Below are 56,064 nucleotides of genomic sequence, written 5' to 3'. Positions count from 1 at the left end.
GGTGCCGCCCGCGACGCGTCGGCGGGCTGATTCAGGCGCTCGGCGACGCCGCGTCGGTGGGCTGAACCCGCCGCCGCACGTTCGCCATCGGCACGCTGCGGCGCGCTGTCAGCCTGGTCGGTGCGCGTCGAACGCAGCCGACGAGCGGGCCGCACCGTAGCGCACTGTCGGCGTGCGGGACCCGACCACTGGCGGCCGCCGCCTTCAGCTGGGCTCTAAGGGAATATCGAACTCCGCGACAACCGGCGCATGATCACTGGCGCCCTTGCCTTTTCGCTCCTCACGGTCGACACCCGCGTCCGTCGTCGCGGCGGCGAGCGCAGGCGAAGCGAGGACGAAATCGATGCGCATGCCTTCCTTGCGCGGAAACCGCAGCTGCGTGTAGTCCCAGTAGGTGTACACCCCGGGCCCCGGCGCGAACGGCCGCATCACGTCGGCGAAGCCGGTGTCGACGATGGCGTCGAAGGCGTCGCGTTCGGGCTGGGAGGTGTGCGTCTTGCCTTCGAAGAACGCGGGGGACCACACGTCGTCGTCGGTCGGCGCGATGTTCCAGTCGCCGACCAGCGCGATCTTGGCCTGCGGGTCCTCGGTCAGCCAGTTCGCGGCGTTGGCGCGCAGCGTCTCCAGCCACTCGAGTTTGTAGGCGTAGTGCGGGTCGGCGAGGGCGCGGCCGTTGGGCACGTACAGGCTCCAAACACGCACGCCGCCGCAGGTCGCGCCGAGCGCGCGCGACTCCACGATCGGTGTGCTGATGAGGGATTCGCCCGCGTCCTTGTCGAAACCGGGCTGGTTGGGGAAGCCGAGTTCGACGTCCTCCAGGCCGACCCTGGACGCGATGGCCACGCCGTTCCACTGGTTGATGCCGAGGTGGGCCACCTCGTAGCCGAGCTCCTCGAAGCGCTCGAACGGGAACTGGTCGTCGCGGCACTTGGTTTCCTGCATGGCGAGCACGTCGATGTCCTGGCGGTCGAGCCAGGCAGCAACCCGGTCGAGCCGGGAGCGGATCGAGTTGACGTTCCAAGTCGCCAGACGCACGAAATGCCTTCCTTCTGCGGTCTTCGTCTATTCTCCGCCGTGCGGAGCGGCGTAGCGATAGCCGTGGTGGTCCAGGAAGCCGAGGCCGCGGTAGAGCTCGAGCGCCGCTGTGTTGTCCGCCTCGACCTGGACGTATGCGTGCGTCGCCCCGCGCTCGTGCCCCCAGCGGATCAGCTCGGCGCACACCAGGGTGGCCAGGCCGTGCCTGCGGTGCTCGGCGGCCACCGCGACGCAGGTGAGCCCGATCCAGCGGCGCCCGTCCGGCGCGGTGGTGCACGCGCCGCGTCCGATGGCGATCGGGTCGGGCAGCCCGAGCGAGGCGAAACCCAGCTCGCCATCGCGCACCGCTGTGAGCACCTCGGTCACCGGAACAGGCTGCGCCGCAGGGGCTTCGCCGCGATAGCGGTGCAGCCGCAGCCACGCCTCGTCTGGCCGCTGCGCGATCCGGACCATCGGGGGACCTTGCGGCAGTACGAAATTGGTGATGTCGATGCCTAGCACCAGGGTTTCGTTCCAGGTGCGCCAGCCGGGTGGCGCCGGTGCGAGCCGGTCGGGCAGCAGCAGTTGCAGCGGCAGGCCGTGTGCGGTGTACCACGCGCCGATGCGGTGCAGGGTGTCGGTGGACAGCTCGGCCGGGCGTCCCGGTTCGCCCAGCGGCACAGCGGAATTGGCGCGGTTGGTGTAGCCGTCGCCAGCGCGCAACAGCCAGCCGTCGAGCCATTCGCTCTCGACGCCGGGCCACGCGTCCGCCGCGGCCGCCTCCAGCGCCCTGATCTCCCTGGTGCGAATCGGCCTCGGCCCGATGGCTTTCAGTGCGATCACCCGATCCGGCGTCACCGAGACCATCTGCCCGTCGGCGTCGCGCACCGTCGGCGGGTCGAGCGAAATCAGTTCGCCGATCACGTCGGTCAGCGGCTGCGGATATCCGGGCGGCAGCTGATAACGCATCACCACCCGGCGGCCGAGCGGAATCCCCGCGGGCGCCGGCTCAGTCGTCATGCCCGAAGGGATCGGGAACGGTGCCCGGCACCCAGCTCAAACCCGCTTTGCCCCAACCGTTTCGCTTGATCGCCTTCTTCGCCGCGCGGGCGTTGCGGCCGATCAGTACGTCGACGTAGAGGAATCCGTCGAGGTGGCCGACCTCGTGCTGCAACATGCGGGCGAAGAAGCCGTTGCCCTCGATCGAGACCGGCTCGCCGTGCTCGTCGGTGCCGGTGACCCGCGCCCAGTCGGCCCGGCCGGTGGGGAACTGTTCGCCGGGCACCGAGAGGCAGCCCTCTTCGTCGTCGTCGGGGTCCGGCATGGTCTCCGGTAGCTCGGAGGTCTCCAGCACGGGGTTGATCACCGCGCCGCGACGCCGGACGGCCGTGCCGTCGGGTCCGAAGTCCGGGCAGTCGTAGACGAACAGCCGTAGCGGCACGCCCACCTGGTTGGCGGCCAGCCCGACGCCGTTGGCGGCGTCCAGGGTCTCGTACATGTCCGCGATCAGCGGGGCCAGCTCCTCCGGCGAATCGGTGACCGGCTTGGTCGGGTTGTGCAGCACGGGGTCACCGACGATCACGATGGGGAGGATTGCCATGGAAAGCAAGCCTACCGGCCGCTCAGCGGAGGCGAATGGCCGCCGCCCGGCGCAGGTGGGACGCGCGTACCTGGGCGTAATCAACACGCCGGACCGAAGGCGAATCATCCCCGTTGCCCCGTGGTTGAATGATCCGCGACGTACAAGCACCATTTTTCGTCTGGTGGCAACTCGGCGAGGGAGCGAGATGGACGGCGCAGCGGCACGGAATATTTCCGCGATCCAAGACGACCCTTCCGCGAGCGAAGAGACGACGGCGGGCGCATCGGCCAAGGCCGAGGCGGGCGAAGGCAGTGGCCTCAGCCGCCGCGAACTCGACATTCTGGCCTTCGAACGACAGTGGTGGAAGTACGCGGGCGCCAAGGAAGAGGCCATCCGCGAGCTGTTCGGCATGTCGCCGACCAGGTACTACCAGGTGCTCAACGCCGTGGTGGACCGGCAGGAGGCCCTCGCCGTCGACCCGATGCTGGTGAAGCGGCTGCGCAGGCTCCGCGCGAGCAGGCAGAAGGCCAGAGCCGCACGGCGTCTCGGTTTCCAGGTATGACACGTCTTCGGATCGTGATGCGGGCATCCCGGCCGGATGTGCGACTAGGGTCGACAGCGTGAGTCAAACCAATCCCACCTCCGGCGGGCCGCCGTTGCGCGCGCTGGCGATGGTTTTGATCGCGCTGGCCATCGTGTTCGCGGGTCTCGGTGCGATGTCGTTGTCGAGTTCCGATTCCGACGCCACGAACGCCGAGGAGTCGTCGACCGCGGCCCAGCAGGTCACCTCGGCCGCGCCCGTGACGACGGCCGCGACCACCACGGTGGCGACGACGACAGTGGCGCCGACCACCACCGCCGCGCCGACGACCACCGCTGCTGCGCCCGCGGCGGGCGTGAACCGGGCCGTGCCGGTCCGTGTACTGAACAACAGTCTGGTCGCCGGTCTGGCCGCCCGTACCGCCGAGGAATTGACGGCGAGCGGCTGGACGAACGTCTCGCCGGGCAACTACGCGGGCGGCACCATCGCGAAAACGACTGTGTACTACGGGAATACGGCCGGTGAGCGGGAGGCGGCGGTGGCGATCGCCGCGCAGCTCGGCGCGACCGCCGAACCCAAGTCGGCGGGAATCGGGGACAGCGCTCCGGGTGTGGTCGTCATCTTGACGGGTAACTGAAAACCGAGACCGGCGCGCACGGCCCCTTGGCGGCGCGACACGGCGCTCGTGGCATCATCTTGTCCGGTAACGACAGTGTCCACCCAGCTTTACTCGTAAACTCGGTACTCGTAAAGGAGTTCCCCCGATGGCCCCGTCCACAACTCGTCGCCCGTCCTGGCGGACTGTGACCCCGGTGCTTGCGGTCGCGGTCTTCGGCCTCGCTGCCTGCACGAACAGCCAGGAGTCGAGTGACGTCAAGGGAACGACCCCGCCGGTGTGGACCGGTGCCTCCGCTCCGGCCGAGGGACACGGGACCGGTACCGAGCACGGCAGCCCGGCCGCCGACCCCGGCACCAAGGTCGAGCTGAAGGACGCGTCCGGCAGCTCGGTCGCCACCGCGAACATCGCCAAGGACGGCGATCACCTCGTGATCACCGTCGATGCGCACGGCCTCAAGCCCGGTTTCCACGGTCTGCACTTCCACCAGGTCGGCAAGTGCGAGCCCAACTCCGTGGCGCCCACCGGCGGTGCGGCCGGTGACTTCCTCTCGGCGGGCGGCCACCTCCAGGTTGGCAACGCCAACGCCCACCCGGCCAGCGGCGACCTCACCTCGTTGCAGGTCCGCTCGGACGGCCAGGGCAAGCTGGTCACCACCACCGACACGGTGACCCTCGACGACCTGAAGAATCGCGCGCTGATCATCCACGCCGATGCCGACAACTTCGGCAACATTCCCAACCGTTACGTCCGTGCCGACGGCGTGGCAGGCCCGGACGACAACACACTGGCGACCGGTGACGCGGGCGGCCGCGTCGCCTGCGGTGTAGTCCAGTAGACAAGGTGCCGATATGGGCGGGGCAATCGAGAACGTTCCATTTCCAGGTTCGCCCCGGCCGACCATCGGCATCGAATGGGAGGTCGCGCTCGTCGACAAGGTGACGCGCGATCTCTCCAACACCGCGGCCGCGGTCTTCGATGCCGTCGGTGACCTGCGCGCCTGGGACGGCACTCCGCAGGTCACCAAGGAGCTGCTGCGCAACACCGTCGAGATCGTCACCGGCGTGCACGACACCGTCGGCGCGGCGGTGGACGATCTGAGCGGCACGATGGACACCGTGCGCCGCGCCGCCGACCCGCTCGGCGTCGACCTGTTCTGCGCGGGCACCCACCCCTTCGCCCAGTGGTCGGCCCAGCAGCTGACCCGCTCGCCGCACTACGACGAGTTGATCGAGCGCACCCAGTGGTGGGGCCGCCAGATGATGATCTGGGGCGTGCACGTGCACGTGGGAGTCTCGCACCGGGAGAAGGTCTTTCCGATCCTGAACGCGCTGCTGTTCACCTACCCGCACCTGCTCGCGCTCTCGGCCTCCTCGCCGATGTGGGCCGGTTCCGACACCGGGTACGCGAGCAACCGCACGCTGATGTTCCAGCAGCTGCCCACCGCGGGTCTGCCGTTCCAGTTCGAGAACTGGGGCCAGTTCGAGCGTTTCGTGCACGACCAGATGCAGACCGGCGTCATCGAACAGCTCGGCGGCATGCACTGGGACATCAGGCCCGCGCCCAAGTGGGGCACCATCGAGGTGCGCATCTGCGACGGCATCTCGACCAGGGCCGAATTGGCCGCGCTCGCGGCGTTCATCCACTGCCTGATCGTGGATCTGGACCGTCGCATCGACGAGGGCGAGGATCTCGGGACTTTGCCGCCGTGGCACGTCCAGGAGAACAAGTGGCGGGCCGCACGCTACGGGCTGGATGCGATCGTCATCACAGACTCCGACAACAGCGAGCGGCTGGTCACCGACGACCTGATGGACGTGCTGAACCGGCTCGAGCCGACGGCCAAGCGGCTCGGCTGCTCCGACGAATTGTCCTATGTCGCCGAGATTCCCCAGCGTGGAGCGTCGTATCAGCGCCAGCGCAAGGTGGCCGCTGCGACCCAGGGCGACCTGATCGCGGTGGTGGACGCGCTGGTCCAGGAGCTCTACAAGTAGCGCGAGCGGTCGTCTGCCGTTCAGCTGGCCAGGGGGATGTCGTTCATCCCCCGTTTACTATGGTCGTCGTGCTTGTCGAAGACCCGGGTTCCAGCGTAGGAAGTGCGGTGTGGCGGTTGAAGATACCGCCGTCCCGGGTCTGGGTGACCGCCGCCGTCGCGGCAGTGCCCCTATTGCTGATCGTGCTCCAGATCGTCGCGTTCCAGCAGGATTTCGAAGGTCCGCTGGAAAGCCTGATGCGCGACTACGTCGGTACGCCGAAATCGATGTCGGTGCCGTGGGCCGGGCTGGTCCTCGCGCTGGTCGGTATCCCCATGCGGCGCAGGCTCGTCGCGCTCGGTGCGGCGGTGGCCATCGACCTGGTGTGCGCGGGGGCGCGGCTGCTCGCCGGTGATCCGCCGACGGTCGGCAACGGTCCTGTACTCGTGCTCACCGCGCTCGCCCTGATCGCCTGGCTGCGCTGGAGCGGCGACGAGCGGCGCAACGCGTTGCGTGCCGCCGCGCTCGGCGCACTGCTGATCCTGGCGACCAAGGTGGGCGACGTCTGGTTGCACATCACTGTGCTGAGCAGTCCCGACGTACTCGACGAGTACGTGATGCTCGCCGATCACGCGCTCGGCGACCCGTCGTGGGTGATGGGGCGGGTGATCGACGCGCTCGGACCGGTGGTCTACGCGGTGCTGCACTGGGTCTACATCGAGTTGCCGGTGGCCGCGATCGTCGTCGCGGTGTGGCAGCTGCGCCGGGTGGTCGATTCGGGGCGGTGGCCGAGCCACTACCTGGTGCGGACCTTCCTGGTGCTCGGGCTGGTCGGACCGATCGTCTACGTGTTCTTCCCGGTGGTCGGTCCGATGTTCGCCTTCGGCGCCGACGGCAACGGACTCCAGATCGGCAACTACTGGCCCGGCGTACTCCCGCCGATCGACCGCAGTCCCGAGCCGCTGCCCTTCGACACGGCGACGCCGCGCAACTGCATGCCGTCCATGCACACCGCCTGGGCGCTGTCGGTCTTCCTGCACACCCGCCGCGATATCGACGGGTCGCGGGCGCCGCGCTGGCTGCGCTGGGGCGGCACCTTCTGGCTGCTTGCCACGCTGGCCGCGACGCTCGGGTTCGGCTACCACTACGGCGTCGACCTGGTCGCGGGCGCGGTGCTGTGCCTGACCGTGGAATCCGCGCTGCGTGAGCCGGAACGCGGTTGGGGTTGGTTCCGTATCCGCCTGGTCGCGGGCGGTGCCGCGGTGCTGGTGGTCCTGCTGGTCTCCTACCGCTATCTGGCGGCGCCGATGGCGGAGTACGCCGTCCCTGCCGGGACCATCGTGCTCGCGCTGTTGGCGGGCATGGCGGCCGCGTTCCATGCCACGTGGTTCGCGGGGGAGCGGGAGCCGGTGGTCGAGGTGCGGGAGACCGAGTCGGCCGACCGCTGAGTTCGACGAGTGCCGAGTCGACTGGCCGCTGAGTTCGGCAGGAGAGCCGACTGGCCGCTGAGCCGGGCGACCGGGTAGCCCATCGGCCACCGAGTCCGACGAGTGTCGAGTCGAGTGGTCGCTGAGTCGGGTGAGCGCTGAGCAGACCCGCCCCGAGTCCAGCGCACGCGGCGGTGGGACCGCTCGCGCTCAGTCGATCTCGTCGCCGAGTTCGTTGACGCGCAGCAGTCCGTCGCGGTGCCGCTGTTCGCGGTAGGCGGTGCGGCCGATCAGGTGCGCGATCACCGGCGCGGTGAACAGCGTGAACAGCCCGACCAGCGCGAGCAGCCAGACATTGCCCTGGCCGCGCAGCTCGATCGCCGCGCCCCCGAGCACCAGCAGCAGCCCGACCACTTGCGGCTTGGTGGCGGCGTGCATGCGGGTCAGGGTGTCGGGGAAGCGGACGATGGCGATCGCGGCGGTGCACGCCAGCGCAGCGCCGCTGAGGATCAGCGCGGCCGATGCCCACTGCCAACCCGTCATCGGTCGTCCCTGACGCGGAAGCGGGAGACGGCGGCCGAACCGAGGAACCCGACCAGCGCCAGCGCGACGATGGCGGGTAGCACCGTGGTGTCCCCGCTGTGGGCGGCCCACACGGCGAGCCCCGCCATGGCGATGGCCATCAGCGAATCGATGCCGACCACCCGGTCGAGCGTGTTCGGCCCGGCCAGGATGCGGTAGCTGGTGATGACAGCGGCGGCCGCGAGCAGGCAGCCCGCGAGCACGACGACGACGGTCATGCGTTCACCTCCGAACGGATTTCGGTACGGGCCGCTCGAGGGCGGAGATCAGCAGCCGTTCCAGGCGGCGGGTCTGTTGGTAGAACCGCGCCACCGCGGCCTCGCTGCCGACGTCGAGCACGTGCACGTAGACCAGGCAGCGGTTGCGGTCGATCTCGAGCACCATCGTGCCGGGGATCAGATTCAGCAGGTCGGTGGTCAGCACGAGCACCAGGTCCGACTTGGTGCTGAGGTTGACCCGCAGCACGCCGGAGACCGGCGGCGGCGCGAGCCGAACCGCGAACCACGCGATCTGCAGGCTGGATTGGAGCGCGTAGTAGGAGCTCACCCACATCACCTCGGCGAGCGCGACCAGGTTGAGCCGCCCGCTCACCGGGATCCGTGGCAGCGGCAGCGCCACCATGATCAGCGCGCCGATCACCGATCCGGCCAGCAGGTTGCCGATGCTGAGATCGCCCCACAGCACCATGTAGACGGCGGCCAGCCAGAGCAGCACGCCGAGGCGGACCGCGCTGTCCTTGCCGACACGCCGCGCCTTGGATTCGTCCGACGCGCTCGGGAACTCGTCGTTGACACTCATCGGTACGCCTCCGGTTCGCCGAGCACCGCGCCGACGTACACCGCCGGATCGTGCAGGTCGGCCGCGGCGCGCTCGGCGATGCCGAGGATCGGCCCGGCCAGCACGGTGAGACTTAGGCCGACCGCGGCAAGCGCCGCGGTCGGTAGCAGCATGAGCGGCGGTATGCGGCCCGGGTCGGTGCGTTCGTCGTAGTGCACGACGGTCGAATCCTCGGTCAGGGTCGGTGGTTTCGCGGCGGTCAGGTGCCCCTCCGGTGCGTCCGCTCTCGGCCGCCAGAAAGCCTTGGCCCAGACCCGCGCCACGGCGTACAGCGTGAGCAGACTGGTCACCACCGCGCCGCCGACCAGCACCCAGGCCAGCACGCTGCCGTCGGACGCGCCCGCTTGGAGCAGCGCGACCTTGCCGATGAATCCCGAGAAGGGCGGTATCCCGCCCAGATTCAGCGCGGGCACCAGGAAGAGCAGGCCGAGCACCGGGCTCGCGGTAGCCAGTCCGCCCAGCCTGCGCAGCGAGGTGGATCCCGCCTGGCGCTCGATCAGACCGACCACCAGGAACAGCGTGGTCTGGACCAGAATGTGGTGCGCCACATAGAACACCGCGCCCGCGAGCCCGGCCGCCGTCGCCAGACCCACGCCGAACACCATGTAGCCGATATGGCTGACGAGGGTGAACGAGAGCAGCCGCCGGATATCGTGCTGCGCGATCGCGCCCAGAATGCCGATGACCATGGTGAGCAAGCCGCAGACCAGCAGGATGTTGGTGAAGCCGCCGTCCGGGAACAGCAGCGTCTGCGTCCGGATGATCGCGTACACACCGACTTTCGTCAGCAAGCCGGCGAAGACCGCGGTGACCGGTGCTGGCGCGGTCGGGTAGGAGTCGGGCAGCCAGTTGGACAGCGGGAAGACCGCCGCCTTGATACCGAACGCCACGAGCAGCACCGCGTAGATCGCCGTGCGCACTCCCTCGGGCGCCGCGCCGAGACGGAGCGAGATCTGGGCGAGGTTCAGCGTCCCGGTGGTCGCGTAGACCAGCCCGATGCCGGTAAGGAAGATCAGCGACGCGAGCATCGACACCATCACGTACGCCACGCCCGCCCGGATGCGTTCGGCCGTCGCTCCGACGGTGAGCAGCACGAACGACGCGGCGAGCAAGATCTCGAAGCCGACGAACAGGTTGAACAGGTCACCGGCGAGGAACGCGGCCGAAACACCCGCCGTGAGAACGAGATAGGTGGGGCGGTAGATGGAGGTCGGCTGACGTTCGTCGCCGTCGCGAATGTTCTGGCCCGCACCGTAGACCGACACGGCGAGCAGCACGATGGCCGAGACGAGCAGCATCGCGGCGGAGAGCCGGTCCACGACGAGGGTGATGCCGATCGGGGTCTCCCATCCGCCGACCTGGATCGCGGTGGTGCCGTCCCGGTCGACGAGGTACAGCAGCAGACCTGTGATGGCGACGACCGCGGAGAGCACGACGAGGGCGACCGTGCGCTGGATGCGCGGCCGACGGCCGAACACCAGCGTCGCGGCGGCGCCGAGCAGCGGGACGAGCACGGGCAGCGGAGCCAGCGCGGGCAGCAGGCCGGGCGAGAGGTTCAATCTTCCAGGTCCTCTCGGTCGCGCCTGGCGGCCACCTCTGCGTCGCTCGGTTCGTTCTGCACGTCGTCGGTGGTGGTGAGTATGTACGACCGATAGGCGAGTGCCAGCACGAAGGCCGCGAAGCCCATGGTGATGACGATCGCGGTCAGCACCATGGCCTGGGCGAGGGGGTCTGCCATGCCCTCGTGCGCGCGGTCGTCCGTGGCGCCGATGGGCGGGTCGCCGTCCGGCCCGCCAACGGTGAGGATCAGCAGGTTCACCGCGTTGCCGAACAGGATCATGCCCAGCATCATCTTGGAGACGGCGCGCTCCAGGATCAGGTACACCCCGCACGCGGTGAGAACTCCGATGAGGACGAGCAGGGTCAGATTCGAGGTCATGTCTCCACCTCGCCTGCGCACGGCTTCGGCATGCCCGCAGCGGGCCTGCGCATGTTTCGCTCACCGCGTTCCCTCATGGGCGACCACCTCGTGGGGCGGGGGAGGTCTCGTCGCTCGGGGCGTCGCCGAGTTCGCTGTCCAGACGGGCGCCGAGGCTGCGCAGCACATCGAGGACCAGGCCGACCACGATCAGGTAGACACCGAGGTCGAAGAACAGCGACGTGACCAGCTTGACGTGCCCGAACAACGGTAGCGTCACCTCGATGATCGCCGAGGACAGCGGCGGCGCGCCGAGCAGCAGCGAGGTGGCCGCGGTGCCCGCCGCCAGCGTGAGCCCGGCGCCGAGCACGTGGCCCGCTTCCACCGGCAGCGCCTCGCCGAGTTCGTAGCGGCCGCCGGCGAGATAGCGCAGGGTCAGCGCCAGACCCGCCGTGAGACCGCCCGCGAAGCCCCCGCCGGGTGCGTTGTGGCCGGCGAAGAAGAAGTAGATCGAGAGCACCATGATCGTCGGGAAGAGCAGGCGCGTGGTGATTTGCAGGACCATCGAGCGTTCCCGGCGACCCACCAGCCGCCCGGCGGGCAGCCAGCTGATCAGGTCCGGGTTGTAGTCGGGAGAGTCGGCGGCGCGCGGTGCGGCGCCGAAACGCCTGGTGCGGAACACCATCGAGGCGACGCCGGTGGCGGCGACGATGAGCACCGAGATCTCGCCGAGGGTGTCCCAGGCCCTGATGTCGACCAGCAATACGTTGACCGCGTTCTTGCCCCCGCCGAATCGATAGGCGGCCTCCGGAATTCGGCGCCAGATGGGTTCGGTGCCGCGGGCCGCCGTCGCGAAGGCGGCCAGTACCGCGACCGTCGCTCCGACAGCCGTGGCCAGCATGGCGCGCCGGACTTTGAACGCGGCGGTGCGGCTCGCCTCGATCTCCGCGGGGAAGGCCCGCAGCACCAGCACGAAGACCACCAGTGTCAGCGTCTCGACGAGGAACTGGGTCAGCGCCAGGTCCGGCGCGCCGTGCAGCGCGAAGATCACACCGCAGCCGTAGCCGGTGACGCCGACGACCAGCACGCTGGCGAGCCGGTTGCGCAGCACGGTGGCCGCGAACGCCATGGCTGCCATGATCCCGGCGATCGCCAGCTGCAACGGCGAATCCCACAGGCGCAGTTCGACTCCCGTCCTGGTGCCCACGGCGAGCAGGACCGAGGGCAGCACGATCAGGGTGGCGAGGATGGTGGCCTGGCTCAGTGGCAGCGAACCGCGCTGCACCGATCCCGTCATCCGCAGCGAGAGCCGATCCATCGCGTGCAGGGTGGCGTCGTAGGCGCGGTCGGCGTTGCCGAGGCGCGGATGCGCGGTTTCGCCGAATCGGTTGCGCACCAGGAAAAGCGCCGATCCCGCAGCGATGATCGAGACCGACAGCACGAGCGGCAGGGTGAATCCGTGCCACAGCGCCAGATGCGAAACCAGCTCTCCCGGAACCGTTTCCGGGTAGCCGCGGAGCAACTCGTCCAGCCACTGCGCGCCGACGCCCGCGGCAAGGCCGGCGACGGCGAGCGTGGCGGGTGGCCCGAGGAACAGCGGCCCCGGCGGATGCCACGACGGTTCCTCGTCGAGTTTCCTGTCCCCGAACGCGCCCCAGACGAAACGGGCGCTGTACCCGACGGTCAGCATGGAGCCGAGCACGATCGCCGCGCACAACGCGATGCGCACCGGAACCGTCAACGTGCCCGCGTCCAGGATCGCGCCGAGCGCGCTCTCCTTGCCGACGAACCCGAGCAGCACCGGAATGCCCGCCATGCTCAGCGCCCCGAGCACCGCGACCCCGCACAGCACCGGAGCCCGCCGGCCGAGCCCGGACAACTCGCGCAGATCGCGGGTGCCCGCCCCGTGGTCCACGATCCCGACCACCATGAACAGGCACGCCTTGAACAGCGCGTGCGCCACGATCAGCGTCGTCCCGGCCAGCGCCGCGTCCGGTGTGCCGATGCCGAGCAGCACGATCAGGAAACCCAGCTGGCTCACCGTGCCGAAGGCGAGCAGCAGCTTCAGATCGGTCACCCGCAGCGCGCGAAGGCCCGCGAGCAGCATGGTCACCGAGCCGAGGACGAGCACCATCGGATGCCACGGCGGACTGCTCGCGAAGACCGGCGCGAGCCGCGCCACCAGATACACGCCCGCCTTCACCATGGCCGCGGCGTGCAGGTACGCGCTCACCGGGGTGGGCGCGGCCATCGCGCCGGGGAGCCAGAAGTGCACTGGAACGATCGCGGACTTGCTCAGCGCGCCGACGAGCACGAGCGCCACCGCCACCGATACCGCGATCCCGCCCGGCAGGCGATCCATGGCCAGCAGTTCCGACAGCAGGTAGGTGTCGCAGGTTTGTCCGAGGATTACGATGCCTGCCAGCATGGCCAGTCCGCCCGCGCCGGTGACCAACAGCGCTTGCAGTGCCGCGCGCCTGCTGATCGCCCGCTCGGCGTAATGGCCGACGAGCAGGAACGACAGCACCGTCGTCGTCTCCCAGAAGACGTAGAGCAGCAGCATGTTGTCGCTGATGACCAGCCCGAACATGGCGCCGGCGAAGCCGACGAACTGGGCGGCGAAGACGCCGAGCCGCGGTTCGTCGTCGGTGAAATAGCGGGTGCAGTAGAGCAGGATCAGCGTGCCGATGCCGAGCACCAGCGCGGCCATGACGGCCGCCAGCGAATCGAAGCGCAGCTCGATGTTCATCGCGATCGCGGGCGCCCAGGTCACTCGAACCTGCTGTGTGTTATCCCAATTCGCGATCACCCAGCCGAAACCGGCCAGCGGAGCGAGCGCGAGCACCGCGAACGCGTTGCGCCCCAACACCCGTACGCACCACGGCGCTGCCAGCGCGGCGAGCGCGTGCGCGAGCAGGATTACGAGCAAACTGCACTCCGTCAGGTCGTGGCGGGCGGTGGTGCGGTTCCACCCTACGTGGAGCCAGGGTTTTTCGGGGACGCGACGGCTATGGCGTCAGCCATGTCGCGGCGGCTCGGCTATATGTCCGCTACCTCGTCCCGCTGTGCGGGCGGCGCGGGTTTGCGGTAGGCGCGCGGCCGCAGCCGGTAGAGCAGGAGCAAGGCGATCGTGCACCCGAACACGATCATCAGCGCCACCCGGCCGGGCGTGGTGGCGTGCGCCATGTTGTCCCGCGGCGGCCACGTCTCGTTCTCCACCGGCAGCGCGGTGACGATGCTCGGCAGGTAGATCGCGCCGAGGGCGAGCACGGCGCTCGGGCCGTAGTGGGGGCGGGCGGCGCCACCGCAGAATCCGGCGGTCAGCGCGAGCAGCACCGTCGCGACGGAGTAGTAGACCGTGCCGTCGCCGTGCGCGTCGACCCACGCGAACACCGTGACGCCCATCAGCGCCAGCAGTGCAAGGAACGGCGACGGCGCGCGCAGACCGGCGAACAAGCCGAGCGCGGTGAGCGCGATCACCACGAAGACGCTCCACCATGGCCGGGGCGCGTAACCGAGCGCGTCGGCGGTCGCGACCAGACTCACCGCGAGCAGTACGCCGATCCCGTCACGGCCGGGCAACAGCATGGCCGCGATGAGCGCGGCGCTGATCGTGGCCGCGACGGCGATCGCGATCTCCAGCCGGTTGTCGCCGGGCGCGGAGACATTGTTGTATTGGGCGGCCAGCCATTCGGTCGCCGCGAGGACGATCATGCCGAGCACGATCGCCGCGAGTATCGGCGTGATCGGCAGATCGATGGGCACGGTCGAGTCGCTCTCCGGTCCAGTCCGGTCGCGATTGCGCGCGATGGCGACGAACAGCAGCACCACCGTGAGGCCGATCATCCAGAACGGCGGCGTCTCCAGCACCGACCACGGGTCCTGATCGGGCAGGTCGAGCAGGTCGGCGAGATCGCCGAAGACGAAGAAGCTCGTCGCGCCGAGCACGTAGCCGATCGCCGAGGCAGGCCTGCGCAGCGCGGCGGCGCCCAACGCGCCCAACAGGATTCCGCCGCATACCGCGTCGATGTAGTTCTGCGTGGTGAGCAGATCGGCGGAAGAGACGTCGCGGCCCGCGAAGTGGTTGACGTACATGCCGAGCGCGCCGCCGAACGCCACGACCCAGCCGACCACCGGCCTGGCGAAGGTGGTGATCAGCACCGCGACCGTGACCGCGACGACCACGCCGATCGTCGCGCCGCGCGGCACGCTGTTGATCAGGCTGGCGATCTGGTACGGGTCGCTCTGCGAGGTCCAGGCGAAGGTGGTCGGCAGGAACAGCGCGACCCCCGCGACCGCGGCCCCGAGGAAGGCCGTGACCACGTCGACTCCGTCGCCGATCCATCGCCGCACCCAGGCAACATACCCGCGCGACCGTGCCGAGCCGGTGATTACCGACTCATCGCCGCCGCATGTCGACCGTCGATCAGCTGCGGTTTTCCGCGTACTTGCGCAGCGCTTCGACCTGGTCCGGATCCAGCGAAGGACGCACCACCGCGCGGGCGGCGGCGAGATCGGCGGCGGTGACGTCGGCGGCCGCCACGTCGCGCCGCATCGCCGCGAGCGCGGCCTCGCGCAGCAGCGCGGCGCAGTCGGCGGCGGAGTAGCCGTCCAGGTCGGCGGCCAGCGCGGTCAGGTCGACGTCGGCGGCCAGCGGCACCGAACGACCCGCGGTCCGCAGGATCTCCAGCCGTGCCGCGGCCTCCGGCGGCGGCACGAACACCAGGCGCTCCAACCGGCCGGGACGCAGCAGCGCGGGATCGATCAGCTCGGGCCGGTTCGTCGCGCCGAGCACCACCACGTCGCGCAGCGGCTCGACGCCGTCGAGTTCGGTGAGCAGCGCGGCGACGACACGATCGCCGACACCGGAGTCGGTGCTCTGCCCGCGTCGCGGCGCGAGCGCGTCGACCTCGTCGAGGAAGATCAACGACGGAGCGGAATCCCTTGCCCGCTGGAACAATTCGCGCACCGCTCGCTCGGACGCGCCGACCCACTTGTCCAGCAGCTCCGCGCCCTTGACCGCGTGCACGCTGAGCTGGCCCGTGCCGGCGAGCGCGCGCACCAGGAAGGTTTTTCCGCAACCGGGCGGGCCGTAGAGCAGCACGCCGCGCGGCGGATCGATGCCGAGCCTGGCGAAGGAATCCGGATGGCGCAGCGGCCAGAGCACCGTTTCGGTGAGCGCCTGTTTCGTCTCGATCATGTCGCCGACGTCGTCCAAGCCGAGGCTGCCGATCGCCAATTCCTCCATGCCGGAACGCGACAGCGGACGGATCACCTCCAGCGCGCCGACCAGGTCCTGCTGGGTCAGGTGCGGTTCGGCCTGCTCCTTGCTGACCCGCGACGCCGCGCGCAGCGCCGCCTCGCGACACAGCGCCGCGAGATCGGACACCACGAAACCCGGTGTGCGCGCGGCGATCTCGTCGAGCTTCAGCTCACCGGTCGGCACCTTGCGCAACAGCTGCTCCAGCAGCGCCTTGCGCATCGCCGACGTGGGCAGCGGCAGCGCGAGTTCCCGATCGCACAGGTCCGGCGCGCGCAGCCGCGCGTCCACGCCGGCCGGATGCGCGGTCGTCGCGATGAACGCCACGCTGGTCTCGGCCATGGCCGCGCGCAACTGGTCCAGGATGAGCGTCGCGACCGGCTCCGGGTCGGCGGGCAGCAGCGCGTCGATGTCGGTGACGAGCAGGATGCCGCCGCGCCCGGACGCGACATCGGCGACCGCCTCGGCCACCTCGCGCAGCCGGGCGCCGCCCTCCTGCGCGCCGACCGAGGGGCCATCCAATTCGACGAGGCGCCGCGGGGCGGTCACCGACCTGGCCAGGGTGGCCTTGCCGACGCCGGCTGGTCCGGTGATCAGCACCCCGAGATGCGGTGTCGCGCCGAGTGTTCTGAGCAGTTCGGGTTCGTCGAGCGCGAGGCTGAGCCATTCGGTCAGCTTCGAGGCCTGGGCGTGCACGCCGACCAGTTCCTCCGCGGGAACGCGCGGCGGTGCGCTGCGCACCGCGGTCGCGCCGTTGGTGCCCGCGACAGCCTCGATCACCGCGCGGGAGGTATGGCCACCGGCTGCCGCGCGTTCGGCGGCGTCCATCGCCGCGACCGCTCCCGCGCCCCAGGCGACGGCCGTGTTGGGCTGCACGCTCACCGGACCGCGCACCGGATCGGTGGCGGTGACGGTCAGCAGTTCGGTGGTCCACGCGATGCCGAAGGTGCGCGACAGCGCCTGGCTCGCCGCCGACGAGGGAATGTCCGGCCCCAGATCGCGCGGCAGCAGCGACACCGCGTCGCCCACCGTGACGACCTTGCCGAGCAGCGCCTGCCGCAGCGTGGCGGCCGGAATGCTGCGGCAGGCGTGCACCGAGCCGCTGACCGAGATCTGTTTGGCGCCGAACACCGTGGCGGGGGAGACCACCACGGTGGCGTTCTCACGCAGTCCCGCGTTCGACAGGGTTACGTCGTCCAGCAGCGCGACGCCCGCCGGAGTGCCCGCTGGCGCGATGCCGACCACCGCCGCGGTGCGTCGCGATCCCGCGAGCGCGACTCCGTCCCACTCGCGCAGGCCGAGTGCCGTCAACGCCTCCGGATGCAGGCGCACGACCCCGCGTCTCGCGTCGGCGGCGGACGTGTTCAGTCGAGCGGTGAGCGCCAGTTCTGCCACTGTGCCATTCTGCCCGCGTTGGGGCGGTGGTGGACAGGGCTCCGCATTCGCCGCGTGGACGGCGTCCCGCTATGGCCCCTAGATGATCCGCGCGGCGACGGCCACCGGCTTTTCCGCGTTGCTCGGCGACAAGCAGACCAGCTTGGCGGTGCCGAGCGCGACGTTCGGGCTGCCCGCGAACGAGCTGTCCGGGTTCTCGGCGAGGATCTGCTCGATCACCCGCTTCTCCGCTTCGCTGTCGAGTTCCTTGAACTCACCGCACGTGGTGCGCGAGGCCGGACCGAGGCCGGAGGTGTCGGGCGACTCGGTGGTCGCCGGAGCACTGTCGGGAGTGGTCGGCGCCGAAACGGTCGTGGTCGGTGCCTGCGTCGCGCTGGTGCTGGTGCCCGTGCTGCCCTTGCGTAGGCCGCTCGCATCGGAGGACTCGTCCGACCCGCCGCAGCCGGTCGCCGCCAGAGCCACGGCTCCCGCGGCGAGGACGATGACGGAAATTCGCTTCATTTGGTGCTTTCCCGGGTGCCACAGAGCGCTGGAGCCTCCAGCGCGTGGGCAGCAGTGTATTTGGCGCGCTGGCGCGCGCAAGTTCGCGGCCCCTCTTGTCTCGCTTCCGAGCGGTCGAGACTCGCGACTTCTGCCCGATCAGTGGATGTGCGCCTGCCAGTCCTCGGGGACTCGCCCGCGCGGTCCTGGCACGCCCTGATCCGCGGGATGGCTGTGCGGGGGAGCGAGCTCGGGTCCGCCGCCGTACATCTCCTCGCTGCGGGAATCCCAGAACCAGTCCTCACCCGGCTCGAAGCTCTGGATGAAGGGGTGACCGGTGTCCTTGGCGTGCTTGCTCGCGTGCTGGGCAGGGGAGGTGTCGCAGCAGCCGATGTGACCGCATTCGGCGCAGCGGCGCAGGTGCACCCACCAGCCCTGCTCGGCCTCGCACTCGAGGCAGCCGGGGCCGCTGGGCGGGACAGCGGGGTTGATGCCTTCGATGGCTTCCGTCATGGATCGCCTCCTGTGTTGTCGGCGCTGGCACGAACGGCTCGCAAAGATTCGCCGTCAGGGTGCCTGGCCGCGCGTGGATGGGGCTTTCGGATCGATCGTCGGGGCTAGGGGGCTTCCAGTGCGTCCTCATTCTGCTCCGGCCGATGCAGGGGCAGGCGGACCGTGAAGCGGGTGTTGCCCGGTTCGGATTCGACGCGGATGTCGCCGTTGTGCTTGTTGACGACGATGCGGAAGGAGATGTCGAGGCCGAGGCCGGTGCCTTCGCCTACCGGTTTGGTGGTGAAGAACGGTTCGAAGACGCGGCGTAGGACGTCCGCGGGGATGCCGGGGCCGGTGTCGCCGATCTCGACGACGGCGCAGTCGTTCTCCTTGCCGGTGCGCACCGTGAGGGTGCCTTCGCCGCGCATGGCGTAGACCGCGTTGTCGATCAGGTTCGTCCACACCTGGTTCAGCTCGGCGGCGTAGCAGGGCAGCGGCGGCAAGCCGCGGTCGTACTCCTTGACCACTTTCACGCCGTCGCCGAGCTTCCTGTTCAACATGACCAGGGTGCTGTCGAGCAGTTCGTGCAAGTCGACCACCTGGAACGGGGCGCGGTCCATCTGCGAGTACTGCTTGGCGGCGTCGACCAGCGTGGAGATCCTTGCGGTCGAGTCCGCGATCTCGTTCATCAGCAGCTCGGTCTCGATGGTGTAGTTGAGCCAGCGGATCGCGCCCTCGAACACCTTGCTCGGGCAGTCCGCCAAGGTGCCGTGCACCCGCTCCAACCAGTCCACGTCGAACCCCGCCTGCACGAAGTTCGGTGCCAGCGCCCAGCCGTCGCCGATCTCGTGGTCCTCGAGCCATTCGCCGAGCATGTCCTCCCGGTCGGCGGCCTCCATCGGAGTCAGCTCGGGCGCCTTGGCGACCTGGGCCGCCGCCTCCTCCTGCAACCGAACCAGGGTGACGAGCACCTCCGGCTGGAACTTGCCGTCGGCCATCATGGCCAGCTTGTGCCGCATACCCGCGACCCGCTCGCGCAGGCCGGAGGTGGCGCGCACGGCCGCGGCGGCGGGGTTGTTCAGCTCGTGGGTCAGGCCCGCCGAGAGCGAACCGAGGGCGAGCAGGCGTTCCCGTTCCGCGACGCGCTGGGCGGTGTTGCGGTTGCCGAAGAACGCGCCCTCCAACAGGTGCACCGCCATCGGGAACCACTCGTGCATCATCCGCGCGAAGGTGCCCGCGTCCAGCACGTAGAACCTGGACTTGCGGGTGACGTACATCGACCCGGTGTAGTTCGGATCGGCCTTGTCGCCCAGGTACGCGCTCCACGCGCCCGCGTAGGCGCCCTTGTGGTCGGTGCGGTTCAGCTCGATCTCGGTGCCGCCGGAGAGTTTGGTCAGCCGCACCTCGCCGTCCATCAGGACGTAGAAGCAGGTGGCTGGATCGCCCTCGCGGAAGACGAGTCCCGGCTCTATGTACTCGATGCGCCCGTCCGCGCACAGCCAGGCCAGCTGGTCGTCGTCGAGCTTCTCGAACAGGAACAGGGTGCGCAGCTCGGCGGGGTCGCAGACGAGATGCGAACGGCGCGCCGCGTTTTCGATGGTCACAACTGCCCTCCTGAGATCACGCCAGGTACCGGTGCACGAGCATGACCGCCATCGCGCCCTCGCCGACCGCCGAGGCGACCCGCTTGGCGGACTCGGCGTGCACGTCGCCCGCGACGAACACGCCTGGCACGCTGGTTTCCAAATGGTGTGGCGGCCGGGGCAATTCCCAGCCGGCGGGCCGCGCGCCGTCGACCATGAGATCCGGCCCGGCCAGCACGTAGCCGTCCTCGTCGCGCTTGACGACGCCGTCGAGCCAGTCGGTCTGCGGCGCCGCGCCGATGAAGAGGAAGAGGCGCTCGGCCTCGGCCTTCTCCTCCGCGCCCGTGGTGTTGTCGCGCAACACGATTCGCTCCAGGTGATCGCTGCCGTCGGCGGCGGTCACCTCGGTGTTGGTGTGCACCTTGATATTCGGGATCTGCCCGATCTGCTGGATCAGGTAGTGCGACATCGACTTCTCCAGCGAGTCCCCGCGCACCACCAGGTGCACCGTGCGGGCGTTGCGGGACAGGAAGACCGCCGCCTGCCCGGCCGAGTTTGCCCCGCCGACGATGTAGACCTCGTGGTCGGCGCATTCGGACGCCTCGGTCATCGCCGAGCCGTAATACACTCCGCGACCGGTGAATTCGTCGACACCGGGCGCGGGGTGCCGTCGATAGTCGACGCCCGTCGCGATGATCACGGTGTGCCCGCACAGCGTGCCGCCGTCGGCGAAACGCACAGTGCGAGCGGAACCGTTGACCTCGAGACCCACCACCTCGCGCGTGGTGATCACCTCGGCGCCGAACTTGGCGGCCTGCCGTCGCGCCCGGTCGGCCAGCTGCGCGCCGGACACACCGTCGGGGAAACCGAGGTAGTTCTCGATGCGGGAACTCTGCCCGGCCTGCCCGCCGGTGGCGGTGCGTTCGACGAGTACCGTGCGCAGGCCCTCGGACGCGCCGTAGACCGCGGCCCCGAGCCCGGCGGGTCCGCCGCCGACCACGATCAGATCGTAGAAATCGCCGGTGGGGGTGACGTTGAGTCCGACGCTCTCGGCCAGCGCGCTGTCGGTCGGCTGGACCAGCGCGTCACCGGCTGCGGTGATCACCACCGGACATCGGTCCGGTTCGGCGCCCGCGGCCTCCAGCAACCGGACGCCCTCCGGCTCGTCGGCCAGGTACCAGCGGTAGGGCAACTGGTTGCGGGCCAGGAATTCGCGCACCTGCGAGGAGCGCGGCGACCAGCGGTTGCCGACCACCTTGGTCTCGAACACCGGCCGGTTTTCGCTGCTGCGCCAGGCGTCGAGCAGGCCGTCCAGGACCGGATAGAGCTTCTCCTCCGGCGGATCCCACGGCTTGAGCAGGTAGTGGTCCAGGTCGACGACATTGATCGCGTCGATCGCGGCGTTGGTGTCGGCGTAGGCGGTCAGCAGCACGCGCCGCGCGTACGGGTGCAGGTCCATGGCCTGCTCCAGGAATTCGATGCCGTCCATGCCGGGCATCCGGAAGTCGGCGATCAGCACGGCGACCGGCTGGCCGCGCAATTTCATCTCACGCAGGGCCTCGAGCGCCTGCGGGCCGGATTCCGCGCGCAGAATCCGGTAGTCGGCGCCGTAGCGGCGGCGCAGGTCGCGTACGACCGCGCGGGAGACGCCCGGATCGTCGTCGACGCTCAGGATTGCCGGTTTCGTAGCAGCGGGTGCAGTCACCACAAAAGTATGTCGCCTCGACGTCGGGTGTGTCGCCGAAGATTCCCGTCCCCCGGATCACCCCCGAGGTGTGTGTCACACCCGGTGTTGGAGCACCATTTCGAGTTCGCTCGGCGTGAGCAGCCGCTCCAGCCGTTCCTCTTGGGCGAGCGCCTTCGCGGCTCGGCGCGATATGGAACCGGGCGCCGCGGGCCCGTCGTCGGGTTCTAGCGAGGGAAGCAGGGGGACTTGGTCCGGCTGCCGACGATGAAGAAGCGAGCGAAGTTTCACGGCCGATCACCTCACGCTGGACGGGAAAGTTGGTGGCTGTGCTTGTGCTTCGTCTATCCGCCATTGTGCGCGGCCCATTACGACGGGCGGTAACCAAAAAGCCAAAATGTGACACAGTTGTCTTCCAAGGGCGCCCGTTTAGGATGTCTGTTACTCGTCGTACACATGTGTCCGGTTTGTCCGGACCGCGCAACACCGGAGGCAGCGTTGCCCAACCACCTCGAAGCGACCGTCGACATCGCCGCACCGCCGGAGCGGGTCTGGCAGATCGTCTCGGACCTGAAGCGCATGCCCGAGTTCAGCCCGATGACGGTCCGGATGGTTCCGCTCGGCACGCCGAAGGCGGGCACCTGGACGGTGAACTGGAACAAGGACGGCTGGAAGCGCTGGCCGACGACGTCCCGCATCGTGCGGTTCGAGCCGAACCAGGCCTTCGCCTTCCGGATGAACGAGAACCGCACGGTCTGGAGCTACACGCTGGAGCCGACCGCGACCGGCACCCGGCTGATCGAGCGCCGCGATGTGTCCAACGGCGTCACCTGGGCGGTGCGCAAGGCCATCGACACCGTGCTCGGCGGCGAGCAGGCGTTCGAGGCCAACCTGGTTCGCGGGATGAACGCGACGCTCGCCAAGATCAAGGCCACCGCCGAGACGGGCGCCTGAGCTTCGATCGGCAGCCAGGCACGCCGACGCCCTCACCCCGAGTTGCGGGACGAGGGCGTATAGGCACACTTGGCAGGCGCTGCTGGACGTCGATCGCCCGCGCATGGCCGGAGCGAAGGCGGAGGTACGCCTTACTTCCAGCTCGGCAGCTTGACGACCTGCGCCGCGTAGGAAAGCCCGGCGCCGAAGGCGATGAGCAGCGCGGTGTCACCCGGCTTCGACTCGCCGTTGCGTAGCAACGCCTCCATGGCGAGCGGAATGGACGCGGCCGAGGTGTTGCCGGTCTCCTCGATGTCGTGGGCGAGCGCGCAGTTCTCCGGCAGCTTGAGCACCCGCGCCATGATCTCGATGATCCGGCCGTTGGCCTGGTGCGGGATCATCGCCTGCATGTCGTCGGTGGAGAGTCCGGCGCGGTCGATCGCGTCGCGGCACACCTTCTCCAGCGAGTGGGCGGCCCACCGGAAGACGGCGGTGCCCTCCATGGTCAGGTACGGCCGGACCGCGTCGAGGCCCTTCTCATCGATCTCGGCGAAGTACTCCATCCAGTCCTTGTCCTGGCGGATCGCGTGGTGCTGGGTGCCGTCCGAGCCCCAAACGGTCGGGCCGATGCCCGGCTCTTCGGAGGGACCGACCACCACGGCGCCCGCGCCGTCGGCGAACAGGAAGGCCGTCGAGCGGTCGGTCATGTTGATGGTGTTGGTCAACTTCTCCACACCGATCACCAGCACGTTCTTCGAGGTGCCGCACCGCACGAGGTCCGACGCCAGCGCCAGCGCGTGACAGAAACCCGCGCAGCCCGCGGAGACGTCGAACGCGGCTACGCCGTTCATGCCGAGCTCGGTGGCGATGCGCGGGGCGGCCGCGGGTGTCAGCAGCAGATGCGTCGACGTGGCGACGATGACGCAGTCGACCTCGTCGTAATCCACGCCCGCCGCTGCCAGCGCGTTCTGCGCGGCCGCCACGCTCATGCTTTGAATCGTTTCGTCCTCGGAGGCGAAACGTCGGGTCTTGATGCCCGACCGGGTCTGGATCCACTCGTCGCTGGAGTTGATCGGTCCCGCAACTTCGTCATTGGTGACCACACGGGCCGGGCGATAGACGCCGAGCCCGAGGATCGCGGTGTGCTCAGCCCCGGTGGTCTGGGCGATTCGAGCAGACATGATGCGTCTCCTAATACCTGCGGCGCTGCTGCCGGGGATCCGGCGGAGCCTCGAACTCCTCATCGGTTTGCCATGGCTACGAAACTTAGACATGAGGCTCCCTCATATTACCCGAGGGTTGCCGGGCGAGTGCGTATTCTCACAATCGCCGGGTATATCGCCGAAAGCACGTCCTTCTACTGCTCGGCGTGCATCCCAACTAGTGATGCGAGGTCACCATGCTCGGTCTCGGGATTATCGGCTGGATCATCATCGGCGGTCTTGCCGGCTGGATCGCAAGCAAGATCATGAAAACAGACGCCCAGCAGGGCATCTTGCTGAACATCGTCGTCGGCATCATCGGCGGCCTGCTCGGCGGATTCCTGCTCAAGCTGCTCGGCGTCGACGTCGAAGGTGGCGGGCTGTGGTTCAGCTTCTTCACCTGCCTGGGTGGCGCGGTGATTCTGCTGTTCCTGGTCGGACTGGTCACCGGCCGCAGGGCATTGCGCTGACCGGACGCGTCACAGGCTCCTCCCGTAAGGTGTGATCGCTTGCGCCCGACCTATCGTTGAAGGGCGCAACCGACTGCATCTAGCACGAAAGAGGAGCCTGTGGCACGCCGTCCCACCCCGCCCGGCACGCCCGAAACCACCGGAGTCGGCCACGTCGTCGACTTGGTACGGGCCGCCATTCCCCCGCTGCATCCCGCGGGGCTGCCCTTCGTCGCCGCGCCGCTCGCGGTCGCGGTGGTGGGCGGCAAGCGCAAATGGGTGCGCCGGACGGGTCTGGTCGCCGCGGCGGCCTGCGCCACCTTCTTCCGGCACCCGAAGCGGGTTCCGCCGAACCGGGTTGGCGCGGTCGTCGCCCCGGCCGACGGTGAGATCGCGCTGGTCGACACGGCCGCGCCGCCAGCGGAGCTCGGGCTCGGCGATCAGCCGCTGCCCCGGGTGAGCATCTTCCTCTCGGTGCTGGACGTGCACGTGCAGCGCACCCCGGTCTCCGGCACCGTCCGCGCCGTGCACCACCAGGCGGGTCAGTTCCGCTCGGCCGATCTGCCCGAGGCCAGCTCGGTCAACGAGCGCAACAGCATGCTGCTGGAGACCCCGGCGGGCAAGCAGCTCGTCGTGGTGCAGATCGCCGGTCTGCTCGCCCGGCGCATCGTGTGCGACGCGCAGGTCGGCGACGTGCTCACCATCGGCGACACCTACGGTTTGATCCGCTTCGGCTCCCGGGTCGACACCTACTTCCCCGCGGGGACCGAGCTGCTGGTGCAGCCGGGCCAGCGCACCATCGGGGGCGAGACCGTTCTGGCCGTGTTGTCATGATGGAAGCGGCTGTGCCCAACCAACGGCGCAGGCGCCGCAGCGTCCGGCTGCTTCCGAGCATCGTGACGATCCTGGCGCTGGCCTCGGGTCTGTCCGCGGTGAAGTTCGCGCTGGACGGCGAACTCGACATCGCGCTGGCCATGGTCGGCGCCGCCGCGGTGCTCGACACCCTCGACGGCCGCTTGGCCAGGATGCTCGACGCGACCACCAAGATGGGCGCGGAACTCGATTCGCTGTCCGACGCGATCTCGTTCGGCGTCGCGCCCGCATTGGTGCTGTACATCGCGCTGCTCGACCAGAACAGCGCGGGCTGGATCATCGCGCTGCTGTTCGCGGTGAGCATCGTGCTGCGCCTCGCCAGGTTCAACACCCTGATGGACGACGACACCAGACCCGATTGGGCGCGTGAGTATTTCGTCGGCGTGCCCGCTCCGGCTGGCGCGCTGATCGCGCTCGTGCCGATCGCGCTGCTCGTGCAGTTCGGCGACGGCTGGTGGGTCGGCTTCTACGAGGTCGCGGCCTGGACGGTGTTCGCGGGAGCCTTGTGCGTCAGCACGATTCCGACGCTGGCGATGAAGTCGGTGTCGGTGGCGCCGCAGGCGGCGGCCGGACTGCTGGTGCTCGTCGCGGTGGCGGCGGCCCTGCTGGTGACCTATCCGATCATTCTGCTGCTGATCCTCGTCGCGCTGTACCTGGGCCACATTCCGTTCGCCTGGCATTCGCAGCGCTGGGTGGCGGCGCGGCCGGAGACCTGGCAGCACAAGCCCGCCGAACGCCGGGCGCAGCGCCGGGCACAACGGCGTCGTCCGGCGATCCCTTCCGGTTTCCGCGGTTCGACCGCGCGGCTGCGCCTGCGCAGGCCCGGTGGACGCCGGGAACAGGCGGACGACCGTGTGCGCTGACACAGGCACCGCGCGCTGACCGAATTCTGAGGACGCGGACGGCGAGCACGGAGGAAGGTGACTGTGGAACCCGACGGACTGTGCGAATTCCAGGCGCATCGCCCTCGGTTGTTCGCGCTCGCCTACCGCATGCTCGGCTCGGCCACCGAGGCCGAGGACGCGGTGCAGGAGACCTACCTGCGCTGGGACGGCACCGACCGGGCCACCATCCGCTCCGCGGAGGCCTGGCTCACCACCGCCGTCGTGAATCTCTGCCGCACCTGGCTTGTTTCGGCGCGGGCGCGGCGCGAGACCTACGTCGGCCCGTGGCTGCCCGAGCCGGTGCCCACCGCGGACGGTGAACTCGGTCCGCTGGAGACCGTCGAGGAACGCGAGCTGGTCTCGTTGGCGCTGCTCACCGCGCTGGAGCGGCTGAATCCGGTGGAGCGCGCCGTCTTCGTGCTGCGCGAGGCGTTCGGGTACGCGCACCGCGAGATCGCCGACATGCTCGACCTCACCGAAGCGGCGTCCCAGCAGACCTACCGCAGGGCCGGTCAGCGCGTCCGCGACGGCCGGACCCGCTTCGCGATCGAACCCGCCCACGCGAGAGCGCTGATCCAGCGTTTCCTGGACGCGGCGCGTTCCGGTGAGATCGATGAGCTCGGCCGGATGCTCGCCGCCGACGTCACCGCCACGGCGGACGGCGGCGGCCGGATCAACGCCGCGCGGCGTCCGGTACACGGTGCGGACCGGGTCGCGCGCTACCTCGCCGGTCTGTTCCGCTGGGCGGTCCCCGGCATGGAATTCGGGATCGAAGAGGTCAACGCCGCCTTGGCGATGGTCGTGCGGGTCGCCGAGAATCCCGTGCTGATGGTCGGTTTCGAGCTCGACGGCGAGCTCGTCGACGAGCTGTACCTCGTCGTCAATCCCGACAAGCTGGCCTACCTCGCCGCCGCTCGGGCGTAGCTGTCCCCGGTGTGACGCGGCTCATGCCGCGGACTGTCAGGAAACTGGGGCCTATCCGGTCTGAGTGGTATCGGCCAACGAGAGGAGCCACCATCATGACCGGGAATCAGCACATCGTCGTTCTTGGCGCCGGGTACGCGGGACTGGCCGCGGCCAAGCGGCTGGCTGGGCACGCTGGGGACGCGCGCGTCACGGTTGTCGACGCGCGGGCCGAGTTCGTGGAGCGGGTGCGGTTGCACCAGCAGGTCGCCGGGCAGCGGGTGCGCCGCTGGGACTTGGCGGAACTCTTGGAGCGCAAGGGTATTCGATTCGTTCGGGCGCGGGCGACGGACATCGACACCGTTGGCAAGCGGGTCGAGCTGGACGGCGGTGCTTCCATCGACTACGACGTCCTGATCTACGCCCTGGGCAGTCTCGCCGATCCCGTCGGCGTCCCCGGTGTCACCGAGTTCGCCAGAACCGTTGCGACGCCCGAGGATTCGGTATGGACGGCGAAGGGAACCGTCGCCGTCGTCGGCGCGGGCGCCACCGGCATCGAGCTGGCCGCGGAACTCGCCGAGTCCCAGCCGGATTCGCGCGTGCTGCTGCTCAGTCCCGACGAGCCGGGCGCTTGGCTGTCGGCGACGGCGGTCGCGCACATCCGGAAAGTGTTGGAGCGCTTGGGCGTCGAGATCCGCTCGGACGCGAAGGTGGTCGAGGTGACCGCGGACGGCGTCCGACTGGCGAACGGTGAATTCGTCGCGGCCGACACGACGGTGTGGACCACCGGGTTCGGCGTGCCTGATCTCGCCGCCCGCGCCGGTCTCGAGGTGGACGGCGCTGGCCGGGTGCTGACGGACGAGTCGCTGCGCTCGCTCTCGCATCCGGACATCTACGCCGCGGGCGACAGCGCGGTGGTCGCCGGTCCCGGCGAGCGGTCGCTGCGGATGGCCTGCGCGACGGCGCTGCCGACCGGCAAGTACGCGGCCGACGCGGCCACGGCGCGGATGCGCGGGCGGGACCCGCGTGACCTGCGGTTCCGTTACGTCTTCCAGTGCATCAGCCTCGGGCGGCGGGACGCGGTCATCCAGTTCCTGCACGCCGACGACACCCCCGCGCGGACCGTGCTGCGCGGGTGGGTCGGGGCGCGAGTCAAGGAGCTCGTCGTGCGCGGTGCGGCTGCGGCTGCGGGGTTGCGGTAGGGGCGGTGGTCGACGAGCTCGTGCGCTGAGCGGCGGCTGCGGTAGCTGCGGTGGTCAACGAGCTCGTCGTGCGCGGTGCGGCGGCCGACGCGAGGTCGGGGTAGGGCCGCTGGGCTGGTTCTTCGACCGCCGTGCTCGCACCCGGCTTCCACCATGCGGCAGTCGTCGCCATCGCCGGATGCGGCGACGGGCGGCCTGACTGGCGACCGGCCCACGACGGACCGACGCTGGTGGGGATCAGGATCAGTCGGGCGATCAAGATCGTCAACCAGCGGTTGACGCAAGGATGTCGTCAACCTATGGTTGACGCATGACTTCTTCGATTCGTCTCGACGACCTCATCTTCGCCATAAAGAAGGCTCGGCCGGACAACGTGCTCGAGCAGCTCTCCGACGCGGTCATCGCCGCCGGTCACCTCGGCGAAGTGGCCGATCACCTGATCGGCCACTTCGTGGACCAGGCCCGCCGCTCCGGCGCGTCCTGGACCGATATCGGCGCCAGCATGGGCGTCACCAAGCAGGCCGCGCAGAAGCGGTTCGTCGCGAAGGGTCCCGGTGACCCGGCCGACGCGGCCGCGATGGATCCGAACGCGGGATTCGCCAAGTTCACCCCCCGCGCCCGCGCGGCGGTGATGGCCTCCCAGCAGGCCGCGCTCACCGCGGGCAACAAGCTCATCGGGCTGCCGCACCTGGTGCTCGGTCTGCTGAGCGAGCCGGAAGGCCTTGCCGCCAAAGAGATGCAGACCGCGAAGCTCGATCTGGAGGAGGTGCGCGCCGCCGCGACCGCCGCGCTGCCGCCCGTCGAATCCGGCGACGAGGCGCCCACCGGTCTGGTGCCCTTCGACCCCGAGGCCAAGAAGGCGCTCGAGCTGACCTTCCGCGAGGCACTTCGCCTCGGCCACAACTACATCGGCACCGAACACATCCTGCTCGCCATCCTCGAACAGGAGAACGGCGCCGGGCTCCTGACCGACCTCGGCATGGACAAGGCCAAAACCGAAGCGCACCTGCTGGAACTGCTTTCGGTGATCGCCGCCCAAAAGCCGTGAGGGGGTGGCGGCACGGCGGCCGGATCGCAACGGCCGCCCTCGTCGCCGCGGCACTCCTCGCGGTCGTGCGGGAGCGCGATTCGCGTCGGAGCCGGGTGTCCTTGTCGCTGAGGGCTTTTCGTTACGCGCATGCCGCACGTGCGCGCCGCCGCCGCGTCGCGCGTGCGGCGCTCCGCCGTGCTCGGAACGCGTCGAACTCGTGCGACCGGGCGGCGTTCGCGGGACCTACGCCCGCCCGCGCAAGCCGCCGCCCCACCGCGGCCACTGCGCCTGCGGTTTGGGGGCGGCGACCAGCGATTCCCGGTCGATATCGGTGACGAACAGCGGGAGCCGCGGCGCGAGACCGTCCAGCAGCGTGAGCAGCTTCCCGCCGAGCGCGGCCTGGTATTCGGTCATCGTCAGGCCGACGATTTGCAAGAAAGCGACCCGGCCGTTGGGGGTCGCGATGGTGCCGAGCTCCGGATCGGCGACGAAGCCGACGGCTTGAATCGCCGAGTCCGGCCGGTCCGCGGCGAGCGGGCCGTTCGCCTTGATGGTGTGGCCGGGCTCGAACCACTTGCCCGACTGGAAGACGTACCTGGCGAGGTTCTGCAAGAAGTGCGCGGGCCAGATCGGCGCCTGCGTCTCGGCGGGATCGCCCGCCAGCCGGAACGTGAACTCGAACCCCCACCCTGAGACCTCCGGATCGTCCCATTCCTTTTGGCCGAGCTCGCTCATGCCGTACCCGATGTAATGCCAGTGCGGGACCGGATCGGTGCGCGGGTACGCGCTGACCCCCTCCAGCGGGTCCGGCCCGCCCAGTGACCAGGGGTGCCCGACCGTCCAGTGCACCGGTTGTAGCTCGCCGTACAGCTGTGCCAGGGCGCCATCGATCGCATCCCGGCCGGGTCCAACACTCACCCGGTCACTTTAGGCGCACCTCCGCGGGCGGAAATCTCCGCAGACTCGGCCCCCAGCCGCCGATCCGCGCCGACGTGGGCGGGGTGCGGTGTGCTGGCCGATTGCTCGACCGAGGCGCGTCACCGCCGACCGCTAAGCTATAGCGATGGCGGATGAATCGGCTGATACGGATTCCGACCTAGTCGCGGGCGAACGCCGCGCCGACTTGTTGCGCGCTCTGTCCTATGTGTCGACCGAATCCGGACCCGACGGCGAATACATCGTGAACGGTGACCTGCCGCCCGAAGTGGCGCCCCCGTTCATCCGGGCCATCATGCGCGTGGAGGCCGAACTGCTGCTGCACGACGCCGAGCTCGTCACCGTGGACAACGAGGAACCGAGGACGCCGGACGAGCGCCGGACCGATGCGTTCGTCGCGCTGGTCCTGCGCATCGACGACCGGCACTGAGCCGCGAGCCGCGCGGCCGCCGTCCCGGCCCGGACCTTGCACTCGCCACCCTCGAGTGCTAGAAATGGCTTTGGCACTCTCGACCTGTGAGTGCCAGGGTCGGGACGGTGAGACCGGGTTTCATCGACACCCTCGGTCGTCCGTCGCGGGCACCGAACCTGGCCAGCGTAAATGGGGCGATCCGAAAGGGGTCGTCCTGTGTGTCAGCCCCATTACTAATGGAGGATTCCAACGCAATGGCCAAGACAATTGCGTACGACGAAGAGGCCCGTCGCGGTCTCGAGCGGGGTCTGAACAGCCTCGCCGACGCGGTCAAGGTGACGCTGGGCCCCAAGGGTCGCAACGTCGTCCTGGAGAAGAAGTGGGGCGCCCCCACGATCACCAACGATGGTGTTTCCATCGCCAAGGAGATCGAGCTGGAGGACCCGTACGAGAAGATCGGCGCCGAGCTGGTCAAGGAAGTCGCCAAGAAGACCGACGACGTCGCGGGCGACGGCACCACCACCGCCACCGTCCTGGCTCAGGCGCTGGTGCGCGAGGGCCTGCGCAACGTCGCGGCCGGCGCGAACCCGCTGGGTCTGAAGCGCGGCATCGAGAAGGCCGTCGAGGCCGTCACCGCCAAGCTGCTCGACACCGCCAAGGAGGTCGAGACCAAGGAGCAGATCGCCGCCACCGCCGGTATCTCGGCCGGCGACGCGTCCATCGGTGAGCTGATCGCCGAGGCCATGGACAAGGTCGGCAAGGAAGGCGTCATCACCGTCGAGGAGAGCAACACCTTCGGCCTCCAGCTGGAGCTGACCGAGGGCATGCGCTTCGACAAGGGCTACATCTCCGGTTACTTCGTGACCGACCCCGAGCGTCAGGAAGCGGTCCTCGAGGACCCGTACATCCTGCTGGTCGGCTCGAAGGTTTCGACCGTCAAGGACCTGCTGCCGCTGCTGGAGAAGGTCATCCAGGCAGGCAAGCCGCTGCTGATCATCGCCGAGGACGTCGAGGGCGAGGCCCTGTCGACCCTGGTGGTCAACAAGATCCGCGGCACCTTCAAGTCCGTCGCCGTCAAGGCCCCGGGCTTCGGTGACCGCCGCAAGGCTCAGCTCGCCGACATCGCCATCCTGACCGGTGGCGAGGTCATCAGCGAAGAGGTCGGCCTCTCGCTGGAGACCGCCGGTGTCGAGCTGCTCGGCCAGGCGCGCAAGGTCGTCGTCACCAAGGACGAGACCACCATCGTCGAGGGCGCGGGCGACGCGGAGGCCATCAAGGGCCGCGTCGCGCAGATCCGCACCGAGATCGAGAACTCCGACTCGGACTACGACCGTGAGAAGCTGCAGGAGCGTCTGGCCAAGCTGGCAGGCGGTGTCGCGGTGATCAAGGCGGGCGCGGCCACCGAGGTGGAGCTCAAGGAGCGCAAGCACCGCATCGAGGACGCCGTCCGCAACGCGAAGGCCGCCGTCGAAGAGGGCATCGTCGCCGGTGGTGGCGTGGCCCTGCTGCAGTCGGCTCCGGCGCTGGACGCGCTGAACCTGACCGGTGACGAGGCCACCGGCGCGAACATCGTCAAGGTCGCGCTGTCGGCTCCGCTGAAGCAGATCGCCTTCAACGCCGGCCTCGAGCCCGGCGTGGTCGCCGAGAAGGTCGCCAACCTGCCCGCGGGCAGCGGCCTGAACGCCGACTCCGGCGAGTACGAGGACCTGCTGGCCGCCGGCGTCGCCGACCCGGTCAAGGTCACCCGTTCGGCCCTGCAGAACGCGGCCTCCATCGCGGCCCTGTTCCTCACCACCGAGGCCGTCGTCGCCGACAAGCCGGAGAAGGCCGCCGCTCCCGCCGGCGACCCGACCGGTGGCATGGGCGGCATGGACTTCTGATCCCCGGATCAGCGAGTTCCCGCTAGTCACGAAGGCCGGTCCACCCTCGGGTGGACCGGCCTTCCGCATAAGATGTGCGGTGCCGCCTGCTCGAGAGCGAGGACTCCATGACCACATTGCCCGCCTGGGCGAACGATCCGGAGATGCTGCTCATCACCGAGGACGGCTACGACGCGCTGCCCGACGAGGTGCAGAAGCAGATCGAAGTCATCGACGGCCGAGTGATCTTCTGCCGCAGTGGAAGTTCGGAGCACAACATCGTGGCCCGCAGGCTGGCCAATGCGTTCGAAGCGGCCCGTCCGCAAGAGCCGTGCATTCGCGTCGTCACCGATTTCGAGATGCACTATCAGAGAATTCGGCCGCATACCCCTGGGTTCTCGTTCCGTAGGCCTGATGTCGTGGTTCACCGATGCATCGAGCGGGGCCACAAGCTGAGCACCGACAGTGTGTTGTTGGTCGTCGAGGTGGTCTCACCCGGATCCGAGTACGTCGACACCGTCGACAAGCGAGCCGAATACGCGGCCGAAGGAATACCCGTCTACTTGGTCGTGCATCTCGATGACGAACTGCGGGTGAAGATCATTCAGGAATACCGCCTCGACTGGGCGAGCGCGGCCTACCGCCGCGCGGAGCCACACCAAGAGGTGCTCGTCCTGAATGAGCCCTATCCCCTGAAGGTCGAGTTCAGCGCGCTCGACGCCTGAGACCGCTGTCGGGCGCTGTCGATCTGTCCGACGCCCAGATGCCGGTCAGCGACGTCAGTACCTCCGACGCTTTTGCGGCATCGGTCTCATCGTCCGGGGCGGAAACCTCGGGTAGGTCTGGGTCTTCCGACACGAGCAACCGTAGATGCCGCGCTTGCGCGGGAGTCAGTCGGCCGACGAGGTGATGAAGTTCCTCGTAGTCGTGTGCGGATGTCATGGTCGCAAGTTTAGAGCGCTGACCACCTGCGAGGCACTGCCAGATGACAACCAACGGTACGCAGGTCGAGGACGGATGCCCCGACAGAACCCTTCAGGTGGTGGCGGGGAGGCGGAGGCGTTCGGCTAGTTCGTTGAAGATGTAGAAGTTGGGGATGGCGGCGACGGGGGCGAGGGAGATCCAGGTGCCGTCGACCTTGATGCGGACCAGTCCGCTGCGGGCGTCGATGAGTTGGATGCGGTCCCAGGGGTAGACCTGATTGCGGAAGCTGAGGGCGACCAAGTCGAGGCCGATATCGCCGAAGTGGACGGTTTCGCCGTTGTCGATTTTGAGGACAGCGCGCGGCAATTGCGTGCCGGTGATGGCGGACTGGATCGCCCTGCCCCATTCGCGCGCGTCGGCGAACTCGGTGTCGTCGAAAGCCGCGTGCGCGCCGTTGGGTCCGCTCATCTCCAGCGAATACTCGACTCGCGAGGTGTTCTGGAACGGAATGACCTGTTGGCGCACTTCGGCGGTGTCCCAGCGGAATCCGGCGATCTGCTCACCGGATCGGTACACGGTCATGCCGTTATCGAACAGATCGAGCCGCGCCGAACGGTTCTGCTGGTTCTGCCGTCCGCGCACCGACGCCAGCGTGGCAGGCAGCAGCGCGACGACGCCGACAGCGACTCCGCCCGCGAAGGATCCGACCGCAGCACAGATCACACCGACGGCCGCGAGTCCGCCCGCGACGATTCCGCACCCGCGCACGAAGGTGTCGCTCACCGGTGCGGGGAGAAATGTTTGGCGGTGTGTGCCGAGCTTTTCGTACTCGGCCATCAGGTGTATCAGCTGCGACAACGGTATGGTGCGCCGGACGCCGGTTCCGCCTTCACCGTCCTCCGGCATGCTCGGAGTGGTCAATAGTCCCTCCATGAGGCGGTTTTCATCCGCGCGAAGCGTATTCCACCGGACCGGATATCGCTACCGCAACCCCCGGTGAATTCGCGCGTCGGTGTCACCGCGTATTCACCCCTGCAGCACGAAGGCGACCAGAAAACCTGCCGCCGTGGCCATTCCGACCCACCAGCCGCCTTCGCGATAGGCCTCCGGCATGAGTGAATCGGCCAGAACGGCGATGGTCGCGCCGCCCGCGAAAGCCTGCACGGTGCTGATATGGGTGTCGGAGAGATTGTCCGAGAGACTGTTTCCCAGCACCGTGACGAGCACCAGAACCGCACCGGTCGCCGCCCACAGCCCGAATGCGCGAGCGTGCTTCAATCCGTGCTCGCTGCGCATCAGTGCGGCGCCGCCGATGGCCTCCGGCAGGTTGCCCACCGCGACCGCCACCAGCAGCACCAGCCCGCCGCCCGAGGTCAGCGAGACGCCGAGCGCGAGGTTCTCGGGAACGCCGTCCAGGATGGTGCCGAGCATCAGCGCCCAACCGATGGCCGCCGCGCCCAATTTCGTCTCGATCAGATGATTGGCGACCACATACACCCCGGCGCCCGCGAACAGCGCCGCACCGGCGATCACCGCGCCCGCCTGATGAAAGGCCGGTTCGAACAGTTCCGAGGACACCGCCGCGATCATGGTGCCCGCGCCGAACGCCATCAGCGACGCGAGCAGCGGCCTCGGCAACGACCAGCGCAGGCCGATGGCCGCGCCGACCAGCAGCGGTACCGCGGTGCCGAGACCGTAGAGCAGTGCCTTCAGCATGCGGCTCACCCTAATGGGCGCCCGCAACTCGCTCAGATGCCCGCGACAGATACGACGCGGAAGGCGCTAGGAGTGCCGGGACCCATCGGCCCACCCTTGTCGAACTGCGACGCGACCACCAGCGTGCGCTCGCCGTCGCGCACCAAAGTGGTTGGAATGCTCAGGGTCTCGTCGGTGAGTCGTTCGTCCAGCCGCGCGGACGCGCCGTCCTCGGTCAGCGTCCAGCGCGAGATGGAGTTGGTGGTGTTGTGCACCGCCCACAGCGTGTCGCCGCGCAGCTCGAGGCCGTCGCCGTTGGTCAGGTCGCCGCCGTGCAGTTCGACTTTCCTGATCGGCGCGTCGGCGGTGAGATCGACGCGATAGAGGTCGCCGCCGACCATGTCGACCACAAGCAGGTACCGCCCGGACGGGTCCGCGACCAGGCCGTTGAGGTTGAAACTCCCCGGCTCGCGCGGTTCGATGACGCCGCCGAGCTCGAATCGCGGTGTCAGCTCGCCACGTCCGCCCTGCGCGGCGACCGCACGCACCTGCTCGGGCGTGACCCGGTAGACCACGGCGCGCACGCTGTCGGTGAGGTAGGCGGTGCCGTCCTGCGTGATGGCGACGTCGTTGACGAAGCGCGGTTCGGCGCCGGGCACGTCGAAGCGGGCGATCAGTGCGCGAGAGGCCGTGTCGTACACAGCGACTCCCGCGGTCGAGTCGGTCACCCACAGCCGACCCGACCCGTCGACCTTCAGTCCGTTCGCGGTCTTCCGCCCGTCGGCGCCCTCGGGCAGGAACACCTCCGCCCGCTCGGCGTCGGCTGTGGCGCGGTAGATCGCGCCGGTGCTGTAGGAGCCGACGTAGGTGTCGCCGGTGCGGGTGTCCAGCGCGATGCCCTCGGGATAGGCGCGCTCGCCTGGCAATTCGTAGGCGGTGGTCACCCGCGGTGCTTCGCCGGGGGAGCCGCAGGCCGTCAGCGCGGCGAGCGTGAGGAGGGCGATCGGAAGGGTGCGCGTGCGGGACATGCCGTGACCTTTCGAATGTGATCGTATCGAAGAACGTCCACGAACGTAGATTAGAGTTCTAATAATCGTCAAGACTCGAACGGCAAGACGAGCGGATACCATGCCAGGCATGACCCCTATGCCCGCCGCCGAACGCATCGGCTCCTATGTCAAGCGCGCGGAGCAGGCTCTGGCGACGGCGAAGAACGTCGCGCTCAAGCCCGCGGGGGTCACCGTCGCCCAGTACTCCGCGCTGCTTTTCCTCGCCGAGAACCCGGGCATCTCGGCGGCGGCCTTGGCGCGCCTGTGCGGCGTCACCCCGCCGACCATGAACACCGTGCTCACCAACCTCCAGGAGCGCGGCCTCATCGAACGAACCCCGCACGCCTGGCACAAGAACGTCCTGGAGACCCGTCTCACCGAGCGCGGCGAGTCGGTGATGAAGGACGCCGACGCCCGCGCGATCCGGGTCGAGCGTTCGGTGGCGGCCGCGTTCACCGCCGCCGAGCGCGACACCCTCGTCGAGCTGCTGACCCGCTGCGCGGACGCCTTCGACGCCGCTCGACACGAGGACGAGTCCACGGCGAACAAATAGGCCCGCCTGAACCGAGGCTTCCGCCAGAGCGCGCTGTCCAGCAAGCAGGGGGCTGGTGTGGACACGCGGTGCCGACGGCCTGGTGTCCGCGACGCGGGGCGGTTCGTCGGCGCTCGCTTCCGTATGCGGGGGCGGAGCGGCGCGGGATCGCGAACGTCCGCGGCACTCCGGGCGACGTCGGTAGTCTGCGGTGATGGCGCACCTGCATGCGATCGGATTCGCGCTGGTCGCCGCGCTGTGCATCGCGTTGAGCGCGGTCATGCGGCACTGGGAGGCGGCGCGGGTGCCTGATCTGGATCTCGGGCGACTCGGCGCGATCGGCAGCCTGGTTCATCGGCCGCTGTGGTGGTTCGGCACAGCGGTCGGCGCGGGCGGTTACGTCTTCCAGGCGATGGCGCTCGGTCGCGGATCGGTGCTTCTGGTCCAGTCGCTTCTGGTGAGTTCCCTGCTGTTCGCCTTGCCACTGGCGGCGACTCTCTCCGGCCGCGCGATTCGGCGTTCGGAATGGTTGTGGGCTTTGGTGCTCAGCGTCGCCATCGTGGTGCTACTGATCGTCGGCGATCCACGGCAGGGGAAACAGCATGTGGCGGCCTGGCATTGGGCGTTGACCGCCGCGATCGGCGTCCCCCTCTTCGTGGCCTGCCTGCTCGGCGCGCGACAGCCGGGCAGGCGGCGGGCGCTGCTGCTCGGCATCGCGGCGGGCGCGCTGTTCGGCTTGGCGGCGGTGCTCACCAAAGGCGTGGTCACGTTGATCGGGGAGGGTGCCGCCGCGGTGTTCGGTTCCGCGGAGACCTACGCCCTCGTCGTGGTGGGCGTCGCCGCGGTGGTCCTCCAACAGGACTCCTACCAGGCGGGGGCGCTGCAAGCCTCACTGCCCGCCGCGACGGTGACCGAACCCGTCGTCGCCGCGGCTCTCGGCATCCTGCTGCTGGACGAGTACTTCGACGTCGACGGCGCCCACGTCATCCTGCTCGCCCTCGCCCTCACCGCGATGACCGCCGCCACCCTCGCCCTGGCCCGCTCGGCCGCATCCGAACCCGCCCCGGCCCCCACTCCGATTCGCTGACCCAGTTCGATGCGCCCAGGCATTCGGCCGAATCCGGCCCCGCGGTCAGTCGGTGGTGATGCGGGCGTGTAGGTGCAGGTCGTGCCACCGCTGGGTCGCCGGATCGGCGAACGCGGCGAACACCGCCGAGGCATCACCGGCGAGCCACGGCCGTAGGACGAGGCCGTCACCGGTCGTGATCGTCGGCTGGTCGGCATCCCAGAACCGTTGCACCACATCGGGAGTCGAAAGCGCCATGGTCGAATTCTCCGCCGGTCGATCGATCGTCGCGCGACTCGCGTTCCGGCGCCACCGGCGCCTGATGATCGGACGCAACCGGGCGGCCCGATGTAAGCACCTTGTCTGACCGTTCCACGGGCGCACCACCCACTCCGGTCGTAGGCTGAATCCATGTCGCGCGGCGAGATCAAGGGCGTGCTCTACGACATCGACGGCGTGCTGGTTACCTCATGGCACGAGATCGAGGGAGCGCGCGACGCCGTGCGGGAATTGCGCGAAAAGGGTTTGCGCCGAGCATTTCTCACCAACACCACCTCGAGGACTTGCGCCGAGATCGGCAGTCGTTTGAAGTCGGAGGGATTCGAGATCGATACCGAGGAAATCGTCACGGCGGCCAGGCTGACCGCTGAATTCCTGCGGCGCCGCTATCCGGATTCCCGTGTCTGGCTGTTGAATCACGGCGACATCGAAGCGGATCTGGCCGGATTGGAACTGGTCGAGAAGGACCCCGATGTGGTCGTGATCGGCGGCGCGGGAACGGAATTCACACACCGCGCGCTCAGCAGGGTGGTCGAGCTGATGCTGGACGGCGTGCCGGTCGTCGCGATGCAGGGCGGTCTCACCTGGGCCACCGACGAGGGCCTCCGTATCGACGCGGGCGCGTATCTCCCCGGCCTCTCGGCGGCGGGCAACGCGGAGATCGAGGTGATCGGCAAACCCGCCCCGACGGGGTTTCGCACCTGCGCGCAGCTCATGGAACTCGAGCCCGCCGAGATCGTGATGGTCGGCGACGACCTGCATTCCGACGTGCTGGCCGCGCAAGCCGTCGGCATGACGGGCGTACTCGTCCGCACCGGAAAGTTCCGCCCCGGCGTACTCGCCGCCGCCGACGTCGCGCCGGACCACGTGATCGACTCGGTGGCCGCGCTGCCGGAACTGCTGTCGACCAGCGGCGTCGCCGGGTGAAGGATCGGAACCGGTCCGTTCGAAAAAAGTTCTACGAAATTCCTCCAAAAGCCTTCCTGTGCGGCGGATTGCTCGGTATCGTCCGTGTCGGCAAACAGCCAGTGACAACGGAGTTGCGATGGTCGGATCGGAGGAATGTTTGATCTAGCTACCAGGCTGCCAACTTTCGGCTAACGCGCGGTCGGTCGAAGGTTGAGACGAAGGGCCCGATCCATGACGAGGGGATCGGGCCCTTCGGTATTGTCTGCCCCAATGTCACAGGATGCGAATACGGGACGAATGTATGCCGGGCAACCCGTAGAGGACCGGCAACGCCAGCGGCGTGCGCGTTTTCTGGAATCGGGCCTGACGGTCTTTGCGCGCGACGGATACGCCAATAGTTCGGTGGGCGCCATCTGTAAAGACGCCGGGCTCTCCTCGCGACAGTTCTACGAGGAGTTCACCGGGCGCGAGTCACTCCTACTAGAGCTCTACGAGCAAATCGACAAGGAGTCGCGCGAAGCGGTGACCGCCGCGCTCGACAAGAAGACCGACGCGTCCGCGCTGGAGATCATCGACGCCGCGGTGCGCGCCTACGTCGAGTCCATCGGCGCCGATCCGCGCAAGGCGCGCGTCGCGCTCGTCGAGGTGGTCGGCGCCGGGCCGAAGGTGGAGAAATTCCGCCTGGAGCTGCGCCGGGTGTGGGGCTCGCTACTCGCGAGCGCCGCGGAGGACGCGGCCATGCACGGCGAAATCCCGCCGGGTGACTACGAAATGCGGGTGCTGGCGATCATCGGCGCGGTGAACTACGTGGTGGATTCGTGGAGCGGCTCGGATCCGCGCCCGCCGCTTGACGATGTGATCCGCGTGCTGAGCCGGGTGATCATGGGCGCGGTCGGCGCGTAGCGGACCGGCTGGTCGGCTGCCCGCGCGGCGGCGCCCGAGGCCGCGCGGTAGCGTGCGCAGCATGGAGACAGTTCCGATCCAGGTGCCGGACGGCAGCACCATTCCGGTGCGGTTGATTCCGGCCGAGGGTCAGCACCGGCATCCGGTGACGCCCGACGCGCCGCGCCCCGTCGTGGTGATCGTGCCGGGGCTCGGCGTGCCGGGCGCGTACTACGAACTGGTCGCCCAGCAGCTCGCCGCGCGCGGATTCGACGCGGCCATCGGCGAATTGCGCGGCAACGGCGACAGCCGCCCGCGGCCGAGCCCGACCAGCACCTACGGCTACCACGAACTGGTGTCGGTCGACTTCCCTGCCATCTTCCAGGTGGTGCGCGATCGGTTCCCGTCGAGCACGCCGTACCTGCTCGGGCACAGCATGGGCGGTCAGCTCGCCGTCATGTACGCGGCGCGGGTCCGCGGCAGGCTCGGCGGGCTGATCCTGGTCGCCTCGGGCACGCCGTATTACCGCGGCTATCGCGGATTGTTCAGTCCCGGCATGCTGTTCGGCACCGCCGCCGCCTCGCTGACCGCGAGCCTCGCCGGTTTCTGGCCCGGCGACCGGATCACCGTCGGCGGCTTCGGACCCCAGTCGAAGGTGCTTATCTCCGACTGGGCGCGGCTGGCCCGCACCGGCCGTTTCGTTCCGGTCGGCGCCGATATCGACTACGAGGAGCGCATCGCCCGGCTGAAGCTTCCGGTCCTGTCGATCACCATCGCGGGCGACGAACTCACCCCGCGCGGGTCGGCCGAACATCTGCTGAGCAAAATGCCCGCCGCCGACCTGACCACCTGGCATCAGCCGGAACGCTTGGGGCATAACGGCTGGATCCCGGATCCGAATTCGACCGTCGACCGCATCGAGAAATGGTTGCGCGACCGCTGAGTGCTCCAGCGACCCAGCGGCTCAGCGGCAGCGCACCTCAGCGGCTCGTCGCCAACCGGCCCGCGAACCCGTCGAGCATCGCCTCGATGCCGACCTCGAAGTGATCGCCGCCCGCCGCGGCGCTGACCAACGTGTCGTTCTCGGGCACAACGGATTTGCGGCCGCGCCGCATCGCATCGCCGTCACGCACCGCGGCGACGGCTTGGCCGAGGATGTGGCCGATCACGTAGTCGCGTAGGCACTGGGTCAGTTGGCGGGCATGGTCGGGCTCGAAACCCGTGCCCTGCAACCGTTCGATCATCCAGTTCCCGGTCTCGATCGCGGCCGGGCTGCGTACCGGCCGGGTCGCGAAGACCGGCACCGCGTTCGGATGCCTACGCAACGTCGACCGCAGCCTGCGCGCGTACGCACGCAGCAGTTCACGCCAATCTTCCTGCCACGGTAGGCTTTCCATCTCCAGCTCGGCGAACATGGCCGCCGCGATCCCGTCGAACAGATCCTGCTGATCGGAGAAATGCCGGTTCGCCGCCATCGGATCGGCGCCCAGCGCGGCGCCGAGCTTGCGCATGGAGAACCCGTCGAGCCCGGTCTCGTCGATGACAGTCAGCGCGACCGCCGCGATGTAGTCGCGGTTCAGCGCGGTGCGGGTGGGCGGTGTCCGCTTGCGCGACGTCATCCGGCGACCAGCCGCCGCGGGTCCGCCTGCCGGACGACAACGCACGCCGGTAACCGCCGCGTGCCGTGCGCCGGGGCGGCTGGAAAGGACGACATGCGGGCATGGTAGCCGCCACCGCTTTGCGGCTACGCTGTAGATCTCATCTACGACGTAGATGTTTGCCGCGCGATGACCGCGAACACGCGACGGTGGAGCCGAATCCGGCCGACCGGCGCGGGCGAAGCGGTACATTTCTTCGACTCGGGTTCGGCAAGGGACGGGCACATGGTCGAGTTGATATCTCCACCCGACGCGATCTTCCTGGTGAACGAGTCGCGGGAACACCCGATGCACGTCGGTTCGCTCCAGCTGTTCCAGCCGCCGGACGACGCCGGTCCCGACTTCGCCAGAACCATCCACGAACAGATGCTCGCGATGCCGGTGCGCAAGCGCCTGTTCCGCAAACGTCCTGGCACGCTGCTCGGCGGCATCTCCAGCCTCACCTGGTCCTACGACGACGAGGTCGATCTGGACTATCACCTGCGCCGCTCCGCGCTCCCCTCGCCGGGTCGGGTGCGGGAACTGCTCGACCTCACCTCCCGGCTGCACAGCAGCTTGCTCGACCGGCACCGCCCGCTGTGGGAGCAGCGTTTGATCGAGGGACTCGACGACGGTCGCCTCGCGGTCTACACGAAGGTGCACCACGCGCTGATCGACGGCGTCTCGGCGCAACTGCTGCTCCAGCGCACGCTGAGCACCGACCCGAACGCGACCGACGTCCAGGTGCCGTGGAGTTCCTCCGGCGAGGGCCGACGCGGTGGGGGGCCGTCGCTGGCCGGGCGCGCGGTGGGCGCGTTGCGCGGCATCGGCGGCATCGCGCCGTCGACCCTGGCGCTGGCCAAACAGGCGCTCGCCGAACACCGGCTCGCCCTCCCGTTCGACGCGCCGGACTCGATGTTCAACGTGCGAATCGGGGGAGCGCGGCGTTGCGCGGCGCAGTCCTGGCCGCTGGCGCGGATCAGGGCGGTGAAGGCGGCGGCCGACGTCACCGTCAACGACGTGGTCCTCGCGATGTGCTCGGCCGCGCTGCGCTGCTATCTGCTCGAGCACGACGCGCTGCCGGATCGGTCGCTCATCGCGATGGTCCCGGTGTCGCTGCGGCACGACGGCGCCGACGAGGGGAGCGGCAACAGCGTCGGCACGATCCTGTGCAACCTCGGCACCCATCTGCCCGACCCCGCCGTGCGACTGCGGACGATCAGCGAGTCCATGAGCGAGGGCAAGCGGTTGTTCGCGCGGATGCCCAAGACGCAGGCACTCGCGGTGTCGGCGTTGATGATCGCGCCGCTGGGCCTGTCGACCGTGCCGGGCTTCGTCTCGATGACGCGCCCGCCGTTCAACATCGTGATCTCCAACGTGCCAGGCCCGCGCGAACCGATGTACTGGAACGGCGCGCGGCTGGACGGCAACTACCCGATGTCGATCGTGCTGGACGGCCAGGCGCTCAACATCACCGTGACGTCCAACGCCGACAACCTCGATTTCGGAGTGGTCGGCTGCCGCCGCAGCGTGCCCCACCTCCAGCGGATCCTCCGGCACCTGGAGGCGGGGCTGGCCGAGCTGGAGCACGCCACAGCGTGAGTCCTATTCGCCCTTCTCCATGAGCATTTGGGTGAAGAACTCGTAGATGAGCGCGGCCTGGAACGCCATCTGCTTGTTGTCCGCGGCGCCGCCGTGCCCGCCCTCGATGTTCTCGTGGTACCAGAACGTGTGTCCCTGCTCCTCCAGCAGCGCCGCCATCTTGCGCGCGTGCCCGGGGTGGACGCGGTCGTCGCGGGTGGAGGTGGTGAGCAGGATGGGCGGGTACTCCGCGTCGGCGCGCACGTTCTGGTACGGCGAGTACTTGCCGATGTACTCCCACTCCTCCGGCTTGTCCGGATCGCCGTACTCCGCCATCCACGATGCGCCGGCCAGCAGCAGGTGGTAGCGCTTCATGTCGAGCAGCGGGACCTGACAGACGATGGCGCCGAACAGCTCCGGGTACCTGGTCAGCATCACGCCCATCAGCAGGCCGCCGTTGCTGCCGCCTACCGCGCCGAGCTGCCGCGGTGTGGTGATGCCGCGGTCGACGAGATCCCTTGCGATGGCGGCGAAATCCTCGTACACCTTGTGGCGGTTGGCCTTCTGCACCGAGGTGTGCCACTCCGGGCCGTACTCGCCGCCGCCGCGGATGTTGGTCATCACCCAGGTGCCGCCGCGCTCGAGCCAGCCCATGCCGGACGCGCCGCTGTAGGCGGGCGTACGGGACACCTCGAAACCGCCGTAGCCGGACATGACCGTCGGGCCCGGCTCGTCGGTGCGGTCGTGGTGCCGAATCACGAAGTACGGCACCATCGTTCCGTCGTCGGAGCGGGCGAAGAACTGCTCGGTCTGCACGCCTTCGGCGTCGAAGAACGCGGGCTCCTGCTTGAGCTGTTCGGTGCTGCCGCCGACCGCGCTGGCAAGCAGCGTGGCCGGGGTGGTGAAACCGCTTGTGGTGAGCATGAACTCGTCGCCGCCCTCCAGCGGGTCCAGGTTCATGACGCTGGTCGTCGCCATCGGGGGCGTGTCGGCCAGCGGCTCGACGGACCACCCGTCGGGGCCCGGGGTGAGTACGTGCAGCTTGGTCTGCACGTCCTGAAGGGTGATGAGCAGCAGGTGGTTCTCGGTCCAGCCGTAGCCGTGCAGCGAGGTGTGCGCGTCGGGGGTGAACAGCGCCTCGAATTCCCGTGCGCCGGAAAGGAAGCTCTCGAAATCGGTGGCCAGCAGCGCACCGGCCGGATAGGTCACGCCGCCCACCTCCCACGGCGACTTCAAGCGAACCAGCAGCCAGTCCTTGTACCAGGATTCGCTGGCGTCGGTCGGCACGTCGATGTGGCGCAGCGTGCCGTCGTCCTCGATGAGGTAGACCTCTTCGTTGAAGAAGTCGGTGGCGCGGCCGACGAAATGGCGTTCGTAGCCGGGGGTGCGGTCGTAGCCTGCGGAGACCGCGACGTCTTCCTCGGCGCCCTCGAAAACCGTTTCGGCGTCGGCGAGTTCGGTGCCGCGCCGCCAGCGCTTGGCGATGCGTGGGTATCCGGATTCGGTCAGCGAACCGGGGCCGAAATCGGTGCCGACATACACCGAGTCGACATCGATCCAGCGGATCTCCGATTTCGCCTCGGGCAGGAAGTAACCGCCGTCCGTCGGTTCGATGAATTCTCTTCGTTCGATGTCGAATTCGCGAACCACCTTGGCGTCGGCGCCGCCGCGGGACAGGCTGACGAGCGCACGCGACTGTTCCGGCCGCAGCACCGCGGCACCGCCCCACACCCAGTTCTCGCCTTCGGTGGCGGCCAGCGCGTCCAGGTCGATCAGGACGTCCCAGTCCGGTGACTCCTTGGCGTACTCGGCGAACGTGGTGCGCCGCCACAGGCCGCGCGGGTGCTCGGCGTCGCGCCAGAAGTTGTACAGCCAGCGCCCGCGACGGCCCGGGTAGGCGATCTTGGTGTCGGTGTCGAGCATGTCGAGGATGCGGCGCTCCAGCTCGGTGAACCGCTCGGTCGAGGCGAAGCGTTGTCCGACGACCTCGTTGTGGGCGCGCGCCCACGCCAGTGGCCGTTCGCCGGTCACCTCTTCCAGCCACAAGTAGGGATCGTTCACGTTCTGCTCGACGCCGCTCATGTCAACTATTGTTGCTGAGCGGCGTCCTCCCTGCGTGCGCGGTTACCAGAAGTGTGCGACGTCGATCACGACCCGCGATCCGCCGCCGGGTCCGTCCAGCGTGAACACCCGGAACGGCAGCCGCGCGCGCACGCCGACGCCCAAGGTGGTCTGGCCTTCGAACGACCCGGCCCAGGCGACCTGCCGGAGGGTTCGATAGCCGGCGACTCTCGCCAGTTCGCCCCGATCGGCCGGGTTGTAGGTGGGGTTGCCCGCGTTGTCGTAGGCAGGAGCGTGCACCGTCACGCTCAGGAAGGCGCCGCCGCGCAGCGGCACGGGTGCGCCGGAGGCGTCCATGCTCACCGAGCCGACATAGGTCGCCCGGTAGCCGGTGACCGGACCTGCGACGTCGATGACGAGCCGGTCGAAACACTGGTGGCGACCGGAGCGCACGCTCGTGACGGGCGCGGTCGAGTGGTTCGGCTCGGTCTTCTCGAGCGAACCCCAGACCAAACCGCAATAGGAAGGGGTCGCGTCGGCGGAGCCGGGAAAGATCAGGAGTACGATTCCGGCGGCCAGCGCGGAAATCAGAACGAGGAAGCGACGCACGTCGCACCGCCTTGGGGCAGTTGGGATGAAGCACACGGGAAATCGGTCGAATCCGACAGTTCGTTAGCCACCGTTGTGTCGCGGATTCGTCTCGAATTCGTCGCTGCCCGCGCTCATTAAGATCGAACTTCCGCACCGAGCGACAGGAGTTCGAATTTGGCCGCCTTCCTGTGGGAGCAGCACTGTTGTCTGCCGCTGCTGCCCTCCGCCGACATCACGGAGCTGGCCAGGTATCCGCTCGGTTCCTACCTGTCGCTGAACATCGGCTACTCCAGTCAGAGCACCGCCGATTCGCTGGCGCTGGTGCGGCAGTTCCGCCGGGATGCGCTGGCGGACGGCCGGTTTCGATTGGTCAGCGGTCTGGACGACCTCGGCGATCCGGAACGGATCGCGCTCGCCTTCGATCTGGAGGACTCCGAGCCGCTCGGCGGCGACCTGGACAACGTCGAGGTGTTCCACGAACTCGGCGTGCGCTCGCTGCTGCCGACCTACAACTATGCCAACGCCGCGGGCTGCGGTTGTCTCGACACCGAGGACACCGGACTCACCGCCTACGGTAGGGATTTGGTGCGCAAGCTCAACGAGGTCGGCGTGTTCGTCGACGGCGCGCATTGTTCGCGGCGTACCGGGCTGGACCTCGCCGCGTCGACCGCCGTGCCGATGATCTACAGCCACGCCAATTTCGCCGCGCTGTGGGATCACCCGCGCAACATCACCGACGAGCAGGCCATGGCGTGCGCCGAGACCGGCGGTGTCATCGGTATCAACGGCGTCGGAATCTTCCTGGGGCACAACGAGCCCGACGAACGAGCCCGGCGCGTCGCGGCCATGGCCGACCACGTCCAATACGGTGCGGAACTCGTCGGCGTGCAGCACATCGGCATCGGCTCGGACTACTCCTTCGACGCCGACGATTTCAACGCCGAGTTGTTCGCCAATCCGGACGCGTTCTCGGAGTCGTATACCAAATATGGTCCACTGCAATGGGTTCCGCCGGAGGACCTGCTCGGCGTCGGCGTCGGTCCAGGGCTGGACGCCGAGCTGGCCGCGCGCGGATTCACCGAGGACGAGCGGGCAGCGGTGTTCGGTGGGAACTTCCGCAGGGTCGCCGAACAGGTCTGGCGGGACTGAGCGGGCTTCGGCTTGCGCGGCTGTGGCCCGGGCTCACTCGTCCTCGGCCGTGCGGTTGGCACAGGACAGGACGTTGACAAGGGCGGAGGGTGCTTGCGCAACCCCCCCGTGAGCGGTCTGCTGGGTGTGCCGTCGGGCCAGACGGTGTGGTCGGCGCAGGACAGGACGCCGACAAGGGCGGCGGGTGCTTGCGCCAACCCCCGTGAGCGGTCTGCCGGTTGTGCCGTCGGGCAGGCGGTGTGGTCGGCGCTGACCGGTGCGTTCATCCCAGACGCACGAGCATCTTGCCGGTGTTGGCACCCGACAGCACGCCGAGGAACGCGGCGGGTGCCTGCTCCAGCCCTTCGTAGACGGTCTCTCTTGTGCGCAGGGTGCCGTCGGCCAGCCAGGCGGCGGCCTTGGCGATGTACTCGCCGAAGATCGGGAAGTAGCTGCTCACCAACATGCCGCGCAGCGAAACCTCTTTGGTGGCAGCCAGATACAGGTCGGGTCCTTGCTCGCCGGTCGCGCCGTTGTATCCGCTGATCGCGCCGACGAGCGCGACCCGGCCCTTCGGCCGCATGGCCGCCACCGCGACGCGCAGGTGCTCACCGCCGACGCTGTCCAGGTAGACGTCGATGCCCTCCGGAGCTGCCTCCGCGAGCTGCCCCGCCAAGTCGCCCGCGCGGTAGTCGATCGCGGCGTCGAAACCGAATTCCTCCAGCAGCAGAGCGGTTTTCGCCGGACCGCCCGCCGAGCCGACGACCCGGCCCGCACCGAGCGCCTTCGCGATCTGACCCGCGACACTACCCACCGCGCCCGCCGCCGCCGAGACGAAGACGGTGTCGTCGGGCCGGACCGGCGACACATCGGTGAGCGCGGCGTACGCGGTGAGCCCGGTGGTGCCGAGCGCGCCGAGGAAGTGCTGCGGCTCGGCCGCGGACGTATCGATCGGCGTCGCGAGCTCGTCATCGACCACCGAGTGTTCCCGCCACCCCGCGAAGTGGGTCACCGTGGCGCCCACGGGAATCCGCGCCGACCGCGAGGCGATCACCTCGCCGACCGCGGACCCCTCCAACGCCGCGCCGACCTGAAACGGTGCGATGTAGGACGGACGATCGTCCATCCGACCGCGCATGTAGGGGTCGACCGACATCCAGGTGTTGCGCACCAGGATCTGCCCTTCGGCGAGTTCGGGGATCTGTCGGGTCACCAGCGCGAAGTTCGCCTGGGTAGGCGCACCCTCGGGCCGGGCCGCCAAGTGAATCTCCCTGGTTGTGACCGTGTTCGAAACCGCCTGTGTAGTCATCTGTTTCGCACTTCCTCCGAGAACGTTCCGGACCGTTCCATCCGGCACGAATCACGTTATGGGCGCCCCAACCGACTTCCCAGGTCCTCCGCCGCCACCAACCGGTCCGAACACGCCACCATCCTGGCGCGCCCCGCTGCAACTTCGCGCCGTGCAGAGAGAGGGGACTTCGCAGACGCTTTGTACCCTTCGCAAGAGTTGCACGGTCTGCGAAGCGTGTGCACGGCCTGCGAGGACATGCGTCCCGCTCGACGGTGTCAGCTGCGCCGACGGGTGGATGGCGAGGTGCCGGTCCAGCGCCGGAAGGCCTTGCGTAGCGCGCGGTCGTCGGCGAAGCCGAGGCGGTCGGCGACGGACGCGGTGGTAAGTCCTTGGTCGAGAAAGGCTTTCGCGCGTTCGTAGCGGGCCAGGTCGACCTCGTGCCGCCATCCGGTGTCGTGCTCGGCGAGTTGACGTTGCAAGGTCCGCGGGCTCACGGCCAAGCGGTGGGCGACCGCGGCGAGGGAGGGTTCGCCCTGGTCGAGGATGGCGTCCAGGGCAGTGCGGAAGGCCTCCAGCGGGCCGGGGACCGGCTTGGCCGTGGCGAGCACCAAGTCGGCGTGGCTGCGGAGCAGGTCGGCGAGCATGGGGTCGGCGCGGGGGAGCGGTGCGGCGGCGTCGGCGGCGGTGAAGGTGATGGTGTCGGCCGGTGCGTCGAATTCGATGCGGTCGGTGCCGAAGGCGGTGGTCAACACCTCGTGGGACGCCGGGGCGGCGCGGCTGAAGGTGAGCCGGGCGGGGACGACGGGTCGACCGGTCGCCTCGCGGGCGCGGCGCAGGTAGTAGGCCAGCACGTACTCGTTGACCACCGCGGAGACGTCGGGATCGCCCGCGGTGGTGCGGTAGCCGACCGTGAGTTCGCCGGGGTGGTCCAGCTCGAAGCCTTCGGCGGCGGCGGTCACCACCCGGTGGTAGGGCTGTGCCGCCCGCAGCGCGTCGGCCAGCGTCGGGCCGGTGGTGACGAGATAGTCCCAGGTGGTCAGTGTCCCGAGCGGCGCGGCCCGCGCCACGGCAAGTCCAGCTCCCGGCTCCGGCCTCGCCCGCGCGAGCAACTCCCACAGGTCGACCAGCGAGCGCAGCGGAATCCGGTTGAGTTCACCGGCCAGCGCGGCGTCATCGATCGAGGGAATGCGGGCCAGCCGCGCCGGATCGACATTCGATAGCCGAACGACATCACGGACCAGGCGGACGAGGTGCGTCGAGGTGGTGCCGTCGATCGGATCGAGCGGCCGGACGCCGTCCGCACCGCTCGATCCGCCGTTTGTCACCAGCTCACCGTAGTGCTCACGCGGCCGATCCCGTCCAGGTCGGCGCGGCCTCGGCGGCGCTCGTCCGTCCCCCTGTGCTCGGCATCTCACCGAACCGGGACCACGGTGGGTGAACTCCCGGCAACGGAGTTAGGCTCGGTGGCGTGACTTCCCACTACGATGTCGTCGTTCTCGGCGCTGGTCCCGGCGGTTATGTCGCCGCGATCCGTGCCGCTCAACTCGGCCTGCGAACAGCGATCGTCGAGCAGAAATACTGGGGCGGTGTGTGCCTGAACGTGGGCTGCATCCCGTCGAAGGCGTTGCTGCGCAATGCCGAACTCGCGCACATTTTCACCAAGGAGGCCAAGACCTTCGGCATCACCGGTGAGGCGAGCTTCGACTTCGGCGCGGCGTTCGACCGCAGCCGCAAGGTGGCGGACGGCCGGGTCAAGGGCGTCCACTTCCTGATGAAGAAGAACAAGATCGACGAGTTCGACGGCAAGGGCACTTTCGTCGACGCGAACACGCTCTCGGTCGAGCTGTCCAAGGGCGGCACCGAGACCGTCACGTTCGACAACGTGATCATCGCGACGGGCACCGTCACCAAGCTGCTGCCCGGCACCCAGCTCAGCGCCAACGTGGTCACCTACGAAGAGCAGATCATGACCCGGGACCTGCCCGGTTCGGTCCTCATCGTCGGCGCGGGCGCGATCGGCATGGAGTTCGGCTACGTCCTGAAGAACTACGGCGTCGACGTGCGCATCGTGGAGTTCCTGGACCGCGCGCTGCCCAACGAGGACGCCGACGTCTCCAAGGAGATCACCAAGGCGTACAAGAAGCTCGGCATCACCATCACCACCGGTGCGGCCGTGCAGTCCATCGACGACGACGGGTCCAAGGTCACCGTCTCGATCAAGGACAACAAGTCCGGCTCGGTGGAGACCGTCACCGTCGACAAGGTGCTGCAGGCCGTCGGCTTCGCGCCGCGGGTGGAGGGCTACGGCCTGGAGAACACCGGCGTGCAGCTCGAGCGCGGCGCCATCGCCATCGACGACTACATGCGCACCAACGTGCCGCACATCTACGCCATCGGTGACGTCACCGGGAAGCTGCAGCTCGCGCACGTCGCGGAGGCGCAGGGCGTGGTCGCGGCCGAGACCATCGGCGGCGCGGAGACCGTCACCCTCGGTGACTACCGCATGATGCCGCGCGCCACCTTCTGCCAGCCGCAGGTGGCCAGCTTCGGCCTCACCGAGGAGCAGGCGCGCGCCGAGGGCTACGACGTGAAGGTCGCGACCTTCCCGTTCACCGCCAACGGCAAGGCGCACGGCCTCGGCGACGCGACCGGTTTCGTGAAGCTGATCTCCGACAACAAGTACGGGGAGCTGATCGGCGGCCACCTGATCGGACCGGACGTCTCGGAGCTGCTGCCCGAGCTGACCCTGGCCCAGAAGTGGGACCTGACGGTCAACGAGCTGGCGCGCAACGTGCACACCCACCCGACGCTCAGCGAGGCGCTGCAGGAGGCCATCCACGGTCTCGCGGGCCACATGATCAACTTCTGAGCGGTGTTTTCGGCGCGCTAGCGCGCGGGTTCGCGGCCCCCCTGATGTCTCGTTTCCGAGCGTTCGAGTCTCGCACCTTCGGTGCATGCGTCTCGAACGCTCGGAAGCGAGACGGGCCGCGAACGGGCTCGTAAGACTCGCCCTCGGGGTGGCTGGTAGGGCGCGGAGGATGCGTTCGCCCGAATATGGTTCTCGCCGAGGGGGTTCGGTCGCGACTTCTGATATACAGCGAAGATGCTTCGCCGAATGCTGACCGGGGCCGCGCTCGCCCTCGTCCTCGTCGTGCTGCTGGGCGTCGGCACCTATTTCCTGATGAACTCGCGCACCTATCAGGTGGCGGGGCGGCTGGTCGATCGGGTCGACACCGCGGACAAAGTGGTCGCGCTGACGCTCGACGACGGTCCCTCCGACAACGCACCCGAAGTGCTGAAAGTCCTTGCGGACGCGGGCGTTCCGGCTACGTTCTACCTGAACGGGCGTGATCTCGCCGCGCGACCCGAGGCCGGTAGGGCGATCGCCGCCGCCGGTCACGAGATCGGCAACCACACCTACAACCACCGCCGCATGGTGTTCGTCTCCGACGAGACCGTGCGCGCCGAGATCGAGGACACCGACGCCGAGATCGCGAAGACCGGCTACCGCGGACCCATCACCTTCCGCCCGCCCTACGGCAAGAAGCTCTGGTCGCTGCCCCGATACCTCGCCGACCACGACCGCACCACCGTCATGTGGGACGTCGAACCGGACTCCGGCAAGGTCGCCACCACCGACCAGATCGTCGGCGAAACCCTCGCGAACGTCCGCCCCGGTTCCATCATCCTGCTGCACGTCATGAGCAACCCGGACTCCCTCGCCGCCATCCCCCGCATAGTCACCGAACTACGCGCCGACGGCTACACCTTCCTCCCCGTCACCCAACTCCTCACCCGTTGAGCGAAAGTCCCACTCCCGGTGGTGCTTTCGAAGTAGAACGTGCTCGTGGAGGGCGCTCGGCGCTGGCTCGTCGAGGGCGCCCGGCGCCGTAGCATCGCGGCCATGGACGGTTTCCTGCTGTTCGTGCTGTCGGTCGGTCCCATCGTCGGGGTCACGGCCGGTTTCGCGTGGGCAGCGACGCGGGCTCGTCGCCGCGGTCTCGGTGGTTCGCTGGTCGGTCCGTTCCAAGAGATGTGGGATCCCGGCGCGGCGCGAACCCGGATCGAGATCGAAATTCGAGCCGAGCAGCGGGCACCGGCGCCGTCGCCGGGCGATCCGCCGGACACGGACGGTGTTCGACCGGACACCGACGCCAGCCGTCGAGTTCGCGCGGAATCCGAGGCTTGTGAGCCCGGTCAGAGCATTCCGTAGGCGCGGTCGGGGGTGAAGCGGGCGATGACGCGGTGGTCTTCGACCATGGAGCGGCGGTAGTCGGACCAGTCGGGGTGTTCGCCGGAGGCGGCGCGGTAGTAGGCGACGAGTTCGTCGACGGTGGGGTCGTCGGGGTCGGCGGCGACGGGGGTGAGTTCGACGGTGCCTTCGAGGACGGCGTAGGCGAAGAAATCGTCGCGGGTGACGTGCAGCGCGGCCCACGGGTCACGGCGCAGGTTGTGGTATTTCGCGCGGTCGGCGGTGATGGAGATGCGGATGATGTCGTCGTCGCCGACGACGTGCAGCACATTGGACAGCTGGGGCCTGCCGTTGCGGCGGATGGTGGTCAGCACGGAACGGCGAGCGGAGCGAGCGAAATCGACGGCTTCGGAGAGTTCCATGTCTCCTGCAACCGCTCGGCGGGCGCGGTCGTTCCCGATCACTCGCGGTGGTAGGCGGCTTGGGCCTCCTGCACCCGCGGCATGTTCTTCTCCACCAGCTGAATGAGCCCCTCGAGCTGGGCGGCCACCTCGGCGCCGAGTTCGGTCAGGGTGTACTCGACGCGCGGCGGAATCGTCTCCTGCACCTCGCGGTGCACCATGCCGTCGCGCTCCAGCGCCTGAAGAGTCTGCGAGAGCATGCGTTCGCTCACACCGTCGACCCGCCTGCGCAGCGCGCTGAAGCGGTACGGCCCCTCTCGCAGCGCCACCAGCGCGAGAATGCCCCACCGGCTCGCAATATTCTGCAAAACCGGCCGTGACGTGCAGTTTCGCGCGAAGACGTCGGCTTCCAGCGTCGCGTCGTCGACCTCGGCCGACGGGATGGGCTGGGTGTCCATGGGGTCGATGGTACCCGCCTTGACGGCAGTGGCATCAGAATGCATAGTGCTTACTAATAGTTAGTACATGCAGATCTGACACTTGGAGGAATCATGACCGTCGCCGTCGCGGGAGCAAGCGGACAACTGGGCAGGCTCGTCGTCGAGGAACTGTTGCGCGCGGGCGTTTCGCCCGTGGCGATCGTGCGCGATTCGGGCAAGGTGGCCGATCTGGCCGACCGCGGCGTCGACGTGCGTGAAGCCGACTATGGCGACGCCGCCGCACTCGACCGCGCGCTCGCGGGCGTCGACCGGCTGCTGCTGATCTCCGGCAACGAGTTCGGACAGCGAATTGTCCAGCACACCAACGTGATTCGCGCGGCCGAGCGCGCGGGTGTCGGGCTGCTCGCGTACACCAGCATTCCCCGTGCCACCGAGAACCCGCTGATCCTCGCGCAGGAGCATCGCGGCACCGAGGCCGTGTTGACCGAGTCCGCCGTGCCATACGTACTGCTGCGCAACGGCTGGTACTGGGAGAACTACCTCGGCGGCCTCGCGCACGCGGTGGAATCCGGTGTGCTGCACGGCGCGGCGGGCGAAGGTCGAGTGGCCGGTGCGGCCCGCGCCGACTACGCCGCGGCCGCCGCGCGCGTGCTCACCACCGACGGCCACGAGGGTCGCGTCTACGAGCTCGGCGGCGACGAGCGGCTCACGTATGACGAACTGGCACAGTCGATCTCGGAGGCAGCGGGCAAGCCGGTCCGCTACCAGAACCTCGCCGAGGCGGACTACGCCGCCGCGCTGGAGCAGGCCGGGCTGCCCACCGCCTACGCGAAGGCGCTGGCCGACGCGGACACCGGCATTGCCGCGGGCTACCTCGACGTCGACTCCGGCGACCTGCAAAAACTCCTCGGCCGCCCGTCCACCCCGGCCGTCGAGGTCTTCCGCGCCGCCCTCGGCTGACTGGGAAACCGCTGCCACACACCTTTCGTACGCCTCACACAGTCATCGGCTGTGTGAGGCGTACACGCGGTGTGTGGCAGCGGACTAGGGGGTTAGACCCACTGGACGAGTTGGAGGATGATTCCGTTCGGGTCGGACATTTGGAAGTAGCGCTCGCCCCATTCCTCGGTCTCGATGGGCGTCACGATCGGTACGCCCTCGCCCTGGAGGCGGGCGTACTCCGCGTCGATGTCGTCGACCACGAACACCACGAGCAACCCGTCGCCCGCGCTACCCGCCGCCCTCGCCGGTTTGAAGGACTTCAGCCCGGTGCGCAGGTAGATGAGGTTCATCCCGGCGTCGGGCCGCTCCAGCGAGACGAACCCGTCGGCGGACATCTTCTCGGTGAACCCGAGGTGGTCGATGACGAACTTGGCCGAGGACTGCGGGTCGGCGACATTGAGCGAAATGGCGGAAGTGGTGATATTCATACATCCTCCTCGGAAAACTCTCTACTTAGTACGCTGTACTTTGTAGAGAAATTTCCGGTCGTCTGCATTATGAACTGAATCACAGTCGGCTGCCAATGCACGCCCGGGACGACGCCGCTCCAGGAGCCACTGCCCAGACGCTGCACAACCTGCGCCGCACCCCTGTGACTTTGCCCTGTGTTGCCCGGCACGGCCTCGAGCTACAAGCCCCGGCCCGGATCGGAGCTGCCCCGGACTGTCCGGCACGGCGTTGCCCGGCAACGCACCGCGCGGCCTGGGCTGCACGCCGGCCAGGCTCGGCCTTGCACTGCATGGTTCGGCGCTGCATAGTGCCGCTCGGATCTGCGTTGCCCGACCAGACCCGGCTCGGCTCGGCCCCGCACCGCATGGCTCGGCGCTACCCAGCCCGGCGCTGCCCAGCCCGACCCGGCTCGGCTCGGCTCGGCTCGGCGGTGTATGGCACGGCTCGGCTCACAGCCGCCCCACACTGACCGGCGCCGCGTTGCGCGGCCCGACCCGGCTCCACTCGTTCCGCACTGCATGGCTCGGCGCGACCGGCCGCTGCCCGCCCCGGCTCAGCCCGGCGTTGTATGACACGGCTCGGCTCAGCTTCGAGCCATCCGGCTCCAAGCTGCCTCACCTCGCGGCGTTGAGTTGTCCGGTCCCGCACTGCGCTGCCCGGCGTTGCACGGGCTGACCCGGCCAGCGTTCCACGGCTCGGCGCCGCAAAGTTCCGGCACCGCACCGTCCGGCGCTCCGCCGCACAGCCTTGCCACCGCATGGCTCGGCGCTGCACTTCGCCGCTCGGCCCGGCGTTGCCCGACTTGGGTCGGCGCGGCGATGTCCGGCTCGGAGCTGCCTCACCTCGCGGCGTGGAGTTGTCCGGTCCCGCACTGCGCTGCCCGGCGTTGCACGGGTCGACCCGGCGAGCGTTGCACGACTCGGCGCTGCAAGGTTCCGCCGCCGCCCGGTTAGGCGCTCCACGGCTCGGCCTTGCTACCGCATGGCGCTGCACTTCGCCGCTCGGCCCGGCGTTGCCGACCCGGGTCGCCGCGGCGATACCCGGCTCGGCCTCGGGTGCATGGCTCAGAGTTGCACGACCAGGTGCTGCACATTACTGCTCGGCCCTGTGTTGCACCGCTCGGCTCTGCATTACTCTGGGCGGCTGGCCGGACCCGGCTCGGCCCGGCGGTGTATGGCACGACTCGGCTCGCAGCCGCCCGGCTCGGAGCTCCCTCACCCCCCGCGTGGTGTTGTCCGGTCCCGCACTGCGCGGCCGGCGTTGCACGGCCCGACCCGGCCAGCGTTGTACGGCTCGGCGCTGCAAGGTGCCGGCGCCGCGGTCCGGCACTGAACGGTTGGCACGCTTCTTCGGATCCCGTTGCTGAACACATAGCGCGGTGATGGTCGACGCCAACCCCTCATATCGGCGCTGCACGGCTCGCGTTGCAGGGCCCTGCGCTGCCCGGCCCGGTGCTGCCCGACCCGGCTCGGCTCGGCCTCGCATTGCACGGCGCGCGCCGCTCGGCCCGGCGTTGCCGACCCGGCATTACCCGGGTCGGCCTCGGATCGCATGGTTCGGCGCTGCACGACCAGGCTGCACGGCCCGCGCTGCACAGCATGCCGCGCGTTGTACGGCTCGGCGCTGCAAGGCCCCGGCGCAGCGCGGTCCGGCGCTGAACGGCGTGGCACGCTGCAGATTCCGTCGCGCTGAACAGCGTTGTGATGGTCGACGCCAACACTCGTATCGGTACTGCCCCGGCTCGCGCTGCGCGGCGCCGCTCGGCCAGGCCTTGCGCGCATGACTCGGCGCTGCGCGGCCTTTGCTGCACGGCGTTGCCGGCAAGCACTGTGCGGCCCGGCAAGCACTGTGCGGCCCGGCAAGCACTGTGCGGCCCGGCAAGCACTG

General features: G+C 68.9%; 55 protein-coding genes. 26 read left to right on the top strand and 29 right to left on the bottom strand.

Annotated elements, in window-relative coordinates; all coding sequences use genetic code 11:
* Positions 1-204 precede the first annotated feature (204 nt).
* From CRP45_RS14010 to CRP45_RS14000, 3 genes are read right to left on the bottom strand one after another with little or no spacing between them, the layout of a single operon-like run.
* On the bottom strand, positions 205-1,035 hold the full coding sequence (locus CRP45_RS14010) for an exodeoxyribonuclease III (protein WP_097245348.1): 831 nt from the start codon (positions 1,033-1,035) through the stop codon (positions 205-207).
* Positions 1,036-1,062: 27 nt separating this feature from the next.
* Entirely contained in the window at positions 1,063-2,034 is a 972-nt protein-coding gene (locus tag CRP45_RS14005) for an N-acetylglutamate synthase, CG3035 family (RefSeq protein WP_097245347.1), read from the bottom strand.
* Positions 2,024-2,614, bottom strand: a complete 591-nt coding sequence (locus tag CRP45_RS14000) for a peptide deformylase (protein ID WP_067791096.1) — start codon at positions 2,612-2,614, stop codon at positions 2,024-2,026. The genes CRP45_RS14005 and CRP45_RS14000 overlap by 11 nt, the downstream gene beginning before the upstream one ends.
* Positions 2,615-2,801: 187 nt before the next feature.
* Between CRP45_RS14000 and napA the strand changes: the two genes are divergently transcribed.
* From napA to CRP45_RS13975, 5 genes are all read left to right on the top strand, one after another.
* Positions 2,802-3,158: a nucleoid-associated protein NapA gene (gene napA, locus CRP45_RS13995; protein ID WP_097245346.1), complete on the top strand. Its 357-nt coding sequence runs from the start codon at positions 2,802-2,804 to the stop codon at positions 3,156-3,158.
* Positions 3,159-3,216: 58 nt separating this feature from the next.
* Positions 3,217-3,774: a LytR C-terminal domain-containing protein gene (locus CRP45_RS13990; RefSeq protein WP_067791100.1), complete on the top strand. Its 558-nt coding sequence runs from the start codon at positions 3,217-3,219 to the stop codon at positions 3,772-3,774.
* A 127-nt stretch (positions 3,775-3,901) separates the two neighbouring features.
* Entirely contained in the window at positions 3,902-4,591 is a 690-nt protein-coding gene (gene sodC / locus CRP45_RS13985) for a superoxide dismutase[Cu-Zn] (protein WP_097245345.1), read from the top strand.
* A gap of 13 nt (positions 4,592-4,604) precedes the next feature.
* Complete coding sequence (locus CRP45_RS13980) at positions 4,605-5,747, top strand: glutamate--cysteine ligase (protein ID WP_067791104.1); 1,143 nt, start codon at positions 4,605-4,607, stop codon at positions 5,745-5,747.
* A gap of 59 nt (positions 5,748-5,806) precedes the next feature.
* Entirely contained in the window at positions 5,807-7,174 is a 1,368-nt protein-coding gene (locus CRP45_RS13975; protein ID WP_097245344.1) for a phosphatase PAP2 family protein, read from the top strand.
* A gap of 189 nt (positions 7,175-7,363) precedes the next feature.
* Here the strand turns inward: CRP45_RS13975 and mnhG are convergent, their stop codons facing one another.
* From mnhG to CRP45_RS13915, 12 genes are all read right to left on the bottom strand, one after another.
* Positions 7,364-7,696 carry a monovalent cation/H(+) antiporter subunit G gene (mnhG, locus tag CRP45_RS13970; RefSeq protein ID WP_097245343.1) on the bottom strand — a complete coding sequence of 111 codons (333 nt, stop codon included), beginning with the start codon at positions 7,694-7,696 and terminating at the stop codon, positions 7,364-7,366.
* Positions 7,693-7,953 carry a monovalent cation/H+ antiporter complex subunit F gene (locus CRP45_RS13965; protein ID WP_097245342.1) on the bottom strand — a complete coding sequence of 87 codons (261 nt, stop codon included), beginning with the start codon at positions 7,951-7,953 and terminating at the stop codon, positions 7,693-7,695. The genes mnhG and CRP45_RS13965 overlap by 4 nt, the downstream gene beginning before the upstream one ends.
* 4 nt (positions 7,954-7,957) lie before the next feature.
* A complete protein-coding gene (locus CRP45_RS13960; RefSeq protein ID WP_097245341.1) occupies positions 7,958-8,533 on the bottom strand; it encodes a Na+/H+ antiporter subunit E in 576 nt (191 codons plus the stop codon).
* Positions 8,530-10,131, bottom strand: coding sequence for a Na+/H+ antiporter subunit D (locus CRP45_RS13955; RefSeq protein WP_097245340.1), 1,602 nt, complete (start codon positions 10,129-10,131; stop codon positions 8,530-8,532). The genes CRP45_RS13960 and CRP45_RS13955 overlap by 4 nt, the downstream gene beginning before the upstream one ends.
* Positions 10,128-10,511, bottom strand: coding sequence for a Na(+)/H(+) antiporter subunit C (locus tag CRP45_RS13950; RefSeq protein ID WP_097245339.1), 384 nt, complete (start codon positions 10,509-10,511; stop codon positions 10,128-10,130). Before CRP45_RS13950 ends, CRP45_RS13955 begins: the two co-directional genes overlap by 4 nt.
* A 73-nt stretch (positions 10,512-10,584) precedes the next feature.
* Positions 10,585-13,419: a Na+/H+ antiporter subunit A gene (locus CRP45_RS13945; RefSeq protein ID WP_097245338.1), complete on the bottom strand. Its 2,835-nt coding sequence runs from the start codon at positions 13,417-13,419 to the stop codon at positions 10,585-10,587.
* Positions 13,420-13,529: 110 nt separating this feature from the next.
* Complete coding sequence (locus CRP45_RS13940) at positions 13,530-14,843, bottom strand: hypothetical protein (RefSeq protein WP_097245337.1); 1,314 nt, start codon at positions 14,841-14,843, stop codon at positions 13,530-13,532.
* Between the two features lie 73 nt (positions 14,844-14,916).
* Positions 14,917-17,145 carry an AAA family ATPase gene (locus CRP45_RS13935; protein ID WP_097245336.1) on the bottom strand — a complete coding sequence of 743 codons (2,229 nt, stop codon included), beginning with the start codon at positions 17,143-17,145 and terminating at the stop codon, positions 14,917-14,919.
* A gap of 78 nt (positions 17,146-17,223) precedes the next feature.
* On the bottom strand, positions 17,224-17,646 hold the full coding sequence (locus tag CRP45_RS13930) for a hypothetical protein (RefSeq protein WP_067791129.1): 423 nt from the start codon (positions 17,644-17,646) through the stop codon (positions 17,224-17,226).
* Between the two features lie 138 nt (positions 17,647-17,784).
* Positions 17,785-18,138, bottom strand: coding sequence for a UBP-type zinc finger domain-containing protein (locus CRP45_RS13925; protein WP_097245335.1), 354 nt, complete (start codon positions 18,136-18,138; stop codon positions 17,785-17,787).
* Between the two features lie 104 nt (positions 18,139-18,242).
* Positions 18,243-19,721, bottom strand: coding sequence for an ATP-binding protein (locus CRP45_RS13920; protein WP_245910110.1), 1,479 nt, complete (start codon positions 19,719-19,721; stop codon positions 18,243-18,245).
* A gap of 16 nt (positions 19,722-19,737) precedes the next feature.
* Positions 19,738-21,405 (bottom strand): NAD(P)/FAD-dependent oxidoreductase, encoded by a 1,668-nt coding sequence (locus tag CRP45_RS13915; protein ID WP_097245334.1) that lies wholly within the window; start codon positions 21,403-21,405, stop codon positions 19,738-19,740.
* 477 nt (positions 21,406-21,882) lie between these two features.
* Between CRP45_RS13915 and CRP45_RS13910 the strand changes: the two genes are divergently transcribed.
* Positions 21,883-22,338 (top strand): SRPBCC family protein, encoded by a 456-nt coding sequence (locus CRP45_RS13910; protein ID WP_067791143.1) that lies wholly within the window; start codon positions 21,883-21,885, stop codon positions 22,336-22,338.
* 131 nt (positions 22,339-22,469) lie between these two features.
* On the opposite strand, the gene CRP45_RS13905 is transcribed toward CRP45_RS13910, so the two are convergent.
* Positions 22,470-23,498, bottom strand: coding sequence for a beta-ketoacyl-ACP synthase III (locus CRP45_RS13905; RefSeq protein ID WP_097245333.1), 1,029 nt, complete (start codon positions 23,496-23,498; stop codon positions 22,470-22,472).
* A 218-nt stretch (positions 23,499-23,716) separates the two neighbouring features.
* Here CRP45_RS13905 and CRP45_RS13900 point away from each other — a divergent pair, with 218 nt between their 5' ends.
* The 6 genes from CRP45_RS13900 to CRP45_RS13875 all read left to right on the top strand — a co-directional run bounded on the left by CRP45_RS13900 (position 23,717) and on the right by CRP45_RS13875 (position 28,878).
* Positions 23,717-23,989 (top strand): GlsB/YeaQ/YmgE family stress response membrane protein, encoded by a 273-nt coding sequence (locus CRP45_RS13900; RefSeq protein ID WP_067791145.1) that lies wholly within the window; start codon positions 23,717-23,719, stop codon positions 23,987-23,989.
* A 99-nt stretch (positions 23,990-24,088) separates the two neighbouring features.
* Positions 24,089-24,802, top strand: a complete 714-nt coding sequence (locus tag CRP45_RS13895; protein WP_097245332.1) for a phosphatidylserine decarboxylase — start codon at positions 24,089-24,091, stop codon at positions 24,800-24,802.
* On the top strand, positions 24,802-25,704 hold the full coding sequence (locus CRP45_RS13890) for a CDP-alcohol phosphatidyltransferase family protein (RefSeq protein WP_097245331.1): 903 nt from the start codon (positions 24,802-24,804) through the stop codon (positions 25,702-25,704). Before CRP45_RS13895 ends, CRP45_RS13890 begins: the two co-directional genes overlap by 1 nt.
* A gap of 57 nt (positions 25,705-25,761) precedes the next feature.
* Positions 25,762-26,649, top strand: coding sequence for an RNA polymerase sigma-70 factor (locus CRP45_RS13885; RefSeq protein WP_342747017.1), 888 nt, complete (start codon positions 25,762-25,764; stop codon positions 26,647-26,649).
* A 95-nt stretch (positions 26,650-26,744) separates the two neighbouring features.
* Positions 26,745-27,830 (top strand): NAD(P)/FAD-dependent oxidoreductase, encoded by a 1,086-nt coding sequence (locus CRP45_RS13880; RefSeq protein WP_097245330.1) that lies wholly within the window; start codon positions 26,745-26,747, stop codon positions 27,828-27,830.
* A gap of 310 nt (positions 27,831-28,140) precedes the next feature.
* Positions 28,141-28,878 (top strand): Clp protease N-terminal domain-containing protein, encoded by a 738-nt coding sequence (locus CRP45_RS13875; RefSeq protein ID WP_097245329.1) that lies wholly within the window; start codon positions 28,141-28,143, stop codon positions 28,876-28,878.
* 225 nt (positions 28,879-29,103) lie between these two features.
* Here CRP45_RS13875 and CRP45_RS13870 read toward each other — a convergent pair whose 3' ends face one another.
* Positions 29,104-29,778, bottom strand: coding sequence for a suppressor of fused domain protein (locus CRP45_RS13870; RefSeq protein ID WP_097245328.1), 675 nt, complete (start codon positions 29,776-29,778; stop codon positions 29,104-29,106).
* A gap of 145 nt (positions 29,779-29,923) precedes the next feature.
* Here CRP45_RS13870 and CRP45_RS13865 point away from each other — a divergent pair, with 145 nt between their 5' ends.
* The 3 genes from CRP45_RS13865 to CRP45_RS13855 all read left to right on the top strand — a co-directional run bounded on the left by CRP45_RS13865 (position 29,924) and on the right by CRP45_RS13855 (position 32,792).
* A complete protein-coding gene (locus CRP45_RS13865; protein ID WP_067791162.1) occupies positions 29,924-30,226 on the top strand; it encodes a hypothetical protein in 303 nt (100 codons plus the stop codon).
* 236 nt (positions 30,227-30,462) lie between these two features.
* A complete protein-coding gene (gene groL / locus CRP45_RS13860; RefSeq protein WP_097245505.1) occupies positions 30,463-32,088 on the top strand; it encodes a chaperonin GroEL in 1,626 nt (541 codons plus the stop codon).
* 107 nt (positions 32,089-32,195) lie between these two features.
* Complete coding sequence (locus CRP45_RS13855; protein WP_067791243.1) at positions 32,196-32,792, top strand: Uma2 family endonuclease; 597 nt, start codon at positions 32,196-32,198, stop codon at positions 32,790-32,792.
* 310 nt (positions 32,793-33,102) lie between these two features.
* Here CRP45_RS13855 and CRP45_RS13850 read toward each other — a convergent pair whose 3' ends face one another.
* From CRP45_RS13850 to CRP45_RS13840, 3 genes are all read right to left on the bottom strand, one after another.
* Positions 33,103-33,912 (bottom strand): DUF6585 family protein, encoded by an 810-nt coding sequence (locus CRP45_RS13850; protein WP_245910109.1) that lies wholly within the window; start codon positions 33,910-33,912, stop codon positions 33,103-33,105.
* Positions 33,913-34,017: 105 nt separating this feature from the next.
* The gene (locus CRP45_RS13845) at positions 34,018-34,707 is read right to left on the bottom strand and encodes a ZIP family metal transporter (RefSeq protein WP_067791181.1); all 690 of its coding nucleotides are present in this window, start codon (positions 34,705-34,707) and stop codon (positions 34,018-34,020) included.
* Positions 34,708-34,739: 32 nt separating this feature from the next.
* Positions 34,740-35,714, bottom strand: coding sequence for an SMP-30/gluconolactonase/LRE family protein (locus CRP45_RS13840; protein WP_097245327.1), 975 nt, complete (start codon positions 35,712-35,714; stop codon positions 34,740-34,742).
* Positions 35,715-35,823: 109 nt separating this feature from the next.
* Here CRP45_RS13840 and CRP45_RS13835 point away from each other — a divergent pair, with 109 nt between their 5' ends.
* Together CRP45_RS13835 and CRP45_RS13830 are read left to right on the top strand one after the other, a co-directional pair.
* Positions 35,824-36,288: a MarR family winged helix-turn-helix transcriptional regulator gene (locus tag CRP45_RS13835; protein ID WP_245910108.1), complete on the top strand. Its 465-nt coding sequence runs from the start codon at positions 35,824-35,826 to the stop codon at positions 36,286-36,288.
* Positions 36,289-36,481: 193 nt separating this feature from the next.
* On the top strand, positions 36,482-37,354 hold the full coding sequence (locus CRP45_RS13830; protein WP_097245326.1) for a DMT family transporter: 873 nt from the start codon (positions 36,482-36,484) through the stop codon (positions 37,352-37,354).
* Between the two features lie 45 nt (positions 37,355-37,399).
* On the opposite strand, the gene CRP45_RS13825 is transcribed toward CRP45_RS13830, so the two are convergent.
* Positions 37,400-37,591 carry a GNAT family N-acetyltransferase gene (locus CRP45_RS13825; RefSeq protein ID WP_097245325.1) on the bottom strand — a complete coding sequence of 64 codons (192 nt, stop codon included), beginning with the start codon at positions 37,589-37,591 and terminating at the stop codon, positions 37,400-37,402.
* A gap of 153 nt (positions 37,592-37,744) precedes the next feature.
* Between CRP45_RS13825 and CRP45_RS13820 the strand changes: the two genes are divergently transcribed.
* The 3 genes from CRP45_RS13820 to CRP45_RS13810 all read left to right on the top strand — a co-directional run bounded on the left by CRP45_RS13820 (position 37,745) and on the right by CRP45_RS13810 (position 40,346).
* Positions 37,745-38,539 carry an HAD-IIA family hydrolase gene (locus CRP45_RS13820; protein WP_097245324.1) on the top strand — a complete coding sequence of 265 codons (795 nt, stop codon included), beginning with the start codon at positions 37,745-37,747 and terminating at the stop codon, positions 38,537-38,539.
* 252 nt (positions 38,540-38,791) lie between these two features.
* Positions 38,792-39,424: a TetR/AcrR family transcriptional regulator gene (locus CRP45_RS13815; RefSeq protein WP_253784462.1), complete on the top strand. Its 633-nt coding sequence runs from the start codon at positions 38,792-38,794 to the stop codon at positions 39,422-39,424.
* A 61-nt stretch (positions 39,425-39,485) separates the two neighbouring features.
* Entirely contained in the window at positions 39,486-40,346 is an 861-nt protein-coding gene (locus tag CRP45_RS13810) for an alpha/beta hydrolase family protein (RefSeq protein WP_067791195.1), read from the top strand.
* Between the two features lie 37 nt (positions 40,347-40,383).
* On the opposite strand, the gene CRP45_RS13805 is transcribed toward CRP45_RS13810, so the two are convergent.
* Entirely contained in the window at positions 40,384-41,022 is a 639-nt protein-coding gene (locus CRP45_RS13805) for a TetR/AcrR family transcriptional regulator (RefSeq protein ID WP_179830860.1), read from the bottom strand.
* Positions 41,023-41,286: 264 nt separating this feature from the next.
* Between CRP45_RS13805 and CRP45_RS13800 the strand changes: the two genes are divergently transcribed.
* The gene (locus tag CRP45_RS13800; protein WP_097245322.1) at positions 41,287-42,642 is read left to right on the top strand and encodes a WS/DGAT/MGAT family O-acyltransferase; all 1,356 of its coding nucleotides are present in this window, start codon (positions 41,287-41,289) and stop codon (positions 42,640-42,642) included.
* A gap of 3 nt (positions 42,643-42,645) precedes the next feature.
* Here the strand turns inward: CRP45_RS13800 and CRP45_RS13795 are convergent, their stop codons facing one another.
* Entirely contained in the window at positions 42,646-44,703 is a 2,058-nt protein-coding gene (locus tag CRP45_RS13795) for a prolyl oligopeptidase family serine peptidase (protein ID WP_097245321.1), read from the bottom strand.
* A gap of 42 nt (positions 44,704-44,745) precedes the next feature.
* Positions 44,746-45,291: an AMIN-like domain-containing (lipo)protein gene (locus tag CRP45_RS13790; RefSeq protein WP_097245320.1), complete on the bottom strand. Its 546-nt coding sequence runs from the start codon at positions 45,289-45,291 to the stop codon at positions 44,746-44,748.
* Between the two features lie 156 nt (positions 45,292-45,447).
* On the opposite strand from CRP45_RS13790, the gene CRP45_RS13785 reads away from it, so the two are divergent.
* The gene (locus CRP45_RS13785; protein ID WP_097245319.1) at positions 45,448-46,422 is read left to right on the top strand and encodes a dipeptidase; all 975 of its coding nucleotides are present in this window, start codon (positions 45,448-45,450) and stop codon (positions 46,420-46,422) included.
* Between the two features lie 262 nt (positions 46,423-46,684).
* On the opposite strand, the gene CRP45_RS13780 is transcribed toward CRP45_RS13785, so the two are convergent.
* Complete coding sequence (locus CRP45_RS13780; RefSeq protein WP_097245318.1) at positions 46,685-47,710, bottom strand: NADP-dependent oxidoreductase; 1,026 nt, start codon at positions 47,708-47,710, stop codon at positions 46,685-46,687.
* Positions 47,711-47,967: 257 nt separating this feature from the next.
* A complete protein-coding gene (locus CRP45_RS13775; protein ID WP_097245317.1) occupies positions 47,968-49,017 on the bottom strand; it encodes an AraC family transcriptional regulator in 1,050 nt (349 codons plus the stop codon).
* 143 nt (positions 49,018-49,160) lie between these two features.
* Between CRP45_RS13775 and lpdA the strand changes: the two genes are divergently transcribed.
* From lpdA to CRP45_RS13760, 3 genes are all read left to right on the top strand, one after another.
* Positions 49,161-50,561: a dihydrolipoyl dehydrogenase gene (gene lpdA, locus CRP45_RS13770; RefSeq protein WP_067791208.1), complete on the top strand. Its 1,401-nt coding sequence runs from the start codon at positions 49,161-49,163 to the stop codon at positions 50,559-50,561.
* Positions 50,562-50,795: 234 nt separating this feature from the next.
* The gene (locus tag CRP45_RS13765; protein ID WP_097245316.1) at positions 50,796-51,494 is read left to right on the top strand and encodes a polysaccharide deacetylase family protein; all 699 of its coding nucleotides are present in this window, start codon (positions 50,796-50,798) and stop codon (positions 51,492-51,494) included.
* A 102-nt stretch (positions 51,495-51,596) separates the two neighbouring features.
* Positions 51,597-51,905 (top strand): hypothetical protein, encoded by a 309-nt coding sequence (locus tag CRP45_RS13760; RefSeq protein WP_179830859.1) that lies wholly within the window; start codon positions 51,597-51,599, stop codon positions 51,903-51,905.
* Here the strand turns inward: CRP45_RS13760 and CRP45_RS13755 are convergent.
* Positions 51,890-52,306, bottom strand: coding sequence for a PPOX class F420-dependent oxidoreductase (locus CRP45_RS13755; RefSeq protein WP_067791214.1), 417 nt, complete (start codon positions 52,304-52,306; stop codon positions 51,890-51,892). The two genes, CRP45_RS13760 and CRP45_RS13755, sit on opposite strands and share 16 nt — an antisense overlap.
* 38 nt (positions 52,307-52,344) lie before the next feature.
* Positions 52,345-52,743, bottom strand: coding sequence for a winged helix-turn-helix transcriptional regulator (locus CRP45_RS13750; RefSeq protein WP_097245315.1), 399 nt, complete (start codon positions 52,741-52,743; stop codon positions 52,345-52,347).
* A gap of 93 nt (positions 52,744-52,836) precedes the next feature.
* Between CRP45_RS13750 and CRP45_RS13745 the strand changes: the two genes are divergently transcribed.
* Positions 52,837-53,685: an SDR family oxidoreductase gene (locus CRP45_RS13745; protein ID WP_097245314.1), complete on the top strand. Its 849-nt coding sequence runs from the start codon at positions 52,837-52,839 to the stop codon at positions 53,683-53,685.
* Between the two features lie 92 nt (positions 53,686-53,777).
* On the opposite strand, the gene CRP45_RS13740 is transcribed toward CRP45_RS13745, so the two are convergent.
* Positions 53,778-54,155 carry a VOC family protein gene (locus CRP45_RS13740; protein WP_097245313.1) on the bottom strand — a complete coding sequence of 126 codons (378 nt, stop codon included), beginning with the start codon at positions 54,153-54,155 and terminating at the stop codon, positions 53,778-53,780.
* Positions 54,156-56,064 lie beyond the last annotated feature (1,909 nt).

The sequence above is a fragment of the Nocardia amikacinitolerans genome (genome assembly GCF_900215415.1).
Taxonomy (GTDB): Bacteria; Actinomycetota; Actinomycetes; order Mycobacteriales; family Mycobacteriaceae; genus Nocardia; species Nocardia amikacinitolerans.
The sequence above is the reverse complement of the archived record's forward strand: the minus strand, read 5'-3'. Positions and strand labels throughout refer to the sequence as shown.

Excerpts from the sequence above, each read along its gene's own strand:
- sodC (WP_097245345.1), top strand. The coding sequence starts at position 3,902 with ATGGCCCCGTCCACAACTCGTCGCCCGTCCTGGCGGACTGTGACCCCG.
- CRP45_RS13780 (WP_097245318.1), bottom strand. The coding sequence starts at position 47,710 with ATGACTACACAGGCGGTTTCGAACACGGTCACAACCAGGGAGATTCAC.
- CRP45_RS13820 (WP_097245324.1), top strand. The coding sequence starts at position 37,745 with ATGTCGCGCGGCGAGATCAAGGGCGTGCTCTACGACATCGACGGCGTG.
- CRP45_RS13815 (WP_253784462.1), top strand. The coding sequence starts at position 38,792 with ATGTCACAGGATGCGAATACGGGACGAATGTATGCCGGGCAACCCGTA.
- CRP45_RS14005 (WP_097245347.1), bottom strand. The coding sequence starts at position 2,034 with ATGACGACTGAGCCGGCGCCCGCGGGGATTCCGCTCGGCCGCCGGGTG.
- CRP45_RS13805 (WP_179830860.1), bottom strand. The coding sequence starts at position 41,022 with ATGACGTCGCGCAAGCGGACACCGCCCACCCGCACCGCGCTGAACCGC.
- CRP45_RS13750 (WP_097245315.1), bottom strand. The coding sequence starts at position 52,743 with ATGGACACCCAGCCCATCCCGTCGGCCGAGGTCGACGACGCGACGCTG.
- CRP45_RS13865 (WP_067791162.1), top strand. The coding sequence starts at position 29,924 with ATGGCGGATGAATCGGCTGATACGGATTCCGACCTAGTCGCGGGCGAA.
- CRP45_RS13765 (WP_097245316.1), top strand. The coding sequence starts at position 50,796 with ATGCTTCGCCGAATGCTGACCGGGGCCGCGCTCGCCCTCGTCCTCGTC.
- CRP45_RS13795 (WP_097245321.1), bottom strand. The coding sequence starts at position 44,703 with ATGAGCGGCGTCGAGCAGAACGTGAACGATCCCTACTTGTGGCTGGAA.
- groL (WP_097245505.1), top strand. The coding sequence starts at position 30,463 with ATGGCCAAGACAATTGCGTACGACGAAGAGGCCCGTCGCGGTCTCGAG.
- CRP45_RS13975 (WP_097245344.1), top strand. The coding sequence starts at position 5,807 with ATGGTCGTCGTGCTTGTCGAAGACCCGGGTTCCAGCGTAGGAAGTGCG.
- mnhG (WP_097245343.1), bottom strand. The coding sequence starts at position 7,696 with ATGACGGGTTGGCAGTGGGCATCGGCCGCGCTGATCCTCAGCGGCGCT.
- CRP45_RS13965 (WP_097245342.1), bottom strand. The coding sequence starts at position 7,953 with ATGACCGTCGTCGTCGTGCTCGCGGGCTGCCTGCTCGCGGCCGCCGCT.
- napA (WP_097245346.1), top strand. The coding sequence starts at position 2,802 with ATGGACGGCGCAGCGGCACGGAATATTTCCGCGATCCAAGACGACCCT.
- CRP45_RS13905 (WP_097245333.1), bottom strand. The coding sequence starts at position 23,498 with ATGTCTGCTCGAATCGCCCAGACCACCGGGGCTGAGCACACCGCGATC.
- CRP45_RS13875 (WP_097245329.1), top strand. The coding sequence starts at position 28,141 with ATGACTTCTTCGATTCGTCTCGACGACCTCATCTTCGCCATAAAGAAG.
- CRP45_RS13960 (WP_097245341.1), bottom strand. The coding sequence starts at position 8,533 with ATGAGTGTCAACGACGAGTTCCCGAGCGCGTCGGACGAATCCAAGGCG.
- CRP45_RS14000 (WP_067791096.1), bottom strand. The coding sequence starts at position 2,614 with ATGGCAATCCTCCCCATCGTGATCGTCGGTGACCCCGTGCTGCACAAC.
- CRP45_RS13760 (WP_179830859.1), top strand. The coding sequence starts at position 51,597 with ATGGACGGTTTCCTGCTGTTCGTGCTGTCGGTCGGTCCCATCGTCGGG.
- CRP45_RS13925 (WP_097245335.1), bottom strand. The coding sequence starts at position 18,138 with ATGACGGAAGCCATCGAAGGCATCAACCCCGCTGTCCCGCCCAGCGGC.
- CRP45_RS13755 (WP_067791214.1), bottom strand. The coding sequence starts at position 52,306 with ATGGAACTCTCCGAAGCCGTCGATTTCGCTCGCTCCGCTCGCCGTTCC.
- CRP45_RS13900 (WP_067791145.1), top strand. The coding sequence starts at position 23,717 with ATGCTCGGTCTCGGGATTATCGGCTGGATCATCATCGGCGGTCTTGCC.
- CRP45_RS13745 (WP_097245314.1), top strand. The coding sequence starts at position 52,837 with ATGACCGTCGCCGTCGCGGGAGCAAGCGGACAACTGGGCAGGCTCGTC.
- CRP45_RS13840 (WP_097245327.1), bottom strand. The coding sequence starts at position 35,714 with ATGTCCCGCACGCGCACCCTTCCGATCGCCCTCCTCACGCTCGCCGCG.
- CRP45_RS13845 (WP_067791181.1), bottom strand. The coding sequence starts at position 34,707 with ATGCTGAAGGCACTGCTCTACGGTCTCGGCACCGCGGTACCGCTGCTG.
- CRP45_RS13980 (WP_067791104.1), top strand. The coding sequence starts at position 4,605 with ATGGGCGGGGCAATCGAGAACGTTCCATTTCCAGGTTCGCCCCGGCCG.
- CRP45_RS13835 (WP_245910108.1), top strand. The coding sequence starts at position 35,824 with ATGACCCCTATGCCCGCCGCCGAACGCATCGGCTCCTATGTCAAGCGC.
- CRP45_RS13830 (WP_097245326.1), top strand. The coding sequence starts at position 36,482 with ATGGCGCACCTGCATGCGATCGGATTCGCGCTGGTCGCCGCGCTGTGC.
- CRP45_RS13740 (WP_097245313.1), bottom strand. The coding sequence starts at position 54,155 with ATGAATATCACCACTTCCGCCATTTCGCTCAATGTCGCCGACCCGCAG.
- CRP45_RS13890 (WP_097245331.1), top strand. The coding sequence starts at position 24,802 with ATGGAAGCGGCTGTGCCCAACCAACGGCGCAGGCGCCGCAGCGTCCGG.
- CRP45_RS13880 (WP_097245330.1), top strand. The coding sequence starts at position 26,745 with ATGACCGGGAATCAGCACATCGTCGTTCTTGGCGCCGGGTACGCGGGA.
- CRP45_RS13930 (WP_067791129.1), bottom strand. The coding sequence starts at position 17,646 with ATGAAGCGAATTTCCGTCATCGTCCTCGCCGCGGGAGCCGTGGCTCTG.
- CRP45_RS13825 (WP_097245325.1), bottom strand. The coding sequence starts at position 37,591 with ATGGCGCTTTCGACTCCCGATGTGGTGCAACGGTTCTGGGATGCCGAC.
- CRP45_RS13950 (WP_097245339.1), bottom strand. The coding sequence starts at position 10,511 with ATGACCTCGAATCTGACCCTGCTCGTCCTCATCGGAGTTCTCACCGCG.
- CRP45_RS13800 (WP_097245322.1), top strand. The coding sequence starts at position 41,287 with ATGGTCGAGTTGATATCTCCACCCGACGCGATCTTCCTGGTGAACGAG.
- CRP45_RS13810 (WP_067791195.1), top strand. The coding sequence starts at position 39,486 with ATGGAGACAGTTCCGATCCAGGTGCCGGACGGCAGCACCATTCCGGTG.
- CRP45_RS13855 (WP_067791243.1), top strand. The coding sequence starts at position 32,196 with ATGACCACATTGCCCGCCTGGGCGAACGATCCGGAGATGCTGCTCATC.